This is a genomic window from Curtobacterium sp. VKM Ac-2884 (assembly GCF_015350945.1).
Lineage (GTDB): Bacteria > Actinomycetota > Actinomycetes > Actinomycetales > Microbacteriaceae > Curtobacterium.
Genome location: NZ_JADKSA010000002.1, coordinates 600,527 through 651,504, shown reverse-complemented (window position 1 = coordinate 651,504; position 50,978 = coordinate 600,527). Strand labels below are relative to the sequence as shown.

At 69.0% G+C, this 50,978-nt stretch carries 79 protein-coding genes and 1 tRNA gene (1 of these 80 cut by a window edge); 14 read left to right on the top strand and 66 right to left on the bottom strand.

Annotated features, from left to right (window positions below; translation table 11 throughout):
• The 3 genes in view from pstC to pstB are tightly spaced (at most 34 nt apart) and all read left to right on the top strand, a layout consistent with a single transcriptional unit that may run on beyond the window.
• On the top strand, positions 1-531 hold the 3' portion of the coding sequence (pstC, locus tag ITJ60_RS07750; protein WP_123340919.1) for a phosphate ABC transporter permease subunit PstC. Its footprint begins 420 nt before the window's first position; the window shows 531 of its 951 coding nt (coding positions 421-951); the start codon falls outside the window, past its left edge; the stop codon is at positions 529-531.
• 12 nt (positions 532-543) lie between these two features.
• Positions 544-1,629, top strand: a complete 1,086-nt coding sequence (gene pstA / locus ITJ60_RS07745) for a phosphate ABC transporter permease PstA (protein WP_123340920.1) — start codon at positions 544-546, stop codon at positions 1,627-1,629.
• Between the two features lie 34 nt (positions 1,630-1,663).
• Positions 1,664-2,443, top strand: coding sequence for a phosphate ABC transporter ATP-binding protein PstB (gene pstB, locus ITJ60_RS07740; RefSeq protein WP_123340921.1), 780 nt, complete (start codon positions 1,664-1,666; stop codon positions 2,441-2,443).
• A 174-nt stretch (positions 2,444-2,617) separates the two neighbouring features.
• Here pstB and ITJ60_RS07735 read toward each other — a convergent pair whose 3' ends face one another.
• From ITJ60_RS07735 to ITJ60_RS07725, 3 genes are all read right to left on the bottom strand, one after another.
• Positions 2,618-3,487, bottom strand: coding sequence for an anti-sigma factor domain-containing protein (locus ITJ60_RS07735; protein WP_194647510.1), 870 nt, complete (start codon positions 3,485-3,487; stop codon positions 2,618-2,620).
• Positions 3,484-4,083 (bottom strand): ECF RNA polymerase sigma factor SigK, encoded by a 600-nt coding sequence (gene sigK / locus ITJ60_RS07730; RefSeq protein ID WP_123293272.1) that lies wholly within the window; start codon positions 4,081-4,083, stop codon positions 3,484-3,486. The genes ITJ60_RS07735 and sigK overlap by 4 nt, the downstream gene beginning before the upstream one ends.
• A gap of 568 nt (positions 4,084-4,651) precedes the next feature.
• Positions 4,652-5,281, bottom strand: coding sequence for a DNA-directed RNA polymerase subunit beta (locus ITJ60_RS07725; protein ID WP_173168866.1), 630 nt, complete (start codon positions 5,279-5,281; stop codon positions 4,652-4,654).
• Positions 5,282-5,407: 126 nt separating this feature from the next.
• Here ITJ60_RS07725 and ITJ60_RS07720 point away from each other — a divergent pair, with 126 nt between their 5' ends.
• The 6 genes from ITJ60_RS07720 (at position 5,408) to ITJ60_RS07695 (ending at position 7,036) form a co-directional block, all read left to right on the top strand.
• Positions 5,408-5,569, top strand: coding sequence for a DUF2207 domain-containing protein (locus tag ITJ60_RS07720; RefSeq protein ID WP_146249745.1), 162 nt, complete (start codon positions 5,408-5,410; stop codon positions 5,567-5,569).
• A 53-nt stretch (positions 5,570-5,622) separates the two neighbouring features.
• Positions 5,623-5,695, top strand: a tRNA-Lys gene (locus ITJ60_RS07715).
• A gap of 151 nt (positions 5,696-5,846) precedes the next feature.
• Positions 5,847-6,110, top strand: a complete 264-nt coding sequence (locus ITJ60_RS07710; protein WP_194647509.1) for a hypothetical protein — start codon at positions 5,847-5,849, stop codon at positions 6,108-6,110.
• Between the two features lie 88 nt (positions 6,111-6,198).
• Positions 6,199-6,492 (top strand): hypothetical protein, encoded by a 294-nt coding sequence (locus ITJ60_RS07705; protein WP_194647508.1) that lies wholly within the window; start codon positions 6,199-6,201, stop codon positions 6,490-6,492.
• Positions 6,492-6,767: a hypothetical protein gene (locus tag ITJ60_RS07700; RefSeq protein WP_194647507.1), complete on the top strand. Its 276-nt coding sequence runs from the start codon at positions 6,492-6,494 to the stop codon at positions 6,765-6,767. The genes ITJ60_RS07705 and ITJ60_RS07700 overlap by 1 nt, the downstream gene beginning before the upstream one ends.
• A 23-nt stretch (positions 6,768-6,790) precedes the next feature.
• Positions 6,791-7,036 (top strand): hypothetical protein, encoded by a 246-nt coding sequence (locus tag ITJ60_RS07695; protein WP_194647506.1) that lies wholly within the window; start codon positions 6,791-6,793, stop codon positions 7,034-7,036.
• A 69-nt stretch (positions 7,037-7,105) separates the two neighbouring features.
• Here the strand turns inward: ITJ60_RS07695 and ITJ60_RS07690 are convergent, their stop codons facing one another.
• Positions 7,106-8,422, bottom strand: a complete 1,317-nt coding sequence (locus ITJ60_RS07690) for a hypothetical protein (RefSeq protein WP_194647505.1) — start codon at positions 8,420-8,422, stop codon at positions 7,106-7,108.
• 110 nt (positions 8,423-8,532) lie between these two features.
• On the opposite strand from ITJ60_RS07690, the gene ITJ60_RS07685 reads away from it, so the two are divergent.
• On the top strand, positions 8,533-9,174 hold the full coding sequence (locus ITJ60_RS07685; RefSeq protein WP_194647504.1) for an SGNH/GDSL hydrolase family protein: 642 nt from the start codon (positions 8,533-8,535) through the stop codon (positions 9,172-9,174).
• 194 nt (positions 9,175-9,368) lie between these two features.
• Here the strand turns inward: ITJ60_RS07685 and ITJ60_RS07680 are convergent, their stop codons facing one another.
• The 50 genes from ITJ60_RS07680 to ITJ60_RS07440 form a co-directional block, all read right to left on the bottom strand.
• Positions 9,369-10,565 carry a hypothetical protein gene (locus ITJ60_RS07680; protein WP_194647503.1) on the bottom strand — a complete coding sequence of 399 codons (1,197 nt, stop codon included), beginning with the start codon at positions 10,563-10,565 and terminating at the stop codon, positions 9,369-9,371.
• 18 nt (positions 10,566-10,583) lie between these two features.
• The gene (locus ITJ60_RS07675; RefSeq protein WP_194647502.1) at positions 10,584-11,024 is read right to left on the bottom strand and encodes a hypothetical protein; all 441 of its coding nucleotides are present in this window, start codon (positions 11,022-11,024) and stop codon (positions 10,584-10,586) included.
• A gap of 10 nt (positions 11,025-11,034) precedes the next feature.
• On the bottom strand, positions 11,035-11,523 hold the full coding sequence (locus ITJ60_RS07670) for a hypothetical protein (protein ID WP_194647501.1): 489 nt from the start codon (positions 11,521-11,523) through the stop codon (positions 11,035-11,037).
• Between the two features lie 11 nt (positions 11,524-11,534).
• On the bottom strand, positions 11,535-12,077 hold the full coding sequence (locus ITJ60_RS07665; protein ID WP_194647500.1) for a hypothetical protein: 543 nt from the start codon (positions 12,075-12,077) through the stop codon (positions 11,535-11,537).
• A complete protein-coding gene (locus ITJ60_RS07660) occupies positions 12,074-12,859 on the bottom strand; it encodes a hypothetical protein (RefSeq protein ID WP_194647499.1) in 786 nt (261 codons plus the stop codon). Before ITJ60_RS07660 ends, ITJ60_RS07665 begins: the two co-directional genes overlap by 4 nt.
• Positions 12,860-12,920: 61 nt before the next feature.
• Positions 12,921-13,895, bottom strand: a complete 975-nt coding sequence (locus tag ITJ60_RS07655; RefSeq protein WP_194647498.1) for a hypothetical protein — start codon at positions 13,893-13,895, stop codon at positions 12,921-12,923.
• A 9-nt stretch (positions 13,896-13,904) separates the two neighbouring features.
• Positions 13,905-15,071 carry a Gp37-like protein gene (locus ITJ60_RS07650; protein ID WP_194647497.1) on the bottom strand — a complete coding sequence of 389 codons (1,167 nt, stop codon included), beginning with the start codon at positions 15,069-15,071 and terminating at the stop codon, positions 13,905-13,907.
• Positions 15,068-16,114, bottom strand: coding sequence for a phage distal tail protein (locus tag ITJ60_RS07645; RefSeq protein WP_194647496.1), 1,047 nt, complete (start codon positions 16,112-16,114; stop codon positions 15,068-15,070). Before ITJ60_RS07645 ends, ITJ60_RS07650 begins: the two co-directional genes overlap by 4 nt.
• A gap of 16 nt (positions 16,115-16,130) precedes the next feature.
• On the bottom strand, positions 16,131-19,943 hold the full coding sequence (locus ITJ60_RS07640) for a phage tail protein (protein WP_194647495.1): 3,813 nt from the start codon (positions 19,941-19,943) through the stop codon (positions 16,131-16,133).
• An 11-nt stretch (positions 19,944-19,954) separates the two neighbouring features.
• On the bottom strand, positions 19,955-20,233 hold the full coding sequence (locus ITJ60_RS07635; RefSeq protein ID WP_194647494.1) for a hypothetical protein: 279 nt from the start codon (positions 20,231-20,233) through the stop codon (positions 19,955-19,957).
• Between the two features lie 107 nt (positions 20,234-20,340).
• Positions 20,341-20,811 carry a hypothetical protein gene (locus tag ITJ60_RS07630; protein ID WP_194647493.1) on the bottom strand — a complete coding sequence of 157 codons (471 nt, stop codon included), beginning with the start codon at positions 20,809-20,811 and terminating at the stop codon, positions 20,341-20,343.
• 79 nt (positions 20,812-20,890) lie between these two features.
• Positions 20,891-21,487, bottom strand: a complete 597-nt coding sequence (locus ITJ60_RS07625; protein ID WP_194647492.1) for a hypothetical protein — start codon at positions 21,485-21,487, stop codon at positions 20,891-20,893.
• Between the two features lie 42 nt (positions 21,488-21,529).
• A complete protein-coding gene (locus tag ITJ60_RS07620) occupies positions 21,530-21,931 on the bottom strand; it encodes a hypothetical protein (RefSeq protein WP_194647491.1) in 402 nt (133 codons plus the stop codon).
• On the bottom strand, positions 21,928-22,260 hold the full coding sequence (locus ITJ60_RS07615; RefSeq protein ID WP_194647490.1) for a DUF5403 family protein: 333 nt from the start codon (positions 22,258-22,260) through the stop codon (positions 21,928-21,930). Before ITJ60_RS07615 ends, ITJ60_RS07620 begins: the two co-directional genes overlap by 4 nt.
• 4 nt (positions 22,261-22,264) lie before the next feature.
• Positions 22,265-22,564, bottom strand: coding sequence for a hypothetical protein (locus ITJ60_RS07610; RefSeq protein ID WP_194647489.1), 300 nt, complete (start codon positions 22,562-22,564; stop codon positions 22,265-22,267).
• Positions 22,561-22,950 (bottom strand): Gp19/Gp15/Gp42 family protein, encoded by a 390-nt coding sequence (locus ITJ60_RS07605; protein WP_194647488.1) that lies wholly within the window; start codon positions 22,948-22,950, stop codon positions 22,561-22,563. The genes ITJ60_RS07610 and ITJ60_RS07605 overlap by 4 nt, the downstream gene beginning before the upstream one ends.
• A gap of 3 nt (positions 22,951-22,953) precedes the next feature.
• The gene (locus tag ITJ60_RS07600; RefSeq protein ID WP_194647487.1) at positions 22,954-23,286 is read right to left on the bottom strand and encodes a hypothetical protein; all 333 of its coding nucleotides are present in this window, start codon (positions 23,284-23,286) and stop codon (positions 22,954-22,956) included.
• The gene (locus ITJ60_RS07595; protein ID WP_194647486.1) at positions 23,286-24,332 is read right to left on the bottom strand and encodes a major capsid protein; all 1,047 of its coding nucleotides are present in this window, start codon (positions 24,330-24,332) and stop codon (positions 23,286-23,288) included. The genes ITJ60_RS07600 and ITJ60_RS07595 overlap by 1 nt, the downstream gene beginning before the upstream one ends.
• Before the next feature lie 12 nt (positions 24,333-24,344).
• Positions 24,345-24,758: a head decoration protein gene (locus tag ITJ60_RS07590; protein ID WP_194647485.1), complete on the bottom strand. Its 414-nt coding sequence runs from the start codon at positions 24,756-24,758 to the stop codon at positions 24,345-24,347.
• Between the two features lie 28 nt (positions 24,759-24,786).
• Complete coding sequence (locus ITJ60_RS07585) at positions 24,787-25,446, bottom strand: hypothetical protein (protein WP_194647484.1); 660 nt, start codon at positions 25,444-25,446, stop codon at positions 24,787-24,789.
• Positions 25,447-25,499: 53 nt separating this feature from the next.
• Positions 25,500-26,570 carry a hypothetical protein gene (locus tag ITJ60_RS07580; RefSeq protein ID WP_194647483.1) on the bottom strand — a complete coding sequence of 357 codons (1,071 nt, stop codon included), beginning with the start codon at positions 26,568-26,570 and terminating at the stop codon, positions 25,500-25,502.
• Complete coding sequence (locus ITJ60_RS07575) at positions 26,570-27,973, bottom strand: hypothetical protein (RefSeq protein ID WP_194647482.1); 1,404 nt, start codon at positions 27,971-27,973, stop codon at positions 26,570-26,572. Before ITJ60_RS07575 ends, ITJ60_RS07580 begins: the two co-directional genes overlap by 1 nt.
• 10 nt (positions 27,974-27,983) lie before the next feature.
• Complete coding sequence (locus ITJ60_RS07570; protein ID WP_194647481.1) at positions 27,984-29,723, bottom strand: terminase; 1,740 nt, start codon at positions 29,721-29,723, stop codon at positions 27,984-27,986.
• A complete protein-coding gene (locus ITJ60_RS07565; RefSeq protein WP_228509886.1) occupies positions 29,723-30,190 on the bottom strand; it encodes a hypothetical protein in 468 nt (155 codons plus the stop codon). Before ITJ60_RS07565 ends, ITJ60_RS07570 begins: the two co-directional genes overlap by 1 nt.
• A 424-nt stretch (positions 30,191-30,614) precedes the next feature.
• Positions 30,615-30,740 (bottom strand): hypothetical protein, encoded by a 126-nt coding sequence (locus ITJ60_RS19150; RefSeq protein ID WP_267238192.1) that lies wholly within the window; start codon positions 30,738-30,740, stop codon positions 30,615-30,617.
• Positions 30,722-30,916 (bottom strand): hypothetical protein, encoded by a 195-nt coding sequence (locus ITJ60_RS07560; protein WP_194647480.1) that lies wholly within the window; start codon positions 30,914-30,916, stop codon positions 30,722-30,724. Before ITJ60_RS07560 ends, ITJ60_RS19150 begins: the two co-directional genes overlap by 19 nt.
• Entirely contained in the window at positions 30,913-31,137 is a 225-nt protein-coding gene (locus ITJ60_RS07555; protein WP_194647479.1) for a hypothetical protein, read from the bottom strand. Before ITJ60_RS07555 ends, ITJ60_RS07560 begins: the two co-directional genes overlap by 4 nt.
• A complete protein-coding gene (locus tag ITJ60_RS07550) occupies positions 31,137-31,448 on the bottom strand; it encodes a hypothetical protein (protein ID WP_194647478.1) in 312 nt (103 codons plus the stop codon). The genes ITJ60_RS07555 and ITJ60_RS07550 overlap by 1 nt, the downstream gene beginning before the upstream one ends.
• A 10-nt stretch (positions 31,449-31,458) precedes the next feature.
• Positions 31,459-31,812, bottom strand: a complete 354-nt coding sequence (locus ITJ60_RS07545) for an HNH endonuclease (RefSeq protein ID WP_194647477.1) — start codon at positions 31,810-31,812, stop codon at positions 31,459-31,461.
• Positions 31,809-32,069, bottom strand: a complete 261-nt coding sequence (locus ITJ60_RS07540; RefSeq protein WP_194647476.1) for a hypothetical protein — start codon at positions 32,067-32,069, stop codon at positions 31,809-31,811. The genes ITJ60_RS07545 and ITJ60_RS07540 overlap by 4 nt, the downstream gene beginning before the upstream one ends.
• A gap of 2 nt (positions 32,070-32,071) precedes the next feature.
• Complete coding sequence (locus ITJ60_RS07535; protein WP_194647475.1) at positions 32,072-32,332, bottom strand: hypothetical protein; 261 nt, start codon at positions 32,330-32,332, stop codon at positions 32,072-32,074.
• Between the two features lie 25 nt (positions 32,333-32,357).
• Positions 32,358-32,567: a hypothetical protein gene (locus ITJ60_RS07530; RefSeq protein WP_194647474.1), complete on the bottom strand. Its 210-nt coding sequence runs from the start codon at positions 32,565-32,567 to the stop codon at positions 32,358-32,360.
• 10 nt (positions 32,568-32,577) lie between these two features.
• Complete coding sequence (locus tag ITJ60_RS07525; protein WP_194647473.1) at positions 32,578-32,784, bottom strand: hypothetical protein; 207 nt, start codon at positions 32,782-32,784, stop codon at positions 32,578-32,580.
• A 550-nt stretch (positions 32,785-33,334) separates the two neighbouring features.
• Complete coding sequence (locus ITJ60_RS07520; RefSeq protein WP_194647472.1) at positions 33,335-33,475, bottom strand: hypothetical protein; 141 nt, start codon at positions 33,473-33,475, stop codon at positions 33,335-33,337.
• 183 nt (positions 33,476-33,658) lie between these two features.
• On the bottom strand, positions 33,659-33,853 hold the full coding sequence (locus ITJ60_RS07515; protein ID WP_194647471.1) for a hypothetical protein: 195 nt from the start codon (positions 33,851-33,853) through the stop codon (positions 33,659-33,661).
• On the bottom strand, positions 33,850-34,035 hold the full coding sequence (locus ITJ60_RS07510) for a hypothetical protein (protein ID WP_194647470.1): 186 nt from the start codon (positions 34,033-34,035) through the stop codon (positions 33,850-33,852). The genes ITJ60_RS07515 and ITJ60_RS07510 overlap by 4 nt, the downstream gene beginning before the upstream one ends.
• Before the next feature lie 32 nt (positions 34,036-34,067).
• The gene (locus tag ITJ60_RS07505; protein ID WP_194647469.1) at positions 34,068-34,505 is read right to left on the bottom strand and encodes a hypothetical protein; all 438 of its coding nucleotides are present in this window, start codon (positions 34,503-34,505) and stop codon (positions 34,068-34,070) included.
• A complete protein-coding gene (locus tag ITJ60_RS07500; RefSeq protein ID WP_194647468.1) occupies positions 34,505-35,227 on the bottom strand; it encodes a hypothetical protein in 723 nt (240 codons plus the stop codon). The genes ITJ60_RS07505 and ITJ60_RS07500 overlap by 1 nt, the downstream gene beginning before the upstream one ends.
• Positions 35,224-36,114: a hypothetical protein gene (locus ITJ60_RS07495; protein WP_194647467.1), complete on the bottom strand. Its 891-nt coding sequence runs from the start codon at positions 36,112-36,114 to the stop codon at positions 35,224-35,226. The genes ITJ60_RS07500 and ITJ60_RS07495 overlap by 4 nt, the downstream gene beginning before the upstream one ends.
• On the bottom strand, positions 36,111-36,518 hold the full coding sequence (locus tag ITJ60_RS07490) for a hypothetical protein (protein ID WP_194647466.1): 408 nt from the start codon (positions 36,516-36,518) through the stop codon (positions 36,111-36,113). The genes ITJ60_RS07495 and ITJ60_RS07490 overlap by 4 nt, the downstream gene beginning before the upstream one ends.
• Complete coding sequence (locus tag ITJ60_RS07485) at positions 36,515-36,808, bottom strand: hypothetical protein (protein ID WP_194647465.1); 294 nt, start codon at positions 36,806-36,808, stop codon at positions 36,515-36,517. Before ITJ60_RS07485 ends, ITJ60_RS07490 begins: the two co-directional genes overlap by 4 nt.
• Before the next feature lie 35 nt (positions 36,809-36,843).
• Positions 36,844-37,344, bottom strand: a complete 501-nt coding sequence (locus ITJ60_RS07480; RefSeq protein ID WP_194647464.1) for a single-stranded DNA-binding protein — start codon at positions 37,342-37,344, stop codon at positions 36,844-36,846.
• Positions 37,344-37,592 (bottom strand): hypothetical protein, encoded by a 249-nt coding sequence (locus ITJ60_RS07475; protein WP_194647463.1) that lies wholly within the window; start codon positions 37,590-37,592, stop codon positions 37,344-37,346. The genes ITJ60_RS07480 and ITJ60_RS07475 overlap by 1 nt, the downstream gene beginning before the upstream one ends.
• Positions 37,592-37,951 carry a TetR/AcrR family transcriptional regulator gene (locus tag ITJ60_RS07470; protein WP_194647462.1) on the bottom strand — a complete coding sequence of 120 codons (360 nt, stop codon included), beginning with the start codon at positions 37,949-37,951 and terminating at the stop codon, positions 37,592-37,594. The genes ITJ60_RS07475 and ITJ60_RS07470 overlap by 1 nt, the downstream gene beginning before the upstream one ends.
• On the bottom strand, positions 37,951-39,249 hold the full coding sequence (locus ITJ60_RS07465) for a replicative DNA helicase (protein WP_194647461.1): 1,299 nt from the start codon (positions 39,247-39,249) through the stop codon (positions 37,951-37,953). The genes ITJ60_RS07470 and ITJ60_RS07465 overlap by 1 nt, the downstream gene beginning before the upstream one ends.
• A 1-nt stretch (position 39,250) precedes the next feature.
• Positions 39,251-39,598 carry a hypothetical protein gene (locus ITJ60_RS07460; RefSeq protein ID WP_194647460.1) on the bottom strand — a complete coding sequence of 116 codons (348 nt, stop codon included), beginning with the start codon at positions 39,596-39,598 and terminating at the stop codon, positions 39,251-39,253.
• Positions 39,549-40,301: a helix-turn-helix domain-containing protein gene (locus ITJ60_RS07455; RefSeq protein ID WP_194647459.1), complete on the bottom strand. Its 753-nt coding sequence runs from the start codon at positions 40,299-40,301 to the stop codon at positions 39,549-39,551. Before ITJ60_RS07455 ends, ITJ60_RS07460 begins: the two co-directional genes overlap by 50 nt.
• Before the next feature lie 419 nt (positions 40,302-40,720).
• Positions 40,721-41,077 (bottom strand): hypothetical protein, encoded by a 357-nt coding sequence (locus ITJ60_RS07450; protein ID WP_194647458.1) that lies wholly within the window; start codon positions 41,075-41,077, stop codon positions 40,721-40,723.
• Complete coding sequence (locus ITJ60_RS07445; protein WP_194647457.1) at positions 41,074-41,352, bottom strand: hypothetical protein; 279 nt, start codon at positions 41,350-41,352, stop codon at positions 41,074-41,076. Before ITJ60_RS07445 ends, ITJ60_RS07450 begins: the two co-directional genes overlap by 4 nt.
• On the bottom strand, positions 41,349-42,089 hold the full coding sequence (locus tag ITJ60_RS07440; protein ID WP_194647456.1) for a hypothetical protein: 741 nt from the start codon (positions 42,087-42,089) through the stop codon (positions 41,349-41,351). Before ITJ60_RS07440 ends, ITJ60_RS07445 begins: the two co-directional genes overlap by 4 nt.
• Positions 42,090-42,170: 81 nt before the next feature.
• Here ITJ60_RS07440 and ITJ60_RS07435 point away from each other — a divergent pair, with 81 nt between their 5' ends.
• Complete coding sequence (locus ITJ60_RS07435; protein ID WP_194647455.1) at positions 42,171-42,551, top strand: hypothetical protein; 381 nt, start codon at positions 42,171-42,173, stop codon at positions 42,549-42,551.
• Between the two features lie 4 nt (positions 42,552-42,555).
• Here the strand turns inward: ITJ60_RS07435 and ITJ60_RS07430 are convergent, their stop codons facing one another.
• The 12 genes from ITJ60_RS07430 to ITJ60_RS07375 form a co-directional block, all read right to left on the bottom strand.
• Positions 42,556-42,795: a hypothetical protein gene (locus tag ITJ60_RS07430; RefSeq protein ID WP_194647454.1), complete on the bottom strand. Its 240-nt coding sequence runs from the start codon at positions 42,793-42,795 to the stop codon at positions 42,556-42,558.
• Complete coding sequence (locus ITJ60_RS07425; protein ID WP_194647453.1) at positions 42,795-43,355, bottom strand: hypothetical protein; 561 nt, start codon at positions 43,353-43,355, stop codon at positions 42,795-42,797. Before ITJ60_RS07425 ends, ITJ60_RS07430 begins: the two co-directional genes overlap by 1 nt.
• 9 nt (positions 43,356-43,364) lie before the next feature.
• A complete protein-coding gene (locus ITJ60_RS07420; RefSeq protein ID WP_194647452.1) occupies positions 43,365-43,877 on the bottom strand; it encodes a hypothetical protein in 513 nt (170 codons plus the stop codon).
• Positions 43,874-44,311: a hypothetical protein gene (locus ITJ60_RS07415; protein ID WP_194647451.1), complete on the bottom strand. Its 438-nt coding sequence runs from the start codon at positions 44,309-44,311 to the stop codon at positions 43,874-43,876. Before ITJ60_RS07415 ends, ITJ60_RS07420 begins: the two co-directional genes overlap by 4 nt.
• On the bottom strand, positions 44,308-45,273 hold the full coding sequence (gene bet, locus ITJ60_RS19140) for a phage recombination protein Bet (RefSeq protein ID WP_323749125.1): 966 nt from the start codon (positions 45,271-45,273) through the stop codon (positions 44,308-44,310). Before bet ends, ITJ60_RS07415 begins: the two co-directional genes overlap by 4 nt.
• Complete coding sequence (locus tag ITJ60_RS07405; protein ID WP_194647450.1) at positions 45,270-46,430, bottom strand: YqaJ viral recombinase family protein; 1,161 nt, start codon at positions 46,428-46,430, stop codon at positions 45,270-45,272. The genes bet and ITJ60_RS07405 overlap by 4 nt, the downstream gene beginning before the upstream one ends.
• Complete coding sequence (locus ITJ60_RS07400) at positions 46,427-46,771, bottom strand: hypothetical protein (protein WP_194647449.1); 345 nt, start codon at positions 46,769-46,771, stop codon at positions 46,427-46,429. The genes ITJ60_RS07405 and ITJ60_RS07400 overlap by 4 nt, the downstream gene beginning before the upstream one ends.
• Complete coding sequence (locus ITJ60_RS07395) at positions 46,768-47,307, bottom strand: hypothetical protein (RefSeq protein ID WP_194647448.1); 540 nt, start codon at positions 47,305-47,307, stop codon at positions 46,768-46,770. The genes ITJ60_RS07400 and ITJ60_RS07395 overlap by 4 nt, the downstream gene beginning before the upstream one ends.
• A complete protein-coding gene (locus ITJ60_RS07390) occupies positions 47,304-47,582 on the bottom strand; it encodes a hypothetical protein (RefSeq protein ID WP_194647447.1) in 279 nt (92 codons plus the stop codon). The genes ITJ60_RS07395 and ITJ60_RS07390 overlap by 4 nt, the downstream gene beginning before the upstream one ends.
• Positions 47,579-47,965, bottom strand: coding sequence for a hypothetical protein (locus ITJ60_RS07385; protein WP_194647446.1), 387 nt, complete (start codon positions 47,963-47,965; stop codon positions 47,579-47,581). The genes ITJ60_RS07390 and ITJ60_RS07385 overlap by 4 nt, the downstream gene beginning before the upstream one ends.
• Positions 47,966-48,056: 91 nt before the next feature.
• Positions 48,057-48,269, bottom strand: coding sequence for a helix-turn-helix domain-containing protein (locus ITJ60_RS07380; protein ID WP_194647445.1), 213 nt, complete (start codon positions 48,267-48,269; stop codon positions 48,057-48,059).
• Positions 48,269-48,568 (bottom strand): hypothetical protein, encoded by a 300-nt coding sequence (locus ITJ60_RS07375; protein WP_194647444.1) that lies wholly within the window; start codon positions 48,566-48,568, stop codon positions 48,269-48,271. Before ITJ60_RS07375 ends, ITJ60_RS07380 begins: the two co-directional genes overlap by 1 nt.
• 146 nt (positions 48,569-48,714) lie before the next feature.
• Between ITJ60_RS07375 and ITJ60_RS07370 the strand changes: the two genes are divergently transcribed.
• From ITJ60_RS07370 to ITJ60_RS07360, 3 genes are read left to right on the top strand one after another with little or no spacing between them, the layout of a single operon-like run.
• Positions 48,715-49,353 carry a helix-turn-helix domain-containing protein gene (locus ITJ60_RS07370; RefSeq protein WP_194647443.1) on the top strand — a complete coding sequence of 213 codons (639 nt, stop codon included), beginning with the start codon at positions 48,715-48,717 and terminating at the stop codon, positions 49,351-49,353.
• Entirely contained in the window at positions 49,350-49,751 is a 402-nt protein-coding gene (locus ITJ60_RS07365) for an ImmA/IrrE family metallo-endopeptidase (RefSeq protein WP_194647442.1), read from the top strand. The genes ITJ60_RS07370 and ITJ60_RS07365 overlap by 4 nt, the downstream gene beginning before the upstream one ends.
• Positions 49,751-50,878: a tyrosine-type recombinase/integrase gene (locus tag ITJ60_RS07360; protein WP_194647441.1), complete on the top strand. Its 1,128-nt coding sequence runs from the start codon at positions 49,751-49,753 to the stop codon at positions 50,876-50,878. The genes ITJ60_RS07365 and ITJ60_RS07360 overlap by 1 nt, the downstream gene beginning before the upstream one ends.
• Positions 50,879-50,978 lie beyond the last annotated feature (100 nt).

Here is a 50,978-nt window from a genome sequence, read left to right as displayed (position 1 = left end):
GCGCCGTTCGTGAAGCCGTTCTACGGCTTCCTGAACGAGTACCTCGGCTGGTTCCCGCTCTTCTCCGGCCAGGTGTCCGGCACCGGCCGCACCATCCTGACCGCGTCGATCGTCCTCGCCGTGATGGCGATCCCGATCATGACGGCCGTCATGCGCGAGATCTTCCTGCAGGCGCCCACGCTCAACGAGGAAGCCGCCCTGGCCCTCGGTGCGACGCGCTGGGAGATGATCCGCCTGTCCGTGCTGCCGTTCGCGAAGTCCGGCATCGTGTCCGCGATCATGCTCGGGCTCGGACGTGCCCTGGGCGAGACGATGGCGATCGCCCTGGTGCTGTCGGTCTCGACGAACGTCACCTTCCAGATGCTGACCTCGCAGAACCCCTCGACGATCGCCGCGAACATCGCGCTGCAGTTCGCCGAGGCATCGGGGACCGCCCTGAACGCCCTGATCGCGTCGGGTCTGATCCTGTTCGTCATCACCCTGGTCATCAACATGCTCGCGCGGTACATCGTCCGCACGCGGGTCAGCTGAGAGGTCCACCCGATGTCCCTCGCCCTCCGTCAGACCGGCACCGCCGGCAACGTCTACGCCAACGGCAAGCTGCACCGCTCGGTTCCGTGGCTGCTGCTGGTCGGCAGCTGGGTCGCCCTGGTGGCCGTGTTCGCCCTGCTCAACGCCGGCGGCTCGGTCAAGGACTTCAACGTCGTCGCAGCGCTCTTCCTCGGCACCGTCCTGTTCGACGTCCTGATCGTGGTCGTCTCGCGCATCGTCGAAGGAGGACGCCAGGCCGTCGACCGGCTCATCACCTCGCTCGTCATCACCGCCTTCGTCATCGCGGTCCTGCCGCTGGTGTCGTTGCTCTGGACGGTCCTGGCCGACGGTCTCGCCCGTTTCGACGCGAACTTCTTCTCGTACTCGATGCGCGGGGTGATCTCCGAGGGTGGCGGCGCGATCCACGCGCTGATCGGTACGCTCGAGATCACGCTGTTCGCGGCGCTCATCTCAGTGCCGATCGGGCTGCTCACCTCGATCTACCTGGTCGAGTACGGCCGCGGCGCACTGGCGAAGGGCATCACGTTCTTCGTCGACGTCATGACGGGCATCCCGTCGATCGTCGCCGGCCTGTTCGCGTACGCACTGTTCGCGCTGTTCCTCGGCCCCGGTGCTCGCTTCGGCCTGGTCGGCTCGGTCGCCCTGTCGGTGCTGATGATCCCGATCGTCGTGCGCTCCACCGAAGAGGTGCTGAAGATCGTGCCGATGGAGCTCCGCGAAGCGTCATACGCCCTCGGGGTGCCGAAGTACCTCACGATCCTCAAGGTCGTCCTCCCCACGTCGCTCGCCGGCATCACCACCGGCGTCATGCTCTCCATCGCCCGCGTCATCGGCGAGACGGCCCCGCTGCTCGTCACCGCCGGCTTCACCGCGAGCATGAACTACGACCTGTTCAAGGACCCGATGATGACCCTGCCGGTGTACGCGTACACGCAGTACTCGCAGCAGGGCGCCAACCCGCAGCCGTTCGTCGACCGTGCCTGGACCGCCGCGCTGGTGCTCATCCTCATCGTGATGGTGCTCAACCTGCTCGCCCGGTTCGTCACCCGACTCTTCGCCCCCAAGCTCTCGCGCTAGCGAACCCACTTCCCCACCCACCAGAAGGATCAACGTGTCCAAGCGCATCGAGGTCGACGGCCTCAACGTCTACTACTCGAAGTTCAAGGCGGTCGAGGGTGTCGACATCACCATCGAGCCCCGCACCGTCACCGCCTTCATCGGCCCCTCCGGCTGCGGCAAGTCCACCTTCCTCCGCACCCTGAACCGCATGCACGAGGTCATCCCCGGCGCATGGGTCGAGGGCTCGGTCAAGATCGACGGCGACGACCTGTACGGCCCCGGGGTCGACCCGGTGCTCGTCCGTCGCCAGGTCGGCATGGTCTTCCAGCGTCCGAACCCGTTCCCGACGATGTCCATCAAGGACAACGTGCTCGCGGGCGTGAAGCTCAACAACAAGCGCGTCTCGAAGTCCGAGGCCGACGACATCGTCGAGCGGTCCCTGCAGGGCGCGAACCTGTGGAACGAGGTCAAGGACCGCCTCGACAAGCCCGGCATGGGCCTGTCCGGTGGGCAGCAGCAGCGTCTCTGCATCGCACGCGCCATCGCGGTGCAGCCCGACGTGCTGCTGATGGACGAGCCCTGCTCGGCGCTCGACCCGATCTCCACCCTGGCCATCGAGGACCTGATCGAGGAGCTCAAGAAGGAGTTCACGATCGTCATCGTCACGCACAACATGCAGCAGGCCTCGCGCGTCAGCGACAAGACGGCGTTCTTCAACATCGCCGGCACCGGCGCACCGGGCAAGCTCATCGAGTTCGACGACACCACCACGATGTTCTCGAACCCGTCCGTCCAGGCCACCGAGGACTACGTCTCGGGTCGCTTCGGTTGATCGGCGTCGGTCCGTCACGGTGACGGACGACCGGGAGGCCCGGTGCACGTCCGCCACGGACGCGCACCGGGCCTTCGTGGTCGCGCTGGGTGCGGTGCTCGTGCCGACGCGCAACGACACCCTCGATGTCGTGCGACGTCGAGGGTGTCGTTCGGGGTCGGTCTTCCGGGAGGGTCAGGCCGAGGTGGTCGGGACCGCCATGATCGGCGTCGTGGTCGGCTGCTCCGAACCACCGGCCGGCTCGACCGTCATGCCGATCGTCGCGCCGTCGGACATCGACCCCTTCAGCACGGCCGAGTGCACGCCGTCGGCGACACCGTCGACCAGGCCGGCCGACTTGATCGTGCCGCCCTCGTTCTCGGAGCCGATGTACCAGAGCTCGTACGTCTTGCCCTTCGGGGCCTGGGCGACACCGTCGAGGATGACCGCGGACTTGCCGAGGTCACCCGACCACACGACCGTGGCCGTGCCGCCGCCCTCGACCTTGGTGGTGCTGCGCTGGAAGTCCGACGCGGCGTAGATGCGGTCGAGGCCGCTCGAAGCCTGCGTGGTGCCGGTCCCCGGTCCGTCGGCCGGACCGTTCGCGACGCCGACACCCAGGCCGACACCGAGGAAGACCACGGCGACCGCAGCAGCACTGGTGAGCATGGCTGCCGGACGCTGGAACCAGCGGCGGCGAGCCTCGGAGGTCGCCCGGCCACCGGTGGTGGAGCCGTCGGCGATCGAGGCGACGTGCCTGGCGGACTCGGGACGGGCCTCCTGGACGGATGCCGTGTCGACGGCAGGAGCCGTCTCGGCCAGTGGTTCAACCTGCGGGGTCGTCGCGATCTGGGCCAGCAGCGACGCGCGGAGCGACGTCGGCGGCTCGATCGGAGCGGCGGCGAAGGCCAGCTGCAGCGCGGTCTCGCGCAGCGAGTCGGCCTCGGCCTGGAGTTCGGGCGACGTCGTGAGGACGTCCTCGAGGAGCATGCGCTCATCGTCGGACAGCGCGTCGAGTGCGTAGGAACCCGTCAGCAGGGCGGGGTCGTCGTGTCGTTCGGTCATGAGGTCACCCCCATCTCGTCTCGGAGTCGGATCATCCCGTCACGGAGACGGGTCTTGACGGTGCCGATGGGGACACCGAGTTGTTCGGCCATCTCGCTGTGCGAGAAGCCTCCGTAGTACGCGAGTTGCACGGCCTGCCGCTGGAACTCGGTCAGCTTGGCCAGGGCCCTGCCGACACGTTCGTGTTCGATGCGGATCTCGACCGACTCGGAGACCTGGTCGAAACCGGACTCGAGGTCGCGGATACCGATCTTCGTGTCCCGGTCGTGCGAGGCCTGCGACGCCCGGACCCGGTCCACCGCTCGGCGGTGCGCCATGGTCAGGACCCAGCTGGAGGCAGTCCCGCGCTTCCGGTCGAACCGGGTGGCCTGTTGCCAGACTTCGAGGAAGACCTCTTGCGTGACCTCTTCGGACTGGGCGCGGTCCCGGAGGAGCCGCGTCACGAGTCCGAGGACCCGGCCGGAGAGGACGTCGTAGAGGTCCGCGAAGGCGGCTTGGTCACCGGAGGCAACCCGCGCCAAGAGGTCGTCCGGCGATGCCTGGGCTGGCTCTGACGAGCTCCAGCGTTCGGTGTCGCTATCCACGAGGGCAAGCATTGCAGGTTTCCCTCCTCTCGGGTGCTTCGGCGACCGGTTGTGGCCGTTCTGTCAGGGGTGCTGCGTGATGCGGTGGTGCTGTGCTGCGGTCGCGCCCCTGGTAGGACGAAGCCGCCGCGTCGTGCGGTCGAGACGAGAGGCCAGCGTGACCCACAGGGAATTGACCGGCGGATACCGGTCCGGGTCACGCCGGGCCTCTCGCGTTCGTGACGGTCATCAAGTCCGTCACGCTGATGATTCGGCGCGGTGCCCGTGGTGGATTGGATCGGATGCCGAGAAGTTGTCGGGACGCCGCGTCCGGGCCCTCGGTCGGGCACGCCCGGGTCCGGATCTGTCCACCGAGAGTGAACAGGGCAGCGGACTCAGCCCACGCGTCGTAGAGTTGGTGTCGCCGGGCCGCAGCAAGCCCCGGGCTCCAAAATTCGCCGCTTCGAGCGGCCTCGCGCCGAGAGGCGCTTCTGCGGCCCGGTTCTTCTCTGCCCTGCGGCTCTGTCCCGCGGCTCTGCCTGCGGCTGTGCCCTTCGGCGTTCTGCCGGGAGGCCCGGTGCGGGTCCGGCGCGTTCGCTCGCTAGTCCAGGCTCTCGCGACGCCAGAGCGCCGCCGCCTCGGTCAGGTCGGCCGCCAGCTCCGTGAGACGGAGTGCCCGCCGCGTCAGCTCGCTCGCGCGGCCGGTCGCGGTCAGGTCGGAGTCGTCCGCCACCGCAGTCGCACCAGCCGCGGTCAGCCGGCAGAACGCCGCCCCACGGTCGAGCGCCACCGCGAAGTCGCCCGTGTACAGCCCGTGCAGGATGCGGTCCGCCAGGGTGAGGATCTCGGCAGGACCGGTCGGCTGCTCCGCCCCCGCGACGGCCTGGTCGATCGTGCCGATGCGCTCGGTGCCGCGCTGGAAGAAGTACGCGATCTCCTCCGGGTTCTGCCGGATCACGGTGCGGACGAGGTACACCCGCCACAGGGCACCCGGCAGGGTGTGCGCACCCACCCGCGCCCAGAGTTCGGCGATCGCGTCGATGCCGTGCACGTCCGTGTAGGTCACGAGCCGCTCCACCACCGCGGGGTCCGGGTCCTGACGCACCCGGTGCAGCAGCGCGTTCGCGGTCTCGTGCGCGACGCGGTTCACGACGGCGGGGTCCTCGCCGCCCTGGATCGCGGCGAACTCGGCATCGGTGAAGTGGACAGGACGGTGGTGATCGCGAGGCACCGCGTCAGTGTAGGCACGGCCAGTGACACGCCCGCCCTCCGTTCGCCCAGAACGCAACGGCGGCGCCGCGGGTACGGTGTCTCGTCGGGAGGCGCTCCTCCCGAACGTGAAGGAGAGGACTCCCCCATGAACCCGTTGCTCATCATCCTGGCCGTCATCGCGGTCATCCTGCTGTTCGTCGGTGGCTTCACCGCGAGCCTCAAGTTCCTGCTGTGGGTCGGCATCGTGCTGCTCATCGTGGCCGTCGTCCTGTGGCTGCTGCGGACGCTCACCGGGCGTCGCGGCTGACCGTCGACACCAGGTTCTTCCCAGAGGCCCTCACCCGCTAGCCTTGCGGGTGAGGGCCTCTAGCTCAGTTGGTAGAGCACCGGACTTTTAATCCGAGGGTCGTGGGTTCGAGCCCCACGGGGCCCACAGAGAAAACCCCCGGTCAGGTCCTGTCAAGACCTGCCGGGGGTTCTGTGTATAACTCGACTCGTGGGGCAGACGTGGGGCAAGGGCTGCCATGGGGCCGACACCCGTTCGGGCGCTGTACGGGTCCCCCGCCGTCGGGCAGGATGAGGCCATGACCGACGTGACGCCCGCGCAGCAGCAGGCCCTGCAGACCGAGATCGCCCGTGCCTCCGCTGACGGCTGGACGGTGACGAGCGTCACCGGCAACCAGGCGATCCTGCAGCGGAAGAAGCGCATCGGCTGGTTCTGGAACCTCGTGCTCACCGTCGTCACTGGCGGGCTCTGGCTCATCGTCGTCATCATCCGTCTCGTCAACCGCAAGACGCAGACGCAGATCATCACCGTCGACGCCGGCGGGCTCGTCACCCGCCGCTGATCGCGAGCATCTGGTCGTGTAGCGCTGCGCTTCATCGGAGCGAAGTGAAGCCCTGCGCTTGTCGGCGGCGTCCGGCACGCTGCACGACATGGCCGATCACAAATGGGCTGCACCCGAGCACCAGGACGTACCGATCTACGCAGCCGAGTCGCTGCCCCTCGACGCGATCGGCGAACCCGTGCCCCTCGACACACCCGAGCCTGTGTGGATCGACCACCTGAGGTTCGACCAGATCGGCGTACTCGAGAAGGTGAAGGCGTTCGCAGTCGCCCGCTCCGACGTCGCCGTGTACGTCGAGATCTCCTGGCAAGGCCGCCTGCAACGCGCGTGGGTACCGCGAGCGTCCGTCACCCGGCGCAAGCTCGCGCCGCGACACGACTGATGGCCCGACGCCGCCGCGACCGCTGGGCCCTCGGCCCCGCCTACTCGCTTCCTGAGCTGGCCCGTGGCGGCCCGGACTACGACGTCACGCCGCCCGACCCCGTGCTCGTGTGGGTCCAGTTCCCCGACCGTATTCTTGAGGTCGAGGCGTACGTCATCGCTTACACCGAGCGCGCCGTGCTCGTCGAGTGGGGCTTCTCGCAGGCCGCCGAGTGCGCCTGGGTCTGGCGGGATGCGGTCACACAATTGGCCCCCGCCTTGGGGTCCCAGATTTGACGACCAACTCATAGCCTCGCAGTATGACTGAAACGCAGATCCTCGCCTACCGGCTGCCGCGCGAGAAGCTTGTCGACGAAACCCCAGTCCACGCGCAGAACTTCGCCCTGAACGAACCGAGCATCATCAACAAGATCGGTCCGGGCTGGTCGCCGGTGCACCACACCATCACGCTCCTTGGAGACGAGGAGATCCTGGTCACTTTCCTCCTCACTCGCGAGCCCGTGGCCGCCCCGGCTGAGATCCCGTACGACTTGCTCGACTCCTGACTGGACGACGAAAAGCGCCCCGCCACCTCCAGTCGGAAGGGTGGCGGGGCGCTTCTCTGTCCGCGGCAGCTAGGAGGTTGCCCGCTCCTGGACTGGCTTGCGCGGCTGGACCACAGCGGCGGGCGATCCTCTGCGGAAGGCCAACGCGATGATGAGGAACAACGCGCCTGCCGAGGCCCACTGCAGGACATCGAAGCTGAACATCATGACGACCACAGGAAGGAGCGCGATCCGCCCAGCGCGGTCAGCGTCGAAGAACACCTTGACGATGAACACGATCATGAGGACGAAGCCGAGGAGCCCGGCCGCCATCATCGTCGTGGCGAACATGTTGTCCACGGTGTAGAAGTAGTCGTTCTTCAGGAATCCGAGGCTGTAATTCGCTTGCTCCGACCCCCAACCAGACCCGAACAGCCCATCCCCGAGCGGACGGAGGGTCAGCAGGCTCGGGATGGCCTGGATCGAGTTCAGTCGGTGCGTCGAGTTGACGCCGCTAACGTCCTTCACGACCGGCTCGAACAGCTCTTGGTGCGCGAGTAGCCACAGTACGATCGCAGCCAGCAGCCCGACCTTCACAATCCTCGACCCGATGCGACCGACGAACACCAGTGGCGTGACTACGGCGACGAGGGCCGCGACGTAGACGCTTGAGCTGCCGGTGGTGAAGATGCCGGCGAGAAGGACGACCGAGCCGATGAACCGCCAACGGGAGGCAACTCGGAAAGCCAGCAAGAGCACCAGTCCCACGAGCATTACGACGCCGGCGACGATGGGGTGTCCGAGGGTGCCCTCGGTGCGGGTGAAGGAAGAGAGCACCGGGTGGTATCCGCTGGCGGGGTCGAGCGGGTCTCCGCGGAAGATGGCGAATTCGGCGACACAGAGCAACGCTTCGATGACTGCGAGAGTCACGACGCCGTTCCGGACGACCCTGGCGTCGTCCGGGACGAGCCCTCGGCTGAGCAGCGCGATCGGGATGAGGTACAGCAGGGCGATCGCGACGAAGGGGAACGGGCGGATGGCGACTGAACTGATGGCGCCGAGGAGCACGACGGCGGAGAAGACCACGACGGGAAACCACCCTCCGGGACGGCTCCTGTTAGGCAGGAACGCACCGAACAGGAGCATCCACGCAGCGCCAGCTGCCATTCCGGCCCATCCTGGCAAGGGAGTGTGCAGCGCTGGGATCAACACGACCAGTCCAACTCCGCCGAGGAGTGCCACCGCGCGATAGTGCGAGCGTCCCTTGACGATCGCCCAGCCGACGGCGATCAACGCAGCCAAAGCGGCCACCGCGACCAGCGGTGAGTACAGGAGCGCCACAGTCACTCCGATCACCGCGATGCCCCCTGCGGCAACCCAAATGACGTTCCCCCGGAGTTCTGACACGCGCTCAGGGTAACCGACGCCTGGCTCGCCACTAGCGGGGCACCGCCCGCCTCTAGGATCGCAGCATGAGACTGACCCGGAGACGCGTCGTCGCCATCGGATGCGTTGCCGTGGCAGTCATCGGTCTCACCGCTGGTGCCTACTTGGCGCGAGCCGCGTTGGTCGCGCATCAGACGTGCCAGTCAGTCCGCTCGTACGAGAAGTCCGTCGGCGCCGTGCAGACCATCGGTTCCGGCCCGGAACGCATCACGGTCATCGGAGACTCCTACGCGACCGGAGACACGTTGAAAGACCGGGGTGACGCCTGGGTCGACGATCTCGCCACGCAGCAGAACGCGACGGTCAGCGTCCTCGCTCAGGGCGGCACCGGCTACACGAACGCCGGTTTCTGCGGCGACAGCACCTACGACACCCGTGTCGCAGACGTCGCCGCCACACGACCGGACCTTGTAATAGTCGAGGGTGGGCTGAACGACACGGACACGTCCCCTTCTGACGAACGGGCGGCCGCCGAGCGCGTGTACCGATCGCTCCGTCACTACGATGTCGCGGTCGTGGGGCCAGTGGACGTGCCGGCCGTCGAAGGTGAACGCCGGGTCGACGATGCGCTCAAGCGCGCCACAAGAGCACAGGGGGCGACCTATGTCTCCGCGCTCGACTGGCACATCGACCTCGGCCCTGACGAGAAGCACCCGTCTCCTTCTGGTCACGCGGCCTTCGCCACCAACCTCGCGACCTCCCTCGGGCTTTAACGACGAAGGGACCCCTCAGGTCCCGATGAGGGGACCTGAGGGGTCTGGTTGGGGCGCCGTGTCCGATCTATCGGAACGTCGTTATCCCGCGGGTTGCTGTTTCGCTCTCTCCTGCATGAGCGTCGCCTCGAGGTGGTTGATTTGCACCTGCTGGCGGGCGATCGTCTGCAGCAGGCCGAGCACCTCCTCCGGGGTCACGAGAGCAGCCCCAGCGCGATGAGCGCCGACCGCAGGTTGTTGACCGCGGCTTGCGTGGACGCGGCGTCCGTCGCCGCAGCGGGCGCCGCCTGGCGTCCGACCGGCACCGCGCCGTAGAACCCGAGCTGCGTGCCACCCGCGAGTCCGTTCACCTGCTTGACCTCGACACCGGTGAACCACTTCGCCGGCGCCGTGTCCCGGCCGCCCGACGTCCCATCGGCCACCTGCAGCAGCATGGACTGGCCGTTCTGCCCGATCCGCTTCTGCCAGTACCCGCCATCGGCTCCGTTCCACGTCGATAGTCGGAGCGCGTCGGGCTCGATCGCGGTCGAGTTGCCGTCCGCAGCGATCGCCTGGACAGCGCGGACACGCTTCCCCTGCGTCGCGTTGATGTCCGAACGCCAGTAGACCGCGCCGGACCTCGACGACACGTAGCCGCCCCCCGAGACGCCGGTGGTGATGACCTCGATCAGTTCGTTGGTCTCGACCTTGCTCTCCGAGGAGATGATGCGGAGCGCGTGCTTCGCCCCGTCTGCGTGGTCCACGTGGATCAGCGGCGCGGTCTTCGACGACTGGTTCGCGTAGACACCGTAAGCGGTGGGCGACTCGATCGAGTCGTTCTGCTGAATCGCGATGCCGACGCCGCGCTTCTTGTTGTTGATGAAGATGCCCTGGCCGCCGTTGTCGATGCCGAGGCCAAGCAGCGCTGATGCCGGTTGCGTGTCGGCACCGGTCATCAAGTGGAACAGGTACCCGGTGGGCGAGTCGTGGATGAACTCCCACACCCCGGGCCGGTCGTCATCGGACGACTTCAGGACCTCGATCTGCTTCGTTCCGAGGTACGTCATCGCGTTGTCGCCCTGCGCGCCGACCACGGCGGCGCCCTCAGGTGTGGTGCGGTCGGCGAGCACGCGCGCCATCGCCTCACGCGCCACGGTCGGAAGCAGGTACGTCTGCGAGCTGAGCGACGCGAGCTGCGTGCCGTCCGGCAGCGTCGCCACCCCGGACGTCGGATCCAGCGTGATCGGGCCCTGCTTCGGGAGGTCGGTCAGCGCGGTGGCGCCGTCACCGATCCAGAACGCTCCGGTGTCCGAGGCGACGACGAGCTCGCGCTCGAGCGGGACATCACCTGACGAGAGGTTCTCCGCCTCGGTCCCACCGCGCTGCCGCATGCGCCAGTCGTAAACGGTCATCGGGGACTCACTTCCTGATCAAGCCGGGTTCGCCGGCGGGTTGTTCTTGCGGAGGCGGTCGAACTCCGCTCGTGGGATCGTGCGCTCCATGTCGGGCCAGGCGGGCAGCTGGTCGCGTGCGAGCCCGGCCTGCTCGACGAGCTGCACGCGCAGCTCGGCAGCGTGTTCGCGGGCCCGCTGCTCGTTCTCGACCGCGACCTGACGGTTCGTCTCAGCCCAGTCGGCTCGCGCCTGTTCGATGTCCGCGCGGTGCTGCTGCTCGTCGGCGCGCTCGCGCTCACGGCGAGCGGCCTCGAGGGCTTCGTCCCGCTGCTGCACGATGTCCACGCGACGCTTCCCCTCACGCACGGAGACTCCCTTGCGGACGAGGCGGATGACGGTCAGAAGCGAACGGCCGACGGCGACGAGACCTGCGCCGCCACCGAAGGCCGCGACCAGGGACGTCAGATCGGTGGTCATCCGCGCCCCCTCAGTAGTGCTTCCGCGGCACGGTGTTCCGTGTGCGCCTGTCGAGCACGCCGCGCAGCCAGCCCTTCGTGCGAACGCCGGGTTCCGAGGTGAAGATGCGGAGCTCGGCGTACCGGCGGACCATCGCGAGCATCGCGACAACGGCCATGCCGAATGCCGCGAAGGACGCTTCGCCGGAGAACGCACCCGACGAGAGGACGACGGCGTACACGAACGCGCCCCACCCGGCCGCGACGTTGCCGACGTACTCGATCGCCCACACGCGGGATGCTCGGCCCACGAGCCCGAGCCAGGCAGCGGTCATGAGCCAGGCGAACAGGGTGATGATCCACCGCTGCCCGAGGAGCGTGTCGACGACGTACGCAGACACGTGGACGAGGGCGAGCATGCCGGAGATCCCGATCACGCCGTACGCGCCGAGGTCGATGAGCCAGAGCAGGCGTTCCCACCAGAGTCGGCGCTGGTTGAGCTTCGGATCTGTGGTGACCATGGCGTCTCCTCTTAGGACGATGCGAGGTGCTTCGGCTCGTCGTCCAGGCCGGCGGGCTGTTCCACCTCGTCGACCCCGACCTCGTCTCCGACCGCGGCGTGCTCGGTCAGCTCGTCGGGTTCGGGCAGGTCCTCGAGTGTCGTGATCGACGGCACCTCCTCGACAGGGGTGTCCCGGGCATCGATCAGCCGAGCAGCGTCGGTGCGGATCCACGTGGCGACCTCGGTGATGGCCGCCTTCAGGATCGCCGTGCCGAGCAGCAGCAGGTTCGCCTTCGACACGTGCCCGTCGGTGGCGGACCAGGCCGTCACGGCCGCGGAGAGCAGCACGAAGCCCAGCGAGGCGCCGGTCTTCGCCGCGCCACGCCATCGGCTGTCGACGAGCGGCAGCCAGTAGTCCGTGCCGGTCGAGAGCACGAGCAGGGCGGCCTGCACGAGTGTCGCCCACGTGAACAGGGCCGCGGCGCCGGAGTCAGCCGCCGTTGTGAAGACGCCAGCCACGGCAATGAGGAGCGGCAGGAGCGTGGTGCTGTAGCGGGTGAGGAGCGTGTTCACTTGAGCCTCCGGGTGAGCTTCTGGACGATCTGTCGCTGAGTGGTGGTGAGCGTCGCGGCCGAACCGGACGTCGCGGTGTTCCAGAGGCGCAGGATCTTGATCTGCGCGTCGACGGAGTACGTCTTGGAGCCGTGCTTGAGCGGGGCGAGCATGATCGACCGGCCGCCCACCCAGAAGGTGACGTGCTTGCCGGTCTTCTTCGCGGGGTCGTCGTACTCGACGGTGAATCGCATGATGTCGTCGTCCTCGTGCTTGGTGGTGCTGCGGATGATGGGAGTCGAGACCGAGAGGTCGGTGCTGGCGGCCGCGGTGAGTGACGTGAGCTGCCAGCCGCCGTAGGACGACAGGAAACCCAGGAGGGGACGCCCGGTCTGCGCGATGCGCTGCCGGATCGTCATCCGGCCGATGCGGCCGGCGCCGGCGAGGGAGTCCGTCGCGATGACGATGGAGTCGTAGCCGACGCCCTCACCGGTCGCAACGACGACGTCGCCGTAGACGTAGTTCACGTCGCCTGGCCAACGAGGACCGCCGAGCGCTCCGAGCGCGACGACCATGCCGCGCGGGATCCGCGTCTTCCCGTCGACGATCGCGTGGCGGTGCTTCATCGCCGCGTTGTTCCATGCGGCGATGGCGGACGGCAGCGGACTGAAGTTGGGGATCGCGTTGATGGCGAAGTACGTCCATCGGGCGCAGTTCCCCGGCCGGTTGTGGCCGGGCGAGTACCCGTCCACCGACATGTTGAGGAACCGGTCCGGGGCGTTCGTGACGTCGATCGACGGCATCTGTGCTCCTACATGACGAGAGCCGCCCCACAGGGGACGGCTCAGCGAGTGATGGTTCGGATTAGGCGATCCGGGTGACGGAGAGCTTCACCGTCGGAGCGCCGGTGCCGGCGTTCTCCTTGAGCATCCAGATCGCCAGCGGCGTCGACGCGGAGACGAAGCCCGTCCACGAGGCCGTGCCGGCGTACTCACCGTCCGCGATCGGCCCGCGTGCCAGGGACTCCCCCGTCGCCGCCGACGGCGCGATCTCGACGAACGAACGACCTCGCGACGCCGAGCCCAGCAGGATCGTCGCGGTGATGACGTAGATGCCGTCCTCGAGCTTGAACGCGCCGGACGACATCGTCATCCAGTCCGCGTTCCGGGCAACCTTCGCGCTGAACGCACCGAGGACCGTCCGGACGCCGCTCTTGACCGTCTGCGTGTCCCGCGTGCCCTGCCACACACCCTGCGTCGAGTTCGGCTCCCACCTCGGGGAAGCGGGCGACCCAGCCGCGCGGTACGTCCGGCCGACGTCGGTGCACTCGACCTCGGTGCCGTAGAGGAACAGCAGCGGGCTCTGGGCCAGCAGCGCCTCAGAGGACGCCATCAGCAGCTGCGGCTGGACGCGAGGGAGCACCCGCAGCAACTTGGCCGCCGCGAGCGTCTGCCCCGCGTACCGGATGATCGTGTACAGCGGGCAGAACTCCTGCCCCGTGTCCAGCGGAACGGTCGTGCCCTTCAGCACGACGAGCGACACCGGGAGCAGAGCGTTCTCGGGGTCGTACAGCAGGCCGATGTTGTACCAGGTGGCCCCCGACACCGCCGGGATCGGCAGGTTCTTCGGCGCATCGAGCCGGTGCCCGAACCCGTTGACGACCGCACGAGCGACGCCGGACGTCGACGGGCGGATCGTGACGGTGTCGTTGATGTTGATGTCGAGCGCGTACGGGTTGCCCCAGTCGTCGAGGACCCCAGACCCGAAGGCGCCGACGGTCTGCGCCCACGCGTCGTCCTTCAGGTCCTGGCCCGCGAGCGGGAACGAGGTCTCAGTCATGCGGGTCTCCTACCTCGCTTGCAGCCGGTCGATGGCGCGCAGCGCCTTCGCGACCTTCGTGTTGGTCTTCGTGGTCCAGTTCGACGAGTCACGAGACCCGACGACCGCGTTGATGACCTCCGTCGGAGCGCCCTCCTGGAACTCGACGGTGGTCGTGACCTCACGGACCACGTCGGAGAAGTCGAGGCCGTCGATGTTCACCCCCACGCGGTCACCCACCCGCCAGTCGCGGCGGTACCGGACGTCGGGCTGATCCGTGATGGTGAACGACACGGCCACCGGGTTCGCGCCGTCGGCGAGAGCATCCGTGCCAGTGGCGCCGAGCTCGTCGATGTCGGACGTGCTGCTGTCGTCGACGAGCTGCTCGACCTTCCGGCTCCACGTGGCTTCCGCGTCCGCGTCGACCTTCTCGACGAGGACCCGATACACGCCCTCGCCACCGCCTGCGACCACCGCGTCGGTGATCGTGGGACGCTCCAGCGTGTACGACCAGTCCGAACCGATCACGGCGCCCGTGAACGACCCCGCCGTCCCGAAGCGGACGTTCGCGGATCGGTCGGTGACGGTGCGCACGGTGGGTCGCAGGTACGGGCCCGCCGCGTCCTCGTCCTGCACGATGTCGACGTGCAGCCCACCGGACTCCGCAGCGTCGGCGACCACCGCGCCGACGCTGCCGAAGCGGCCCTTCACGGTCGTCGTGGAGCCGCGGCCGCCGGACGCCGGAATACGCAGCCCAGCGACCCGTCGTGACGCCAGAGCGCCCGGGCCTGCGTTCGCGTTGATGAAGCCCAGCAGCACCGTCTCAGCGGGGCCCGTCCGGGTGTCGTAGTCCTTCGCCTGTGTCGGCCACGTCTTCGTCGGGTCGGGCGCGACGAGACGGTCGTCGATGCAGGTGGTGTCGGACCAGCCCGACACCGTGGATTCCTTCGCGCCACGGTCGATCGACACGATGTCGCCCGACATGACCTTCACGCCGTCGCGGAACAGGATCACGCCGTTGCCTGCCGTGAGCAGCCCCGAGAGGCCGGCGTTCAGCCCGGTGACCTGCCACGCGCCGGCCTTCGCGCCGGTCACGTTGTGCCGCTCGATGACGACGAGCTTCGACCAGAACACGATCGGGTTGTACTTCCGTTGCAGGTCCGCGCGTCGGGGCACGATCATCCACTGCGCGCTCACCATGCCGCCTTCCACTGCCGGAACCAGGACATGACGACTAGGGCGTCAGCGCTCGAGGTCGCGAGCTGGATGCTGACTCGGTTGAGTCCGGGCTTGAGCGGGGCGAACGTCGCGCCCATGCTGATCCGCTCCCACGCGATCGCCCCGTTGAGACGAGCGGACCGTGCACGCGGGTTGGTGACGAGTCGGAGAGTCTGTCCCGACGGCACCCCGTTCGGGATGGCGATGTTCGTGCCCGGCCACGTGATGGTCACGGCCGGGATCGGGCCAGTGAACCCGAACTCCGGCCACACCGGCACGTCACCCTCGACCACGATCGGCATGTCAGCGCCGACCTTCACCGAGGCGCTGATCTGACGCGGCCACGGATGCGTGTTGTCACCGGTGCCGAGGAATACCGGCCCGGGCTCCGCGGAGTACGACTTCACCACGGCTTCGCGGGAACGCCAGAACGGCGCCACGGCGACGAGGTTCAGGCCGAACTTCTCCCAGTCCGAACCGCCATCCTCACCACCGAGAGCGCCCTCCCAGCCGGAGCGGTAGGTGACGTCGAGGAGCCGGTCCCCGGAGACCGACGCGACCCCGAGCCGGAACGTGCCGTCCAGGCCGAGGAGGTCGCCGTCCCAGCCGGTGATGACCGACCGCAGCTCCCCGAGGCGTGCGAAGAACTCCTCCTGCGCACGCGACGAGAAGAACGCGAGCGGCAGGAAGATCGGTCGCTCGAGCACGTTCACTTCTTGCAGCCAGGATCCCGGCATCCCCGGTGTCGTCCCGGTGACGACGTCGATGGGTGGCAGCTCGAGGCCAGTCGCGCCCGGCAGGAGGGCCCGACCGTTCGTCCCAGACAGCGGAATGACGGTCAGGCCGTCCAGCGACTCCAGCCAGAACGACCGCAGCTCCCGTGGAGGAACCGGCGGCTCGGGGACGACCGGAGGTGCCGGCGTCCCGTTGCCGTCGACGACCTCGAACGGGTCGCTGTTGCCATCGATGACGTCGACGAGATCAGACCCCGGGTAGCCGCCGTCGATCGTGTCCTGGTCCATGCGGGCACCTTCCTGCTCAGCCGGTGAGCACTTCGATCTGATGCATCGCGTTCAGGAACTTCTGCTCGGTGAAGCGCTCCCCGCCGTACTGGAACACCGGCGCGTACGTCCGGCCTGCGGCAGCCGAAGCACCCGCCGACGAGGACGGCAGCGAGATCGCCCGGGTGAGCTTCGCCGACGGCGTGTAGCCGAGCATCCGGTCCAGGGACGACTGGTAGTCGCCCGCGTTCCGCTTCACGCCCACACCGATGCCAGCGGGGATCCACCGGCCGACGTCGTTCGCGAACACCCGCGATGGCGAGTGGATCCCGAGCGCCTTCCGGATCGAGCCGACCATCGACTTCGCGATCGCCTGCATCTGCTTGCCGATCGCCGCCTGCTGCGACTGCAGCCCCTTCACGATGCCCTTCGCCGCGTTCACGCCGGCGCCGTACAGGTCGTCCGACGCGGTCTTCGCGAACGAGCTGGACGCCTTCGCGAGCTGACCCTGCAGGCTGGCGATCTGCTTGATCTGGCCCTTGCCGCCAGCGAGCAGGTTCTCCGCGAGAGGCAGTGACGTCACTCCCTCCGCGATGAACTGCTTGTAGCTGGCGTCGTCGAGACCCGCCTTCCGCAGGCTCGCCATCACCTTCGTGAACGCCTTCGTCTGCGACACCCGGCGCTGGAGCTGATCGATGATGCCGGCCGTGGTGGACGAGTCCGTCACGTCGACCTTCGACAGCCCCTGCATGACCGTGTTCTTGTAGTCGTCCCGGGCCTTCGTCGCCTTCGTCAGCGCCGCGTTCGCCGCCTTCAGCCGGTCCGCCACCTTCGCCCGCCGCTCAGCGCCCTTGTTCAGACGCTCGTTGCCGAGGTTGATGGCCCGGAGCGCGGAGTTCATCTGGCTGTCCGAGAACTTCTGGCCCGCGATCTCCGCGTTCGCCGCACTGATGCGCCGAGCGATCTCGGCCCGGCCGGCAGCGGTCTTCCGGAGCGGGTTGTTCCCGTCGCTGAGCGAGGCGATCGTCTTGCGCGCCTGCTCACGGATCCGGTTCTGCCGGTCGTACTCGGAGAGGACAGCGTTCGTCATCGTCCGCATCGCCGACCGCACCCCGGACGTGCTGCCCTTCAGGCCCTGCTCGAGGCCCTGCCCGGTGTACTGACCGATCTTCCGGAACACACGAGACGGGGAGTGGATCCCGAGGAGGTTCTTCGCCCCGTCGATGGCGCCCTTGATCGGAGCCGTGACGGCCGAGATCATCCGGCTCGCGAACCCGCTGACCCCGTTGATGAAGCCCTGCATCAGGTTCCGGCCGACGCTCACGAGCAGCGACCCGAACGCGGACACCGCGGACAGGATCTTGCCCGGCAGCGACGAGAAGAACGAGATTACGGTCGAGATCCCGCTGCTGACCGCCGAACCCATCGCTGACATGCCGCCGGAGACGAGCCCGCCGAGCGCACCGAACACGCTCGAGATCACGCTGCGAACGACGTTCACCCCTGCCGTGATGACCGACCGGACGATGCCGATCGCGCCGGTCACGACGCCGCTGATGACGCCCATCACGCCGGAGACGATCTGCTGAGCGCCCTTCCAGGCCTGGGAGAAGTTCCCCGACAGAAGACCCGCGATCACGTTCACGACGCCGGAGATGACCGTCGCGAGGGACTGCACGATCGGCACGACCGCGGAGATCACCGCCGACACGACCGGCATCACGGCCTGGAAGACCGGGATCAGGATCGACGTCAGGGTGGTCGCGATCGACACGATCGGCGGGATCAGCTGCATCAGGGTCGGCATCAGCTGCATGAAGACGCCGGCGAGCTGCTGCACGATCGGGAGGACCGCCGACACCGCGGCCATGATCAGCGGCCCGAGGGCGGTGATCACGGGCACGAGGGCCGCCGCGAGCACCTGCACGACCGCGACGATCGGCGGGATGAGCGAGGCGAACACGGGCAGCAGCGCCGACAGCGCCGGCATGATGGCTGCGAGGGCAGCCTGCAGGACCGGCAGGATCGCGGACACCAGCGGCGTGAGCGCACCGACGACGGCCGAGAAGACCGGCATCAGCGACGCGAGCACGGGCATGATCGCCCCGAGCGCGGACGACAGCACCGGCAGGATCGCACCCACCAGGGGCATGAACGCGGCCGCGAGCTGCTGCACCACCGGCGCGACGATGCCGATGGCCTGCGCGAGCGCGGGGCCGAGCATCGCGATGACCGGCTGGATGCTGGTCGCGAGCGACGAGATCACCGGTGCGATCGCCCCGAGGGCTGCGCCGAGCACGGGGCCGAGGGTGGAAGCCAGGGTGCCGACAAGGCCCATGACGGATCCGAGCGCAGACCCGAGCGCAGGCAGCGCCGGGAGGAGCCCTTGCACGCCGACCGCGATCCCGGACACCGCGGACTCGATGCCGGCGGCGACGATCGGCTGGTTCAGAGCCGACGCGATCCCGGAGATCAGCGCACCCGCCGTCGACCCGAGCCCAGCGAGCGCACCCGACAGGGCCGGGGCGAGGCCCACGAACATCTGACCGATGGGCCCGATCGCCGCGGCCAGTCCGGACGCACCAGCGGCAGCGCCCTGGAAGAACGTGGTCAGCGCGCCCTGGAAGACCGGCGACGCGGTGACCTGGTTGATGGCGGCCAGGCCCGATGCGAGGGTCTGCAGTCCGGAACCGCCGGCAGCGAAGGCCGCGTCGGCGATGTTGCCGAGGATCCCGAACGTGTTCGAGAACACGGCGCCGAGCTGACCGACGACCGCGCTGGCTTCCTGCACCCAGCCCGCGAGCTGCCCGTTTGAGACGACCGTCTGGATGAAGTCGTTGAACCGGATCGACAGGTTGGAGAACGTGTCGCCGATGCCGGGGAGGTATTGCGCCGCGAAGGTGCCGAGGGACGCGAGGGACGACGCGAACGCGTCCGTGCCCTGCGTCGACGCGACGATCCCCGCAGCGAGCTTGCTGGTGATCGTGCCGATGACCGACGGGGAGAACGCCGCCTGGAACGACTTCGCGACCGACGACGACCAGGTGCCGAGGGACGCCGCGACCTTCGTGAGCCCCTTCTGCAGCGACGGCAGGACGCCGTTCACCAGGTCGAGGATTGGCTGCTTCGCCTTCGCCCAGAACGCGCCCGAGATCGAGTCCTGCAGCGCGGAGAACCCGCCCTTCAGGGATCCGAGCTGCGTGCCGGCGTCGGCCATCGCCGCCGCGAACACGCCGACCGCCGCACCGCCCGCGAGCAGGAGGCCCGGGAGCGGTGCGGCGAGAGCGGCGAGGGGCGCCAGCGCGGCGCCCATCGTGACGATCCCCGACACCGACGACAGCGCGACCGACCCGAGGGAGCCGATCGTCATCGCCAGGCCAGCGATCGCCGGCACGGACCGGTCGAGGTTCGACAGGCTCGTGCCGAGGCGGGACAGCGCGGTCTGCGCCACCCGCGCCCCGGACAGCGCCGCGAGCGCGGTGCCGACGGCCGCGAGAGACGCCTTCGACACCGACACCGCGAGCTCGACGCGACGATTCCGTGCCGCGTACGCGATCTGGGTCGACGCGAGGCCGGTGTCCGCGTCGACGTTGATCGTCGCGTCCCGGCTCTTCGTGAGGTCCTTCACCCGACGCTCGGCGCGGGACGTGTCCGCGTCGACGTTCAGCGTGACGGCCTGCTGCGCCATCCGCTCGACAGATGCACGGACGTCCTTCTCGGCCGCCCGCGTGTCCGCCTGCACGTCGACCGTGAGGGTGAGGGCCTTCTCGATCCGGTTGAGGAACTTCCGGACGTCCGACGCGAAGTTCTTCGTGTTGGGGACGACCGCGACCCAGACCTTGTTCGCCACGAGCGACCTCCTCAGAACTTGCCGGAGGCGATCACCCCCATGAACCGGTCCGTGTCGAACTCGGCGATCGTCGGCGCGAACAGGCGCGCCTTCTTCTCAGGCGCAGGGCCATCGAGCGCGAGCTCGCGCGCGACCTTCTTGTCGGTCCCCGCGGCCTGGCCAGCGAGGAAGTTGTGGATGCGGAGCAGCAGCATCGAGTCCTGCGAGAAGCCGAAGAACGCCAGCGACGGCTTCCCGGGCTGCTCGTCCTGCGGGTGCGTCGATAGCCACCGCGCCCGGAACAGCGACACCGGGTACGCGTGGAGCCCCGGAAGGAGCTCGAGTGCGTACCCGGCGTCGAGACGTCCGGTGAGGACGTCGAGGATGTTGAGGTGGTAGATCGACTGGAAGTCTGCGATCAGCTCAGATCGGTACTCGTCGAGGAGTCCGCAGACGGCGTTGATTCCCCCACTGCCCTCGAGTAGCGAACGAGGAGCGCGAGGAGGACCTGCTCGGCGTTCTCGAGCTTCGCGGACCATGCGGTGTAGGCACGCCGGTTCGTCGCGACGGACAGGAACAGGTCGTCGACGTCGCCGATGAACTCGATGTACGGCTGCGCCGCCTCGAGGTCCGCGTCGTCGAACGACACGACGCCGTCCTCGGGGAACAGGTCCGCCATGCGGGCGTTGAGGAGCTGCAGCTGCATGCGCTGGCGGTACTGCCACGGCAGCGGCAGGAGCGGGGGGACACCCACGCGCTCGAGCAGGTTCTCCAGCTCGAGGGCCGCGTCGTTCGCGGTGAGGGTCGGCGACTCGTCCGCGGCCGACTTGGGCGGCAGCGCGGGCGGGGGCGGAGGGGTGGGCAGGCCGAACGAGTTCTGGTCGCTCATGGTTGGGACCTTTCGAGAGAGCGGGACCGTAGGGATGAGCCCGGGGCAGGCAGGTCCCACCACCTGCCCCGGGGGTTCGTCACGCTGCGACCAGTGCCTTCGGCGGGTACAGCTTCATGATCCCGGCGCGGCCGTCGGGCAGCGGAGGGATCACGGAGGGGTCGGCCGCCTGGATCGACGACGACAGCGGCAGCTCGGTGAAGTTCTCGGTGTCGAACTCCGGGGAGTCGCCGAGCTTCGTCGAGGTGTTCGGGATGTAGAACCCGAGCGAGCCGGTGGTGTCCTGCGCGAGGACGAACAGCGCGTTCTCGAGGCCACCGTTCGTGCCGGGGATGATGTAGCCACCGTCCTCGGCGTCGACGGCGCCGTTGAACGCGAGGTCCAGCGTCGGCTTGTCCATCTGCAGCGCGTTGATGCCGAACGTCCAGTTCGTCGACGCGTAGATGGTGCGGACGGCGTCCTGCAGCCACGTGTCGAGGACCGTCGCGTCGCCTCCGTCGATGGAGAACGACATCAGGTTCTCCTTCGACGTGTGTCCGAGGCCGGTCCAGCCCGTCGGCACGGTGCCGCCGAGGGTGAACGCGGTCGGGCCGGCGGCCGGCATGGGGGTGTTGGCGGGAGCCCGGAACACGGTGCCGTGCCCCGGGACGAAGAGGGTGCCAGAGTCGGCAGCCATGGTGTGCTCCTTGGAGTCGAGGAAGACCGGTGGGGTGACCGGTCAGAGATCGCAGAGCAGGAGCGTCCACGACGCCTGGTACTGCACCCCGGTGTTGCCGCCGAGTGGCGACGTGGGCTGCCGTGACGGCATGTCGACGTCGGTCACCAGGTGGACGTAGCCCACGCCGGCGACGACGCCTGTGCTGATCGGCGCGGGCCATGCGTGGACCGCGTCGTAGAGCTCGGAGATGACCCGCCAGGCGTCCGCAGGTGCCCCGTGGACGTTGGCGGTGAGTACGACGGTCCAGAGGCCGTTCGCGTTCGCCTGCTGCCCGTCACCGACGAGCCGGTAAACGAGCGCCGGCAGAGTCCGGACAAGGTCGGTGTCGTACTCGGAGCCGATCGATGCTGCCGTGCTGTCGCGACGGATCAGGGTGTCGATCAGGGTCTCGTAGTCGATCACGTCTGCCTCCCGGCACCGTTCGCTCGAGCAGCGTTCTCCATGCCGTGGATCCCCGGCACCCAGCGCCCTGTCGGCTCTCCGGTGTGGGGGTTCACGGCCATGTGGCCGTACTCGAGGAACGTGGATGCGGGGTGGTCGAAGACGACGAGCGGTTCGCGCACGCCGTCGTAGACCTCCGAGGTGACGTGGATGGACGAGGCGGCGTTGCCGTGGCCGGCGTAGTTCGCTCGAGCGTCGGTCGCGATTGCCTCAGCGACGGACTGCAGCTCGGGGTCCATGCCGACCATCTGGGCGACCTGCCTGCTCAGGTCTCGATCGACCTGCGCCATGCGATCACCCCGTTCCTGCTGGTCGAGTGCTGACCAGCGACACCTCCCAGTGGGCGGTCGCTGGCGAGGAGTCGTACTGCCGCGGCGCTGCCGCGAGGCCCCACTGCTCGCCATCCGTGTCGGTGACGAGCGCGTTGACGTCGCCGGTCCAGGAACGTGACGTCCACAGGCCGGTGCCGCGGTGGAACAGGCCGCGCACGACCACCGGGGCCCCGTCGTCCACGAGCTCGACACCGTGCGGTGTCTGCTGCGGCCGACGGGGCTGCACGGTGACCGCGTGCGGCCCGTTGTCGAGGAGGCTCATCGGGGCGGGATCCTCGCTGTGATCGTCCCCGGCATGGTCACCTGCGTGATCGTGCCGGAGAGCAGCTCGACGTCGTCCTGCGTGAACCAGAGGTTCCCGGAGGCCACCGTCGCGCGGGTCGTGTACGAGTAGCCGCCGTCGCCCTCCGAGGCGAGGCCCTGCGGGTTCCGGAGAACCCGCAGGACCGCGTCAGCGATCACTCGCTTGTAGAGCCCCTCGGTGAGGACCTTCGATGCGAGTCGCTGCTCGAGGAAGGTCCCCCACCGGGCATCGGCGTAGTCGACCGCGTCCGAGATCTGCGTCTCGACGAACGCGGTGGGGAACCGGGTGAGGTCGCCCTCGTACCGGGCCTTCACATCGTCGATGCCGACCTTCACGGACGCCATGGCCTACTCCCCGTGCTCGGCGAGGCGCTTCTGCAGCGCCTCGAGGTCACCGTCGGTCGGCTGCCCGATCTCCTCGAGCTTCGCCTTCACCTCGGCGAGCGCCGCCTCGTCGTCCGGCGTGCCGCCGTCGGTCGGGGTGGGTGCTGCCGGGGCGGTCGGTGCGACCGGGGGCTGCTCGGGCGCCGGGTCGGCCTCGGGCTTCGCGAGCACGTGGTCTCCCACGAGCTTCGCCGCCCACGCCGGGACGGCGTCCCCGGGCGCGAACGCCTCGGAGGTGCCGTTCGCCTTCGTGACGTGCACGAAGGCGCCGAAGACCTTCTTCGCCGCGGCCGCCATCAGGCCGCCACCTGTGCAGCGAACGTGAGGTTCGCGTTCTCGAGCACGGGCAGCGCGGTGGCCGACAGGAGAACGTAGCGGCCCTCCGGGTCGTTGTCCGAGAAGACGCCGCCGAAGATGCCGGCGCGCTCGCCTGCGGAGATCCCGTACTTCGGCGACGCGGACTCGGCCGTGAAGCCCCAGTCGACACCGCCGAGGACGGTGCCGACGTCGCCGGAGAGCGAGACGCTCGACGAGGACGCCACGAAGACGACCTTGTTCGCCGAGATGACGCGCGTCTGCACGCCGTTCGCGTCGACGACCTGCTCGTCGTTGACGACGAGACGGCCGAGGCGGTACGCGTCGAGCACGCTCTGCACCGCGTCGACCGAGATGATCGACGGGAGGTCGCTGCCGCGGCCGAGAGCCGCCTTGATGATCCCGACGTTGCGCTGCATGAACGCGAGCGTCTGCGAGGACACCAGGACGTCGGCCCACTTGGAGCCGTTCGACGCGACGTACACGGCGTCCCAGGCCGTCAGGTCGCCGAGGATGTCGGCAGCCGTGTTGGACCACAGGGTGGCTGCGACGACCGAGTGCGACGCCTTGCGACCGAAGTCGATCGTCGCCTTGAGCTTCCGCTCGTTCAGGGTGACCTGACCGAACTCGAGCGACTGGCCGCGGGCGAGCTCGACGCGCGTCTGGAACTCGCCGGCGATCCGGCGGGTGTACCGGAGGTACGTCTCGCGGAGGATCTCGCCACCGTCGATCTGCTGCACGAGCGTGTCGTACTCGTCGATGCGCAGCTTGCGGCTCATCGGCGGGATGCGGCCCGACGAGCTCTCGCCGCCCTCGGTCGAACCGAAGTCCGCCTCGGCGTCGAACGAGCGGTACGACGCGGCGCGGGGCAGCGACGTCTGCGACTTGTCGAAGTTGAACGACAGCGACGGGTTCGTGCGGTCGGGGAGGTACTGCGCCAGCGTGAACGCCGGCTGCGCGACGACCTGCGCGGCCCGCGCCTCGGCCGTGACCTGCGCGGCCGTCAGGACTGAGGGGTCGTAATCCATGTTCAGGCGCTCCTAGTCCTGGTAGGAGAAGACGCCGGTGGTCTCGGCGTCCTCGACGGTGGTCCGCTGTGCCACGACGGGCAGGCGGTTCTGGTGGATGAGGCCGTGCACGAGCGCGCCGGCGATGACGCTCGAGGAGAGCGTCCCGTCGGTGCGGCCGATGGGCTCCGGCGCGATGAGGTAGCTGTCGAGCACCGCGCGGCCGTCGGTGGCGGTCGCGTCGAACGGGCCCGCGAGCTGCGTCGCGGTCACGATGCCGAGCGCGACGCCCGACGGGATGACCTTCGTCGACGCGTTGTAGTGCGTGCCGGCGGTGAACTTCGAGATGTCGAGGGTGCGCGGCTGACCGTTGTCGAGGCCGTGCCGCGACGCGAGCCAGGACTGGTCCGAGCCACCCGTCGACACCGTGGTGATGCCGAGATCCATGGGGATCTCCTTTCTGATGAGAGGGGGGTTACTGCTTGCCCTGCAGCTCGTCGACGCGCAGACGTGTCATCTCCGCGATCGAGCCACCCGACGTGGCACCGGGCTTCTGCTGCTGCTGCTCCATCGCGAACCGGATCGGGTCGAACGGAGGCGTCTGGGGGGCCGCGGTCGCGCCGAACGTGGCAGCGAACGCGGTGAGGGCGGCACCGTCGATGTCGCCCTGGTCTGTGGTGAACGACTGCGCGTTCACGTGCGCGAACGCGGTCGCGACTTCCTCGTCCGACTTCCCGGTGAGGTGCTGGAACTTCGCCTTCACGGCGTCCGTGAGGTACCGTGCGGCGCCGAGGTTCTCGCCCTCGCGGCGGGCCTCTTCGCGGGCCTGCTCGAGCGCACGCTCGGCGTCGGTCTGGCTGGCCGCCTTCAGCGCGGCGAGCTCGTCGGCCGCGGCCTTCAGCTGGTCGTAGTCCTTGCGCTCGTCGGCGCGACGTTCGTGCTTCCGCGACTGGTGCTTCCAGTACGCGAGCTGCTGGTCAGCCGTCATCTCCGCGACCGGGGTGTCCGCGGGGAAGCCGGGGTCCGTCGGCGCGGGCGGCGCGGGCACGCCCGGCGTCGGCTCCGGGTTCGGGTTCTCCACGAACCGGAGACGGGGCAGGCAGAGGATGGGTCGGCCGAACGAGTCGAACTTCATGAGGATGGTGTCCTTCGTGTCGAGAGGTGGCCGCCCGTGTCGGGCAGCCGTGGTCAGGAATCGGAGCGGGCGAGGTCGGCCTCGAGAGACCGGAGCAGGCTCGTGAGGTTCTTCACGCGCTGCGCGAGCGCGACCTGCTCGCGTGGGGTGTCGGTGCCGTCGTTCGCGTGGGACGCCTGCACTTCGGCGAGGCGCTGACGCGCGTCCGCGAGCTCACCGGCGGCCTGGTCGTACGCGTGCGTCTTCCGTGCGCGGATCACGTCCGCGGTCGGCTTCTGGAACGCTGGCGCTCCGGCCTCCGAGTGCGTCCGGAACCGGTCGCCCTGCTTCACCAGGACGGGGCCCTTCTCGCCGTGCTCGTTCACCGTCACGCGGACGTTCAGCAGGTCCTCGCGTGCCGTCGACCGGTCCCGCACGGCCCCGCCACCGATCGACGCGGCCTCGCCAGCAGCGGCGTACAACTGCTCGAGGTCCTCGCTGTTCAGCACCTGGCCGGGATCCTCCGTGCCGACGATCGGCAGGGACCCGCACTCGCAGCCGTCGTGCAGCGGCCGCAGCTCGTCCGTCCGGTACCGCTGCGTCGCCGCGACAGCACAGAGGCCGCACGTGCCCGTCCTCGACCGCTCCGGGTGGATCACCCGGCGGTAGCCGACGACGCGCGGCACGGCCTCGTAGATGCGCTGCTCCTCGTCGCGCTCCGCGAGCATGATGTCCTCGTGGAGCAGCAGCTCGAGGCGATCGCGCACGGCCTGTCGGGCGTCCTCGACCGTGCCGCCCTTCGAGTAGGCGTAGATGGCCTGCGACGCCGGCCGCTGGTACACGTCCAACGCCGTCGTCCCAGACCGCGGGTAGTAGTCGACCTCGGCCGGGAACCGCTCAAGCGCATCCATCGCCGTCAGTACGCTCGTCTGGTACGACCGCACCAGTCGCCGTGCCTGCTTCTGCGCCTGCATGACCCGGTACGCGGACGCAGCAGCCGCCGCCCCGATCTCGTCGTCGTCGTGGTAGTTCCCGACGCCGGACCAGATCTGCAGGATCGCGGCGAGCAGCTTCCCGATGAGCGAGTCCCGCTGCGACGCGTGACGGTCCGACAGGCTGCCAGCCTGCTTCGTCGTCAGCGCCATCAGGCCGCCGTCTCAGCCGTCATGTCGAACTGCTCCTGGTTGCGATCGGTGATCTCCTGCGCGATCTCCGACGGCGTCATCCCCCACACGGAGCGGTTGATGTACGCCTGCGAGACGCCCGACTGCTTTGCGGCCTGAGCCGCCGTCGAGCGCTGGTTGATCGACTCGAGGTTGACCGGGGCCCAGATCGTCTCCACCTGCGCGGCGTCCGCGCGGAGGGTGTCGCCGAGGCCCTGGAACGCGAGCGACTGCTCGAGGGCGAACGACGCACCCGCGCGGTTGTTGCGGTCCTTGACCTTGAACGCGAACGCCTCCCGCGCGAGGGCGGCGCCCTCCGCGGATCCGTTCGTCGCGTCCGGGTTCAGCAGGTAGACCGGAGTCGACGTCACCGCGGCGAGGTCGCGCTTGTCGTCCTTGCCGGCGGTGAGCAGTTGATTGATATCGGTGGGGCTCGACTCCCAGATCTTCGCGTCGCCGCCGAGGAGCCAGAGCGCGGCAGGGCCGCCGGCGAACACCTCGTTGTAGTCGATCCGCTGACCTCGGAGCGTGAGGTCCGGGTAGTCGGCCGGGTAGTGCGTCGGCAGGCTGCCCTCGATCGCGCGCTGACGGAACGCCTGCATCGCGATGATGACGAGCCGGTCGCGCGTCACCGAGTTGATGCGGTCGATCGAGTCGAGGTGCTTCTCGTACTCGCCGAAGCCGCCCGGCGCCGAGTGCTCCACGATGGGGTTCTCCGCGGTGAAGCCCAGCGGCATCGGGTCAGTCGCCCACGACCAGCCGCTCCCCGGCGACCACGGGGTGCCGTCGTTCGGGAGCGTCGGGACCGGCGTCGGCCGGTACGCCACCCGCATGTAGCCGGGGCGGAACAGCGTCATGACGTCGGCGCGGTTGATCGCGTCGTACCCGACCACGACCGCGTCCTCCGTCAGCCACGGAGCGGTCGCGTACTGCTCCGTGGCCGTCGTCCAGCCGTTCGATGGCAGGAACATCGGCGACGCCGACTCGGACGGCTGAGACGGTCCCGTGGTGAGCACGTAAGCACGCCCGTAGTCCGCAACGTCGCGCAGGAGCTCCTTCGACCGGACCGCCATGTGCGACCGGTTCCAGTTCCCCAGCGCGAGCGCGTCGCCGGTGTCGTCGCCGGGCGCCGCCGTGCGGAAGCCAAGCGCCGTCTGCCGGTCGACGAGCGATCCGGAGATCAGCTCGGCGGTGTTCAGCCGGGCCTGCTTCACGATCGTGAGCATCGCCTGCGCGTTGACGCCGGACACGCCGGCGGGCACGAACCGGGAGCCGTCCGAGAACGAGCGCAGCAGCGCCATCCGCGGGAGGCCCTTCCCGAGCTTCGTCGCGAGGCGCATCAGCCGCCAGTCGTCGGACCCTGTGACACTCGTCTCGGTCAGCATCGGACCCTCCTCACCTGATTCGGACCGGCACCGCCGTCTCCGGTTCGTCGGCCGGCGGCTGTGTGCCCCGGTTCTCGTAATCCACGGCCGCCTGGAACGCGAGCGTGCCGGCCATCGCAGCGTCGATCTTGCGGACGCTGTTCTTCGTCTCCTTGCCGATGACGTCGCCACCCGGCTTCCGCCAGATCCTCGCGTTGAGGAAGTGGCGGGTCATCGCCTTGTGGCCGGCGTGCGTCATCGTCCCGTCGGCGATCGCCGTCTGCAGGAGCTCGAGCGCCTGCGCGATCCGGGTGGTGTGCTTCGTCCAGTACCTGATCGAGTTCTTCGTGTCGGCGTGCACGAGGAGCACGTCACCGAAGTCCCGCTCCCACCCGTTGACGATCTCCTGCCAGTAGGGAGGGTCGGCGTAGAAGCCGACGACCGTGTACCGCTCGAACGCCCGGCGCACCTCGGCGTCGAACGCGTCGCGGTCGACAGTCCAGTCCTCGCCCTCGGGCCCATCCGGCTGCTCGCTGATCATCAGCGGGAACAGGTGATGGTCCGAGATCCGGCAGGCGACGAGCGCGGTCGCGTCATGCGAGCGCGCGCCGTCGAACCCGAGCGTGATCATGTCGCCCTCGGCCGGCGCCAGGAAGTCGCGAGCCTGGCCCGCACGGATCAGCGTGATGATGTTCCGCGGCGACCAGGCTTCGACCTTCACCCACGCGTCGGTGGACGACGTCAGCGAGTTCAGGAAGAGACGGCGGGTGCGGGACTCCGTGCGCTTCATGTCGAAGACGCCGTTCACGAGCCCCTCGAGGTCGTTCCACTCGAGGCAGTCGCCGTACGCCTCCCGGAACGCCTGCTGCAGGTTCTCGATGTGCCAGCGGCGGGACTCTTCCGTCGACGGCACGACCGGGTCACGCAGTGACGCGATCTCGCCCCAGCGGTGGTCGAAGAGCTGCCGGACGACGAGCGCCCGGCCTTCCTCGATCAAGTCGGCCGCGTTGTACGTGTCCTCCGCGATCGACTGCTGGCCTGGCTGAAACATCGTCGTCGTCTCGAGGTACCACGTGCCGGCGGATCCACGTCGCTTCTGCAGGTTGTCCGTCACCGTCGCGAACATCGCGCGCAGCTCCGGCTTCACGTACAGGTGCGTCTCGTCGAAGACGGCGAACGTCTCGATCCCGCCATCCTTCGATGCCGAGCCTGACGTCGAAGGGCGGATCTCGCCCCCGGACGGCAACACCACGCCCTTCTTGTTCACGCTGAGGCCATACGCCTGCGCGTAGCGGAAGAGCGGGGCAGCGTCGTCCGTGAGGTTCAGGTAGACGGCCGCGAAGACGTTGCCGGCCTGCTCCTCCTCCGTCGCCATGATGCGGACGAAGGGAGACGTGACCGGCTTGCCCATCGGCTCTCCCGGCGCGTACGTGTACACGCGCCCCATGAACTCGTACGTCTCGCCGCCGACCGCGAACCCAGCGAACCGTGCCGGGCCGAACGCCTCGAACATGACGAGGTCCGCCGCCAACCCGGACTTGTTGCAGCCCTTCGGCCGGGACAGGAACGCCGAGTCGTACATGCGACGGCCGCGACCGTCGAGGGCGTAGCTGTCGACGATGAAGCCGGTGTACTCGTCGGTCAGCCTCACGGGCTGGCCGATCACGTCACCGGGACCGTGGACGCAGAACGTCTCGATCCACCAGGTGGCGATCCATCCGAGCGAACGGTGCCGGTCGTGCCCGTCCGCGGTCAGGAGACGGCGCGGCATCAGGCGAGCCTCTGTCGGCGCTCGTCGATCGACGACACGTTGCCCGTGGGGCCGTCCTCCTCGACGTCCGCGTCCGTCGGTGCCGGGCGGTCCACGGTCACGTCCACGCGGAGCCGCTGGCGGGCCTCCGGAGTCGCGCCGAACTGCTGCACCCGGAGACGGACCTCACCGGCGAGCTCGAAGTTCCCGCGCGTCCACATCCAGTGGTGCATCAGCGCGGTGTCGAGCAGGAAGTCCCAGTCGGGCTGGGTCAGCATCCGGGTCGCCTGCGGGCTCTTCCGCCAGTGGTCCCACCACCGCCGAGTGGCCGGGTGCCACGCCATCGGCTCACGCGTCTTCGGGTCGAGCACGAAGTTCCGGGGCAACGCCATCCCGCGGAGCTGCCCATCCGCCACCAGCCGGGTGACCTGGTGGTCGTTCGACTTGCGGGTGTGCGTGCTCGCCGGGGAAGGTCCTCGGCCCGCCATCAGAAGACCTCGATAGCAGTCGTCGGGAACGTCGTTGTGCGCATGGCAGCCTCCGTGTCGGAGTGCCCGACCGCTGTCGCAGGTCGAGGCGGTGCGAGACCCCCCAGACTCCTGTCACGCAACGCGAGCAGCAGGACGCGGAGCGGTCTTGGCCGCCCCCTGGGGGGAGGGGGTGGTGTACCCCCGTGTTGCATATCAGTGTTGGGTGCGGCGGTTTAGTCGTCGTCGCTGGGTGCGTCGTCCCGCCAGCGGTCGGTCCAGGACGAGTCGTCACTGGCGTCGTAGTGGGACCAGGAATGAGCGGGGTCGAGCGTGCACCTGGTGCCGTACGGTCCGTGCTCGTCGCATGGTCTGTACCGGCCGCGCTCGTCCCTCCACGTTCCGCGCTCTGGTGACTCGTCGAGGTACTGCATTGCTCGGCCCCTCAGTCTCGGTCCTGCACGACGTCGTCCATCGCTTCGTCGATCTCGGCGACGGTCGCGGGATGCAGGGGCGGGTCGGGCCTGCGGTTCGTGCGGGTGCGGTGTGCGCTCAGGTCGTCGGCGTCCATGCGTGTGCGTCGACCATGTGCGCGACTGCGGGAGCGGTGTCGACCTCGGGCGTCAGCGTGATGCCAGTGACCTTCCCCGTCTCGTCTCGGATCGTGTCGCTGCTCTTCACGTAGGCGGTGAGTGGCACCCGCTCGTCACACTCGGGGCAGGGCCAGGTGGCGGTGAGCTCGCTCATGCGACGTCGAGGGTCCCCGTGTGCACGATGACACCGACCGCGCCAGACGCTGCCTTGATGGCATCGGCGTTGATCGGCTCGCGGATCTCGTGGATCAGCTGCTCGTCGACGCTCTCGACGCGCGCTTCCACCTCGACCTGGTCGACCACGATGACGAACGGCGTGTGCACCGCCTCGCCGACGACGTCGCTCGGGAGTTCCAGGACCTGGATGCGCGCCATCAGTGGGTCGCCTTCTTCGTGCCAGCCGGCGCCTTCTCGGCGGACGGCTCTTCGTCGCCCTTGTCGCCGTCCTCCTCCACGGGCTCGTCGACGGCGACGGCTGGCTCGACGTACGGCGTCGGGTCGGAGATCGTGGTCTTCACGGTGACGGTCGACACCTCGACGTCGGGCTCGAGGTACGAGGAGCGCATGCTCGCCTCGATGGCGCGGAGGTCCGCCTGCGCGTTCTGCAGGTTGGGGCGCAGCGCGGTGATCGCGACGCCCTTCCGCGCGACGGTGAACTTCGTCTCGGTGCTGGTCTGCTCGGCCATGGTGTTCTCCTCAGAACGGGGGCGGATCGTTGCGGGTAGGTCGGATCGGGGTGTCGAGGACACCGGGATGCTTCGGTGCAGCCGCTGCCTCGCGTGCACGGCGGGCAGCCTGCGATGCCTGGCCGCCTTGCTGGCCGGAGCGGCGCAGGTGATGCCAGGGGCAGAGGGCTCGGAGGTTCTCGAGCCGGTGGTCGTTGCGGTCGCCGATGTGGTCGCAGTCGGTCGCGTACGCGCCACACGGTTCACCGGTGTCGGCCTTCTCGTGCTGGCACTGGTAGCGGTCGCGCTCGAGGACGGCGAGGCGGCGGCGTTCCCAGTCGGCGGGGAGCGTGACCCGGCGGGTGCTGCCGGACCAGCCGGTCACTCGTCGTCGCGGGCCGGGGCGATCGCGTCGTCGAGGTTCCGCTGCAGGAGGGCCGACAGGCCGAGTGCGGTGGCGAGCGTGGTGCCCGGGCCGGTCGTGTAGTCGTGCGTGGTGGCCCGCGCCTCGACGCCCTCCTCGTCGGTGAACGAGGTGACCTCGTACTCGAGGACGAACGCGGACACGACGCCGTCGACGTCGCTGGTCTGCTCGACGAAGCGGGCGATCGCCTCGTGCAGCTCTTCGATCGGTGTCGCCATGCTCATCCCTTCCCGACTGGGTTCTTGCCCTTGCGGGCTCCGGACGGGTAGCCGAACACGTCCTGGAACCACTTCGAGACCGTTGCGTCGAGGTACGCCGCCGGTACCTTGCCGCGGAGCTCACGCTTGAGCGCGGTCCACGGGTGCGGGCTGAGCCGCCACTTCGTGAGGCCGGGACCCTTCGTCCAGTACCACTTGAGGTAGCCGCGGCTGCCTGGGCGGGGATCGGCGACGGCGTCGACGTGTGCCGGGTTGCTCGCCATCGGGAGACCTCCTCGGGTGCTCAGATCAGGGGCTGCGGACGCTGCCGTTGCCATCGACGCAGAGCGTTCCGCGCGTCTCGACTAGGGACCAACCGCGGTCGGCGCACGCCTGCTCTTTCGCGGCCTGCGCCATGAAGAACCAGGTAGCGACACAGACGAGGATGATGACGCCGGCGGCGATCGGCAGGTAGAGCAACCAGGTCGGGTAGGCCTTGACCGTCGGGTTCTCGTCCATGGCAGGCTCCTCAAGACGTGAGCGGGGTGATCTTCCCGTACGTGGTGGTCTTCTCGGCGGATGCGAGGACGACGTCGGGCTGCAGTGACGCGGTGATCATCGCGGCTCGCACTCGAGCGAGGTCGGCCTCTGCCGCTTCTCGGGTCAGCTGGTAGCTGGTGATCGCTTCGTCGCCGCGGGCGACGGTGAAGACCTGCTCGACGATCGGGTCAGCCATGGTCGCCCCTTCGGTCTGCGGCGCGGCGATCGCGTCGGATCTTCCGGGCCACTCGGAGACGACGGAGCAGCGGCAGTTGCGCCACCCATGCGTCGGTCTGTGCGCGGGACTCGTCGACTCGTTTCTTGACCGCTCGGTCGGACTCGAGCTCGACGACCATGCGGTCCGCGCCACGCTGGATCGAGATGACATTCCAGCCTGGCCCGGGCTTCCATGGCGTGCCGTCTGCCTGCAATCGCATGTCGCCTCCTGACGTGGTCGGCCGTCCTCGTCCGGGGTCCGCATGCCAGCGCGGCTTCCCTCGGGGGTCTCGGCCTGGTTGGGTTCCCCGTGCTCGCGCCGCGGCAGGTTGTTCGCGGTGTGGCCGCTGGTGCCCCGCCGTGACAGGGCGGGGGCGACAACTGGTGCGGTGGCGGTGCGTGTCGGCGGGCACGGGGAAGTCTGTGGGCCGGCGCCGCCCTCTAGAGACGCCGGCCCGGATCCGTTTGCCTCCGACGGCCGGGCGGATCACCCGTGAGCCCGGGGCAACGACAGCCTCACCGGGAGTTGGTCAGCGACGCCGCGACCTGCGGCGGGGCCTGACGGTCTTGTAGATGTTCCACGCCGCCACGACCGAGCCGAGGAAGATCACGGCCCAGAGGACGTACGGGGCGAGCAGGAGGATGGCGATGGCGTCTGATGTGTTCGGCACACTTCAATGCTCTGGCCCTCAGCGCGTCCCACCTTGACCCTCGTTATAGGGGGCGCTGTCCGCTTTTCAGTGGAACGACGAAGGCCCCCGACAGAGAGTCGAGGGCCTTCGGTGACGTCCATGCGGACGGGTTCGCTGGCGCAAGCATACATGGTCGATGCGACATGCCGTCAAACGCGCGGATCAGCGTGTCGTGCGAGTTGCCTTCTGGGCGAGCTTGCGGCGGCGGTACTCGGCCTGGATCACCTCCCGTTGAACGAACACTCGGCCGCGGATCTTCGTCACGGCCATGCCGTCGGCGGTGTACCGCTCGAAGGTCTTCGGATCGATGTCGAGGTGCCGGCACGCCTGCTTCTTCGTCCACCACTCCTCGCTCACCCACTCCCCCTCCGCAGCAGGCTCGCCAGCTCCTGGAAGGTGCGCTCCACGAATCGGAGCAGCGCGGCGACCGGACGGCCGAGAGCGTCGAGCAGCGGACCGAACACTGCTTCCAGGTAGTCGGCGATGTCAGGGTCCGCGATCAGGGCCACGAGCACGACGAATTCGACGAGCATGATCACGGCGAAGACGGTCGCACCAACGTCGTCCTGGCTCACGTCGTTCCCCCGCTCTCGATTGCGAGCAGTCGCTGTCGCATGTCGACGTATGCCGTCCGGTCAGGGGCCACGAGCAGGTACGGCATCATCACCTCGTCGAGCGATGCGAGCCCCGCGTCGATGAGCGCGGCCTGGGCCTCGAGCCAGTCCTTCGCGATCCGCCACGCGACCCGGGCTGCCTGCTCGGACGTCTGCTTCGCCTTCGGGACCTTGCTGTCGCGCTGCATGGCCGCGAGTACGCCGTCGGTGCGGACGGGGAGCTCGAACTCGCGGACGCCGTAGTCGGTCTTCATCGTGAAGGCGAGGCCCGCGGGGACGCCTTCCTCGTCGAACAGGGTAGAGATCCGCTGCACGCCGCGTCGTGCGAGCGCTGTCTGGATCTCGCCCATGGTCTTGCCGACCGCGATCTCAGTCGTGTAGTTCAGGATCGGCATCAGCGGTCCTCCCGAGGTGTCGCGGGCGGCGGGGTCACGTCGCGGATCGTGGACGGGTCGAGCGCTGACATGGGGCCGACGCCGAGTGCGGACGCGATCAAGCCGTCCTCGCGCACGGCCCACCGCCAGACGTCATCGGTAGCAGCGGCCGTGAACGTCGTCCCCGGCACCATGTCGGCGATGCTTGGCGGGGCGACTGTTTCTTCGTCTTGTGCAGTCGGTGTCGGCGTCGCACAAGATGGTGAATCGAGATCAAACGGCTCGGTGGTCGGCGTCGGCTGCGAGAGCAGGGCGAGCATGCGCTTGGCGGCGTCGGCCGGGGTGTGTCCGTCGTACTCGGGCGGGAGAGCCACCGACCGGACCTGGAACAGGTCCCAGTGCTCGAGCCTGTAGTGGTTCGAGATTTGCCCGGTCGGCAGCTCGGCGACGACGATGAACCAGCCTCCCCCGAAGCAGTCCTCGCCGTCCGAGTGCTGCATGGACTTCACGACGGGATAGGTGCCGTTTCGCTCCCACTCGTTGAACAAGAGGGCGTTGTAGAGCATCCGGTACTCGTACAGCTCGTCGAGTGTGTGGTGCTCGTCGCCCTCGGCGCGGAGCGCGTCCTCGGCATCCTTGAGTGCCTTCTTCGCGAACAGTGACATCACGCCTGCGTGCCGAGCCCACGCGACCCTCTCGACGAGTGGGGCTTCCAGGCCGGGGTAGTCGACCTCGTCGCTCATGCTGATGCTCCTGTCGGGTTACTCGCGACCTGCGGCTCGTGCGGCTCACGGCCGTCGTCGTCGTTTAGGTGCCGCGGGCGCCCCCGCTCCGGGTGCTCGACCAGGTCGCCGCACACGCGGCACCGCTGCACCTCCTGCGTCGGGTAGTAGCCGTGCTCGTCGTAGAACGCGAGCACGCCCTGCCGGTCCCACACGTTGCGCTCCTCACGGAGGGCGACGACGAGGTGCCGGGTCGCCTTCTCCGTCGCCAGGTGATCCGCGGCGGGCTCCTCGTGGCCGCAGTGCTCACAGCGGAGCACGAAGTCCGCGACGTCCTCCGACGCCCACTCAGCACCGAACGCAAAGTGGTCGCACACCGGGCACGGCCGGGGCAGGACGTGGCGATCGCCGCGCGGTGCACGTGCGTACCGGGCCTGCGCCGACCGGATGATCGTCGACACGTCGTCGAAGTACGCGCGGCCGAACTCGTGCGCGGCGATCTCGTCGTGCCGGATGAGCAGCCACGTCGTCAGGTAGCCGACGAGCTGGCCTGCGCCGGGCGGGGTGACGGTGCCGCGGAAGCCCTGCACGTCGGACTTGTTTCGCCAGACCGCGAGGAGCGTGGCCGGTGGGTTGACGGAGAGCCGTTCGGCCCAGTAGTCGACCCAGTTGACGAGCTGCGCGTACAGGCTGTCGGAGTCGTCCGCGGCCTCGATCCGCATCGGTGCCGGCGGTTCCTTCGAGGCGGCTCGGGGCATGCCGTCCTTCGCGCCGCCGAGCCCCGGGACGACGAGCGTCCGGATGTACGCGACGAGGCCGGGTGCCTCGAGGAGGCGGCGGCGGGCCCGGGCCGCGGCGAGGGCGAGCGACGTGCCGTCGTCGACCTCGATGGTGGTGGTGTCGGTCATGCGGCGTCCTCCGGTCCGTTCTGATCCGCCACGAGCCCGATGACAGGCATGTCGGGACGGATCATCTTCAGCTCGCTGATCGGGTCGATCGAGGTGTGGTCGGCGGGGTCGAGTGGCGCGACGTCACGGTGCGTGCCGAACTGGGGCTCGAGCGACGTGAGGTAGGCGTTCACCTTGTCCCAGCTGTCGAGTCCGTCCGGCACGACAACCGTCGCGAGGTCGGGAAACTGCTCTCGCAGGCTTGGCTCGATCTCTCGGCTGACGCGCGGCAGCTGGTGGGTCATGGTGCGCTCGCCAGTCATCCAGTCGCAGATGCCGTAGACCTCGCCGACACCGCCGGGCGCGATGAACTTGCCGTCCGTGATGGTGAGGATCGTCCCGACGTCGAACTGCTTCGTGGTCATGATGATGTTTCCTTCGTGATCGGGGCCGCCCAGGGCGACGGGATGGCAGTGAGTTGGTGGGACGCGACCCACTCGTTGCGGCGTCGCTCGCGTTCGAGCCAGCCGACGAGGCGAGCCGCGCTGTAGAACGCCCGGCCCACCGCCTCAGCGGTCTGAGCGGCCACGCGGCCCAGCTCCGATACCGCCTCCGCCAAGCGGTCCATGAACCTGCCGATGTTCGGCAGGATCTCAACCCACGCCGTCTTGACGGATCTGCGACGGAGCCGGCGTCCGGCGGCGCGGTCCTTCATGCGGGGGAAGTGCTCCCGCGTACGTGGCCGCCCCATCAGAACGGCGTCTCGTCGTCGAACGAACCGCCCGGCTGCGTCCACCCGGACGACTGCGGCTGCTCGCCGCCCTGCGGCGCCCACGGCTCCCCACCGCCCTGCTGCTGGCCGCCGCCACGCTGCCCGCCTCCGCCCGACGTCGCCCGGGTGACCTGCGCGGTCGCATACCGGAGCGACGGGCCGATCTCATCGACCTCGAGCTCGATGCTCGTGCGCTGCTGCCCCTCCCGGTCCTGGTAGCTCCGCTGCCGGAGTCGCCCCTGCGCGATCACGCGGCTGCCCTTCGTCAGCGACGCCGAGACGTGCTCGGCGAACTCACGCCAGACCGACGCCCGGAGGAACAGCGCGTCGCCGTCCTTGAACTCGTTCGCCTGCCGATCGAACGTCCGCGGCGTCGACGCGATGGTGAAGTTCGCCACCGCCAGCCCGTTCTGCGTGTACCGGAGCTCGGGGTCAGCGGTGAGGTTCCCCACCACGGTGATCACGGTCTCGCCAGCCATCAGTTCCTCGTTCCTGCCGCCGTGGCGGCCTTCGTCACGCCGGACCACTCAAGGGCCCGGTCGATTGCCTTGTCGATCTCGTCGCGCAGCGCTGCTGCTTCCGCGGTCTCGAGCTGCACCTGCACGCCGCGGACCTCCACGGACACCCCGCCGAAGTCGTCCGCCCAGGCGTCTGCGATGACCTCGGTCTTCGTACGGGTGACCGCCGCGCGGTAGCCGCTGCCGCTCGTCTGCTTGCGCTCGCCCATCAGCTGGCCTCCTCGTATGGCGCCCGCAGGTACCCGAGCAGCTCGAGCACGGCCGCGTTCGACCACCCCGACTCGGTGAGCTCGTTGCCCGCCCTGGTGAGGTCGATGCGGGTCACGATCTCGTTGAGCACCACCGCGGCATCGTGCCGGTGGGGCCGCAGCCGGTCGAGGATCGCGACCCGGTCGGGGAAGTACCGGTAGACCGTCCCGATCGAGCAGCCCGCGATCCGGGCGACGTCGGCCGTCGTGAACTTGTCGATCCCGATCGCGGCGATCGCCGTCTCCGCCGCCTGCTCGATGCCAGTCAGTCGCGCCGCCGAGCGAGCCTGCACGGGCGTGTTCCTCAGTTCCAGCGTCATCACGCTGCCTCCGTTCCGTCGAGGGCCACCGCTCCGTACGGCGACCACGTCCTGTCCCTGAGACGCGCGAACTGGCCCTGCCAGATCAGCGACACCTCCCCGTTCTCCCCGTGCCGGTTCTTCGCGACCGCGACCGTCAGGTCCGCCGGCGCCTTCCGGTCGTACGACAGCAGCAGCACCACGTCAGCGTCCTGCTCAATCGACCCGGACTCGCGCAGGTCCGACAGCATCGGCACCCGCGACTTCCGGCCCTCGACCTGACGACTCAGCTGCGACAGCGCGATCACCGGGACGCCGAGCTGCTTCGCCATGAGCTTCAGCTGCCGCGACATCGACCCGACGAACTCCTGCCGGGACTGCTTCGGGTCGCCGCCCTCGAACAGCTGCAGGTAGTCCACGACGACGCCCGCGAGCTGCCCGCGGCGCGACACCGACCGGATGTACGCCCGCATCTCCGCGAGCGTCGTCGACTCGTCGTCGATGAAGATCGGCGCGCCCTGCATCTTCTGCCGGGCGATCGCGACCCGCTTCCACTGCTCGTCGTTCAGCGTGTGGTTCCGCAGCGACTTCATGTGGACCTCGCCGAACTGCGAGATCAGCCGCAGCTGCAGCTCGTCCTCCGACATCTCGAGCGACATGTAGACCACCAAGCCGCGGCGAGCGAGCGACGTCGCGAGGTTCATCCCGAGGATCGTCTTCCCCTCACCGGGGCGTGCGCCGACGATGACGAGGTTCCCGGCCGCCAGGCCGCCGATGACCTTGTCGAGGGACTCGAATCCGGTCGACACGAACTCCGGCTTCTCGTCGAGCCGATCGATCGTTGACGCGAGGGTCTCGCCGACCGGGTGCACGTCGACGCGGGTGTTCTTCGCGACCTGCTCGAGTTCCTGCTGCGCTTCGTCGACCAGCCGCAGCGGGTCGCCTTCGGTCACCGAGCCCATCTGTGTGATCCGCATGCCAGCGTCGCGGAGACGCCGGCGGATCGCCTTCTGCCGGACGATGTCCGCGTGGAAGCCGACGTTCGCTGTCGTCGCGACGAGCGACGTCAGCTGGAACAAGTACGCATCCCCGCCGGCCTTCGCGATCTGCCCGGTCCGCTCGAGCTCGTTGATCACCGCGATGGTGTCCGCAGGCTCGTCGCGCTCGGCGAGGGCGGCCGCGGCGCGGGCAATGAGCTCGTGCTTCGGCTGGTAGAAGTCCGACGGCGACAGGGTGTCGAGCGCCGTCCAGATCGCCTCACGGTCGAGGAGCATCGCACCGACGACGGCCTGCTCAGCGACCTGGTCGTACTGCTGCACGTCATCCACGTCGCATCACCGCCTCGATCCACTCGGTGTCGCCCTCGTGCTCGTCGAACTCCTCGACGGTCACGCCGTGCGCGGCGCACCACGCTGCCTTCTGCTCCGCGAGCAGCTCGGCCGTCGCGTTGACCCCGTACCGGGGCGTCGGCGATGCGAGCTTCAGCACGTCGGCCGGCATCACCCATCGGTGCTCCTCGCGGTAGTGCTGCTGCACCGCCTCGAGCGCCGCGTCGTAGTCGAGGTGCCCGATGAGCTGGTGCCACGTCCGCGCCGACAGCTCCGTCAACGTGCGGCCGTCAACGCCCTGAACCCAGAGCAGCAGCTGCGCCACTTCCGAGACCTGCATGTGCTTCCTCCTCTCGCAGTCGGGCGACGAGCGCCAGCCCTTCGTCCTGTCGTTCCTGACCGCGGCCGTACCGCGGCATCGGCAGCGGGTCGTTCCACCGCTCCTGGTTCAGCCACGTCGTCAGGTGCGGCACGAACTGCACCGGCGTCCCGACCGTCGTGTGCGCTTCGCCGTGACGAGCGATCGATGCCGCGAGCTCGATGGCGGTGATCGTCCTGCCGCGGACGAGCTGTCCGAACTTCTCCCGCGCCTTCTTCTTCCCGTCGCCCCGAGGCCACGACTTCCAGGCCTCCTCGAACAGCTCGTCCTCGCGCGCGTTGGACGGTTTCTGGACGGGTTCTTCTCCGTAGGAGAAGAGGGACGGTTTGTGTGCAACAGGTTGCACGTCGTGAGTACGCGATCTCGCACCCCGTGACGCGTCAGATTGCACGTCGTTCACCGACGGGGTGCAGGACTTGCCTGCCGTCATGACGACGTCGTAGACCACCGGCCGACGGTCCGCCCGGAAGTGCGCGACCAGCTCCTGGTCACCCTTCCGGATCAGCCCGTTTTCCTCGAGCGCCCGCAGATGCGACGCCACACTCCGCACAGAGCAGCGAGCCCGCTCACCGATCCACTCCCGCGACGGGTACGCCGCGGTGCCGTCGTCATGCGCCCGATCGGCGAGAGCCAGCAGCACCAGCAGGTGCGACTGCGTCGTCACCGGCGCTTCGTACAGCACCCACGTGATCACCTTCAGGCTCATGGTCTTCCTCCTCTCGTTCGTCCATCTCGCCCGCCTCGATGCGGGTCTTCATGCCCTCGGCCATCGCGGCCAGGAGGGGGTTCCGGTGGCTCTCCCACCGGGCGAGGTGCGCGAGCACCGCGGCCTTGCTCAGCGCGGTCACGTCGGGTTCCACGGGATTGGGTTCTGCGGAGGGCGACCACACTGCTTGCACTTCATGCCTCGGCTCGCGTTCCGCTCCTCGAGCACGTCCCGGTGGTAACCGCAGACGAACGTCGGCATCCCGCACGTGTGCTCGAACCACCACGCGGCTGCCCGATCGCACCGCTTCGCGACGCAGTCGCGGCGACCGGCCCCCGTCTCATCCAGTACGACGAGCCCGATCGTTCCGGCCGCGGTCATGGCCACACCACCGGCGCCGGCCACGCGGACACCACCTGCCCGTCGTCGCGGAGCAGCACCAGCCCGTGCACCGCGTGCCGAACCTCGACCAGCTCCGGGTCGTCGTGGCCGCCGATCTTGATACCCCGCTGCACGGCCTCCGCCTGCCAGCCCGGATCCGACTCGATCAGCCCGTTGATCTCCGACTCGAGCCACACCACGTTTGACAGCCGGTGCTTCGACTTCCGTCCGCCCATGCCGCCCTGCCGGTGCTGCGGCACGAGGGTGTCCCCCTCGTTGCCCGTCCACGCCGAGCGACGGCCGTCGCGGTCCTCCAGCGCGGCGAGGAGCGCAGCTGGGGTCTGCGAGCTCACGAGAGGTCACCCGCCTTGAGAACGGCTGCGAGAGCGGCATCAGCGGCTGCCCGCAGCTCCGCGCGCAGCGGCGCCATCACCTCTCGGTCGAACTCCTCGGAGTTCGCCTCGAACGCGAGAACCCGAGGGGTTGTAGCAGCGAACATCGCCAGGGTGGCGCGCTGCATGCGCTCGTCCCGCACCCACACCTCGGTGCCCGATGGCCACACGACCACCGTGCCGTGAATGCTCCGCTTGACCGTGGGATCGAGGTCGAACAGCGTGACCGTGCTCATGACTCCTCCCGAGCTGCAACTTCACGGCGCAGGTGGTTGATCTCGATTCGGATAGAGCGGAGCGCTCGCTCCCCGATCTCGGCCAGCGCCCGCTGCAGCTCGAGTGACTCGGCGAGCGTCCGCATGGCGTCGTCGAGCACGCGCTTCCCACGCGGCCGCGGCTCCTCCACGGACTCGACGACCGGCTCCGGCACGACGGCCGAAGCGACGTCGGCCACGACCGACACCTCGCCCCGCTGCTCCTGCAGCTCAGCCCGCTTCCGCGCCCGGTACTCGCGCTGGTAGTCCTGCTGCGCCTGCACACACGACCGGCCGTCGTCGCCACCAGGACACGTCTCCGCGTCCCGGCACCCCCGGGCGTACCCGTGGGTCGTCCCGTGGTTCACGTCCGGCACCGAGGCGGGCGCGGACGGTTCGGGTTCCTCCGCGATCACCTCCGGGGCCGGCACGCGGTGCGCCTTCCGCTGAGCACGCTTCGCCGCCGCGACCTTCTGCGTCGGCTTAACAGACTCAGTACGGGCGTCCGCCTCTGCCTGCAGGAACTCGACCTCGCGGTCCTTCGCGACCGCCTTGCTGTAGCCGAACTCCATCCGCGACCGCGACTTCGCCGTCATGCACGTCTGCGCCCACGGCCCGTCCTTGCCCGGACAGCCGCCCAGCGAACGGCAGCCCGCGTCGTAGCCGGCCGTCGTGCCGTGGCCCGAGAACGAGTCCTCGAGCAGATCCGCGCCGCTCACGCTGCTTCACCACCCCGAATGAGGGCGAGCGGACCGGACTCGATCGCCGCTACCTTGATCCGCATGGACAGCGGGTGGGCAGTGGTCATCGGTGCCGTCGTAGCGTTCGCCGGAACCGTCCTCGGGCCCTGGCTTCTGGACTGGACGAAACGACGGAGCGAGGCTGAGCGCGCTCGTCGTGACGAGCTCTCCGAGATCCTGCCGCGCCTCTTCGCCAGCTTCTCCACACCAGCACCGAGCGCCGACGAAGCGGAGATCCTCGTCCGCGTCCAGCTTCTCCTCACCGCCGAGGAAGCCCCCATCGGGAACCTGCTGATCGCGACCGCCGCGAACCGGTCGAGCTCCATCGTCTCGTCGGCAGCTGTCACCGCGATCTCCATGTGGTTTCGCGGCCAGCGCACACCGCTGGAAGGGGCGAAGCTCTTCGAGCAAGCCACCGGGCTCACTGTCACTGCTCCGTAGCCGGTCATCGCCGCACCTCAACCGTCACCGCGTCATCGACCGTCAGCACCTTCGACGAGCCGAGGACCTCGGACGGCGAGAACCGCAGCTCGGTGACCGGCTTGCCCGCGACACCCATGAAGTGCGACACCAGCGACAAGGTGCCCGTGTGAGCGCCGTCCAGGCCGGTCACCGGGACCGCCACCGTCTTGCCGAGCGCGTCCGACCCGAGGTCGCCCGCGTAGCACTTCCGTTCGTCAGCCATTACTGACCGCCCTTCGCGACCTGCGCAGCGATCGCCGGAAGCGCCGTCCCGAAGAACCACCGCTGCGCGTCCACGCCGTTGCCCGCGAACTGGTCGAGACCGTCGATACCGTCGTGCCACTGGCCGGTGAACTCGTTGTTCCACGCGATCTGGACGCCGAGCTCTGCTGCGTGTGCTGCGGTGCGGACGATGTAGTCGGCGTGGAGGTCAGCGCAGCCCCGCCCGCGGTCGTCACGGAAGCTGTAGGCCGTGTCGAACGTGAGGTCGACGTACCCGCCTGGTTCCGCGTCGAAGTGCGCGCGCTCGTTCGCCAGCTCGTCCGGGAACTCGTTCCAGAAATCCGAGCCGACTGGCAGCGATGGCTGGAACTCGAACGGCTTGCCGCCGTTGTGCTCGGTGATCAGCCACGCGGCGAACCCCTGACCCGGAGCGTTGGCGATGCTCGTCTCGCGGACGTCGAACTGCGGGTTCTTCACCTTCAGCAGTTCCTGGTTCGCCCAGTCGTGCAGCGCCCGCGCGTTCACTGGGCTCTTGATGCGCACTCGTGTGTTGAGCGTCATTGCCTTCTCCTACCTCTGCTCCGGGACGTGCCCGTGAGCCTGGAACTGATCCGCCGCGCGCTGATCGGCGCGGTCGGTGCGGTGGTTGTCGCCCGCCGCAGCGAACGTGTCGAGGAGCTTCCGGAGCCACTGCTCCCTCTTCTCCGCGACGAGCAGCTCGAGCAGCAGCCGGTGCCCGTCGTCCGAGCCCTCCGCCATCTGCTGCGCGAGGGCCCTCGACGTCTTGTGCGCCGCGACCTCGCGGACCGTCGTCGACGCGATGTGGTGCTCGTACTTCGCCTTCGCCGTCGCGTACGCCGCCCCCGCCTCGCGGAGGAACTGCGCGACCTCGAACCGCATCGCGATGAGCTGCGCCCCGTACGAGCCGCCCAGCGTGCGGGCGATCGCGTTCACGAGCGCGACGTGCAGCGGGTCCGTGCGGTCCGGCCGGTGGATGCCGACCGACGCGAGCACGCGCAGGATCCGCGGATCGAGGCCCGGCTCGTCGATGACCTCGCCCGTGCCGGCATCCACCGCGCTCATCGGCCCTGCTCCGGGGTCTCGACGAGGAGGGCGTAGCCCCAGCCGTAGTAGCCGTTGTCGCCACCCTCGCTGCGGACGATCTCCGACTTGATCCCCGCGGCGTAGACGAACAGCCGCAGTGTCGCCGAGCCGTCGCCGTGGGTGCTCCACTCTCCGTCGAGGTCCTCGGCCGTCTCGACGCCCGTGATGATCTGGTCCGGAGCGACGGCATCAGGGTTCTCGACCGACCAGCAGCCGTTCGAGCACGCGCATCCGCCGTCGGTGGCGATCGCCTTCAGCACCTGGCCGTCATCGAGGACGAACTCGACCGCGTTCATCTCGTCCGACCACGGCTCAGCCTTCGCCATGCTCTTGCGGGTCTCGACGATCCGGCGGCCGACGAGGAGCTCACGCAGAGCGAGCTGGTCGTCGTACCCGATGCTGCGGGCGCTCATCGGTCGTACCCGCTGCTGCTCGGCGCCGGGCCGTCGACCTCGGTGCCCTCGAGCACCCCGTCGACGGTCTCCACGCCGTCGTCCGCCTGCGGCACCTCAGCCGTCGCCCAGTCCGTGACCGGCTGCTCCTGCTGCTCCGCCCACTGCGGATCCGGCTCCGGCGCCGGCGGGTTCGCCGCCTCGGCCAGCGCCGTCAGCCGCGCGGCGATCGCTTCCTTGATGCCCTCGCGCTCGTGCTTCGGGATCCGCCGGTACAGGGCGTTCGCCGAGTCCCGGTCCGTGACCTTCGCCGCCTCAGCGAACCAGTCGTTCTGCGGCTGCTCCGGCTCCTGCACGAGCGCGGGCTGCTGCTCCGGCTCGGCGGGCTGCTGCTGCTGCTGCTGGGGACGCTGGCGGTTGTCCGCCTGGTCCATCTCCTCCGTCGAGTACAGCCCCGACAGGTCCTGCGGGAACGCCTTTCGGAGTGCCAGCATCTCCGCGCACTTGCCGAGCATCAGCGCCGGCATCTTCCGCCACATGTTGCCGCCGGCGTTGTACGCGTCGAACGTCGCCACCGCGTACAGCGGCTCGACGAAGCCCTCGCGGTGCACGCCCACCCGGGCTGCCTTCGGTGCGTCGCTGGCGAGCCACACGTCGACCCAAGTCACACCGTCAGCGGTCCACTGCGTCGGCGTCTGTCCGCGGTACTGACCGGTCCGCTCGGCGACGAGGCGCGCCCCGTCGATCGAAACCTGCGTGCCCCACTTGCCGCCCCGCTCGATGCAGTAGATCTGCCGAGCGATTGGGTCCAGCCCGGTCCGGCGAGCGTGGAGCAGGAACGCCTCCACCACCGGCCGGGGCGCGAGCCGCCTGTTCGCCGCGGGCCCGGTCACGAGCCCTGCCGCCTCGACGAGCGCCGACTCGGCCGCCGTCCACTGCGAGGGATCTCCCGACTGCGGGAGCGCCACAACTGCGTTCGTCACTTCTTCGTCTCCTTGGTCGTCTTCGCCGCGGTCACCCGCAGCGCCGCCTTCTTCACCACGACGCGCTCCACGCGCGCCTGCACGACGAAATCCGTCTCGTGCGCGTCCACCGCCAGCTGCTCCCGCGCCAGCGCCTCCTGCGCCTGCTCGACGTCGTGCTGCGCCTGCTCGAGCCGCTCGTACAGGCCCGCCGGCGCCGCCGCCTTCGCGGCCACCTGGTCGAGCTCGAACACCGGCTTCTCGTCGACGACCTCGGGCGAGAACGACACCCGAGCGAGCGGCGACTCCTGCACGAACGACTCGTCGGACTCGACACGCTCGAACATCGCCCGGAACGCCGGCTCCTTCAGCGCCTTGCCCTGCTTCTCGTAGTCGAGACCGCGCAGGTAGTTCAGGGCGAGGGTGTCCAGCTCCTCGTCGATCACCGGACCCTCACCAGCACGCGCCGCCGCCAGGGCCGCGTCGAGCCGCTCGAGGAAGTGGTCCGCGAGGATCACGAGCTCCGAGAACAGGTCCGCGTCGAACGGGATCCACTGCGTCGGGACGAACAGGTCCAGCGGCTCCGGCTCCTCGTGCTGCCCGCCACGGGCGAGCCAGTCGCCGTCGTGCTGCTCCCACGCGTACAGGGACCGCCACGCGCCGATGATGCCCGTGGTCCAGCACTGCTGGATCCCGTAGCCCTTCTTCGAGTACGCCGCCGTTCCAGGCGCGATGTCGACGCCCGACGTCTTGATCTCTGCGACCTCGAGGCGACCGTCCTCGCCGACCCGGACCCCGTCCGGCGACGCCAGGTGCCGACGGTTCTCCGCCGAGCGGAACACGCGCGACTCCGGCAGCATCCCGAACTGCTCCTGCAGCTGCTCCGCGATGATCGGCTCACGCGTGTTGCCCCACGCCGTGTACCGGTTCCCGCCGAACCCACCGGCCGCTGCCGCCTCGATCTCCTCGGCCGTCGTCGCGAGCAGGAACGGCAGCTTCGCCTTGATCAGGTCGTCGACCGTGATCCCCTGCCCGCCGTGCGCCTTCATGTACAGGTCACGGACCTCCGTCGCGGTGACGCCGTGCGCCCGCTCGTTCAGCCAGACCGGCCGGTCCTTGTCCGATGCCCCGGCACGCGCCTCGAGCTCCGCCGGCAGCGACGTCCGCACGGCGCTCACGCGTCACCGCCGAAGGGCGTCGACAGCGCGGCGCCCATCGGCTCCGCGTCGGCGGTCTCGTCGAAGATGCCGAGCGTCTCGTTCCCCGTACGCACCTGGTACGCCGACTGCTGCAGCGCCTGCGCCGCGTCCACGCCGTCGCCAGCCATCGGCTCGATGTGCACGGCCTTCACCCGCGACTGACGGCCGTCCGCGGTGTCCAGGTGCCCGATGACCTCGTACGTGACGATCGCCGTCACCTTGTGACCGAGGTTCGCGGCCGCGAGGACCTCGTCGATCTCCGTCTCCTGCAGGCCGTCCCGAGTCTCCTCGAGCTTCAGCTTCATGATCTGCACGCTCACGACGCGCTCCCTTCGTTGATGGGCCAGGACACGGCGTCCATGGCCTCGATCTGTTGCTTGCTCGGCTCCCCGTCGATCGGCGAGCCGAGGGACCGTGCACCCATCGCCGCGAGGGCGAGGGCGTCGGCCACGTTGTGGTCCCGGATGACCAGGCCGGGATGGCGGGCACGCATCGACACGAGAACCGCGCGCTTCTTGGCGTTGCCGTCGTCGGCGGCGTACTTCGCCCGGGTCCGCGGGGACACGACGACGACGACGTGACCGCATGCCAGGAGAGGACCGCGGACCATCCACCGCTGCGCGTGTCGCTCGTCCGGCTTCCCGAATCTGGATCCCCAGGAGGGCCCCTCGAGGACGACGAGGGCTCCCGCGGGCACCTGCCGGAGCGTGCGTTGGGCCGTCGACTCGATGCGACGCCACGACTCCAATGCGTCGTCTGACGCTGGTGCGTCGATCCGATCGAGGGCCACTCGCCCATCGCTGATCACCGCGATGCCCGTGCTCGCCAGGGACAGGTCGAGGCCGACGACGATCACGAGTCGCACCGGAGGTGGTGGAACGTCCACCGCAGCGGCACGAGCCCGGCCGTCTTGCAGGCCGCGCATGCCTGGGTCGTCTGCAGGTTCTGCACCAGTGCGGCGTGCTCGTCGCACAGCAGCGCGATCGCACCGCAGTGGTTACAGCGGACGCCCCACTCCGAGGGCTTCGCGCACCGTTCGACGATGTCGGCCGTTCTCGGCGTCCGCTTGTCGCACCTGGGGTAGTCCGCCAGCGCGATCCGCAGGTGCACCGGCAGCTCCATCGCGGTCACCGGTCCCGCTCCAGCGTCGTCGCCATCCGGATCGCCGCGACCGCGACCAGGCACACGATCGCCGGCACCTGACCGCCGAACGCCGGAGCGTCCGTGACGTTGGCCCACAACGCCACCGCGGCCGCCGCGACGAACCACGGGACACCGCGGCGTGCAACCCGGCGCCGGTACTGCGCTGGCGTCTCCACTGAGGCCAGCCGCACCCACGCGTCGTAGCGGAGGCCGCTGATCATCCCGGCCTCGTTCGTCAGGCTGCGGAGCGTCAGCTGCACGCTCGCCTCGCCGTAGTAGATCGAGTGCACGTTCCACGGCTGGCCGTGGGCGTCGAGCACGACGTCGGTCGTGGTGATCTGATCCGCCCGCCGCAGGACGGCAGAAGGCATGGAGGTAGTACGGAACATGGGTCGTTGCCCTTCGAAGTGAGAGTTCGATCCCGCCGGTGTCGGAAGCCGGCGGCAGAAGATCAGGGAGAGGTCAGGCGGACTGGCGGAACGGGATGACGTTCGACTGCCGGTGCGGGCAGAGCGTGCCCCGCATCCAGGCGTCGAGGCACGTCTCCTCGATCCGCCAGGACGCGTTCACGGAGCGCTGCACGCCGTGGAGGGTGTCGGCTCGGCACGCGTCGGAGATCGTCCGCGGGTGCCGCTTGGCCTCCGCAGCGGCCTCGGCGACGGTGAGCCAGGCCATCAGGCCACCGCCGCCCGCGGCTGCTCGACCGGAACGAGGCCCGCGGTCTCACCGAGACGATCGACGTAGAACAGCGAGTCGATCGACACGGACGGGAACGCGAGCTTCACCCGAGCGATGAAGCTGCTCGACGGGGCGACGCTGCCCTTCATCACCCGGTGGAGGGTGGCGGTATCGACGCCGAGCAGTCGAGACAGATCGACGTTCGAGTCGAGCTCGTGGGCCCGGCGGAGTTCGTTCATCTTCGGGACGTTGAGACGCATCTGCGGCGTCTTCGCATCGATGCGAGGTGTTGGCATGCGGCAATAGTAGGCATGAGTTCGCATCAATGCGCACTACTGGCTTGCATGCGAGCCCGGCGTGTCGCACTTGGCCCCCGAACTGGCGGGCTTGCTTCACCCCAAAGTCGTTGCACGCATGCAATGGCTTCGGTAGCGTCTGTGCTGTGAACGACATGGACTGGCCGACCTACCTCGCCGAGATCTCCACGAACCACTCCGAGATCGCCCGCGCAGCCGACGTACACTCCGGCACCGTTGGCCGCTGGTTCAAGGGCACATCCCGTCCCGAAGCGTCCGCCGTCATCGCAGTGGCGCGGGCGTTCGACCGGAGCCCGGTCATCGCCCTCGTGGTCGCCGGCTACCTCTCCCGCGACGAGGTCGAGGGCCAGGTGCAGATCACCCCCGGCATGTCCCTCGCCGAGTTCTCCGAACTCGAGATCGCAGAGGAACTGGTCCGACGCATCGAGGCCGGCCAGACCACCGAGATCTCCGACGCCCCACTTGAGGTCGACCACCCGGCCTGGGCGAATGTCAGCGGCGCTCCCGAAGATGAGCAGGCGGACAGCGGGCGGGACTCCGACGCCGAGCTCGCTGACCTTCCAGAGGAGGTTCGCCTGTTCGTCACCCTCACCAGGGACGAGATGAAGGTGCGCGACGAGAACAACGTCGAGTACCCCGACGTCGAGACCGCCTACCGCGAGTTCCGCAACGAGCTCGCTCACAACGGCCTTCACATGGAGGACCTGAAGCACGCGGCGAAGTCCGACGCGCGCGAGGTGGAGGAGGACCAGCACACCCCATGACGGATCTGTACGACCCGCGCCAGCACGCGGCGGACCTGGGGGTTCCGATCGTCGAGTACCCGCTACGCGCGGACCTCGGTCGCTATATCCCCGCTCTGCACACCATCCTCATCCGCCCCCGCATGCGCGCCGCCCTCGAGCGGTCCGTCCTCGCCCACGAGGTCGTGCACGCCGAGCGACGCGAGTCCCAGACCGGCGTCCCGATCCTCGACCTCCGCATGGAGCGCAACGCCGACACCACCGCGTCGCTCCGGCTCATCGAGGAGGACCGGCTCATCGACCTCATGCAGTGGTCACCCGACGCCGGCCGCTGGGCCGTCGAGCTCGGCGTCACCGCCGACATCCTCGAAGCCCGCATCGCGCACCTGCGACGGCACCGACTCAGAGAGGCAGGCTGATGGCCTGGACCGAGAAGCTTCCCTCCGGGCGCTGGCGCGGCGCCTACCGCCTCACCGACGGATCAAAGCGCTCCGCCGGCACGTTCGACCACAAGAAGGCCGCGATGAACGCCGCGGCCGCCGCCGAGGTCAACGCGGCCGCGCTCGGCTGGCGCGACCCCCGAGCCGGCGCCCGCACCTGGGGCGACTGGGTCACCGAGTGGTGGCCGACCCGGAACGTCGAACCGTCGACCCTGCTCCGCGACGACTCGCGGCGGAAGACACACCTCGACGATCGGTGGGGGCCGATCCCACTCGTCGACATCACCCGCCACGACGTGAAGGCGTGGGCGGCCGAGCTGGTCGCCGGAGGCATGGCCGCCGCCACGCGGGACCGCTGCGTGGCACTGCTCTCCGCGTCGCTCGTGGCCGCCGTGGACGCCGAGGTCCTCACCGCGAACCCCGCCGCCCGGCTTCGGCTCGCATCTGCCGACAACACCCGCGAGCGGTACCTGACGAAGGACGAAGCGTTCCGGCTGCTCGACGAGATCCCCGAAGGCGTCCCCCGCGCGATGGCCGCCATGCTGTTCGGCACCGGCCTCCGCTGGGGTGAGGCCGCCGGCGCGACCGTGCAGCGCCTCGACCGCCCGGGCGCGCAGTTCCGCGTTGCCGAGACGTGGGACGACAAGCTGAAGCAGCCGAAGGACTACCCGAAGGGCCGCCGACGCCGCACCGTCCCCGTGCCCGACTGGACACTCGAGTACCTGAAGCCGCTCGTCACCGGCCGCCGCACCGGGTTCGTGTTCCTCAGCGCCGACGGCACCCCGCTCGACCACCACAACTACCGACGCCGCATCTGGATGCCCGCCGTCACACGCGCCGGCCTCGACGACGTCCACCTCCACGACGCCCGCCACACCTACGCGTCATGGCTGATCCAGCAGGGAGTCCCGCTCGAGGAGGTCGGGCGGCTCCTCGGCCATGTGTCGCCCCTCACCACCCGCCGGTACGCGCACCTCGCAGAGACACCGTCCGTCGCCGTGCTCGGCGCCCTCAGCCGCCCGGAACCGCGTGGGGCAGACGTGGGGCAGACCGACGCTCCGACGGACTCCAACGTGCTCCAATTCCGCCCCCGCCGAACCGGCTGAGATCCGCGCCAGCACTGGCCAGCACACGCATCGACTCCATTCGATGCCGATCCACGCTCACCCACCTCGACGCACTTTTAATCCGAGGGTCGTGGGTTCG

Excerpts from the sequence above, each read along its gene's own strand:
- pstA (WP_123340920.1), top strand. The coding sequence starts at position 544 with ATGTCCCTCGCCCTCCGTCAGACCGGCACCGCCGGCAACGTCTACGCC.
- ITJ60_RS07735 (WP_194647510.1), bottom strand. The coding sequence starts at position 3,487 with ATGACCGAACGACACGACGACCCCGCCCTGCTGACGGGTTCCTACGCA.
- sigK (WP_123293272.1), bottom strand. The coding sequence starts at position 4,083 with ATGCTTGCCCTCGTGGATAGCGACACCGAACGCTGGAGCTCGTCAGAG.
- ITJ60_RS07720 (WP_146249745.1), top strand. The coding sequence starts at position 5,408 with ATGAACCCGTTGCTCATCATCCTGGCCGTCATCGCGGTCATCCTGCTG.
- ITJ60_RS07710 (WP_194647509.1), top strand. The coding sequence starts at position 5,847 with ATGACCGACGTGACGCCCGCGCAGCAGCAGGCCCTGCAGACCGAGATC.
- ITJ60_RS07705 (WP_194647508.1), top strand. The coding sequence starts at position 6,199 with ATGGCCGATCACAAATGGGCTGCACCCGAGCACCAGGACGTACCGATC.
- ITJ60_RS07700 (WP_194647507.1), top strand. The coding sequence starts at position 6,492 with ATGGCCCGACGCCGCCGCGACCGCTGGGCCCTCGGCCCCGCCTACTCG.
- ITJ60_RS07695 (WP_194647506.1), top strand. The coding sequence starts at position 6,791 with ATGACTGAAACGCAGATCCTCGCCTACCGGCTGCCGCGCGAGAAGCTT.
- ITJ60_RS07680 (WP_194647503.1), bottom strand. The coding sequence starts at position 10,565 with ATGACCGTTTACGACTGGCGCATGCGGCAGCGCGGTGGGACCGAGGCG.
- ITJ60_RS07675 (WP_194647502.1), bottom strand. The coding sequence starts at position 11,024 with ATGACCACCGATCTGACGTCCCTGGTCGCGGCCTTCGGTGGCGGCGCA.
- ITJ60_RS07670 (WP_194647501.1), bottom strand. The coding sequence starts at position 11,523 with ATGGTCACCACAGATCCGAAGCTCAACCAGCGCCGACTCTGGTGGGAA.
- ITJ60_RS07660 (WP_194647499.1), bottom strand. The coding sequence starts at position 12,859 with ATGCCGTCGATCGACGTCACGAACGCCCCGGACCGGTTCCTCAACATG.
- ITJ60_RS07655 (WP_194647498.1), bottom strand. The coding sequence starts at position 13,895 with ATGACTGAGACCTCGTTCCCGCTCGCGGGCCAGGACCTGAAGGACGAC.
- ITJ60_RS07645 (WP_194647496.1), bottom strand. The coding sequence starts at position 16,114 with ATGGACCAGGACACGATCGACGGCGGCTACCCGGGGTCTGATCTCGTC.
- ITJ60_RS07630 (WP_194647493.1), bottom strand. The coding sequence starts at position 20,811 with ATGAGCGACCAGAACTCGTTCGGCCTGCCCACCCCTCCGCCCCCGCCC.
- ITJ60_RS07625 (WP_194647492.1), bottom strand. The coding sequence starts at position 21,487 with ATGGCTGCCGACTCTGGCACCCTCTTCGTCCCGGGGCACGGCACCGTG.
- ITJ60_RS07615 (WP_194647490.1), bottom strand. The coding sequence starts at position 22,260 with ATGGCGCAGGTCGATCGAGACCTGAGCAGGCAGGTCGCCCAGATGGTC.
- ITJ60_RS07610 (WP_194647489.1), bottom strand. The coding sequence starts at position 22,564 with ATGAGCCTCCTCGACAACGGGCCGCACGCGGTCACCGTGCAGCCCCGT.
- ITJ60_RS07605 (WP_194647488.1), bottom strand. The coding sequence starts at position 22,950 with ATGGCGTCCGTGAAGGTCGGCATCGACGATGTGAAGGCCCGGTACGAG.
- ITJ60_RS07600 (WP_194647487.1), bottom strand. The coding sequence starts at position 23,286 with ATGGCGGCCGCGGCGAAGAAGGTCTTCGGCGCCTTCGTGCACGTCACG.
- ITJ60_RS07595 (WP_194647486.1), bottom strand. The coding sequence starts at position 24,332 with ATGGATTACGACCCCTCAGTCCTGACGGCCGCGCAGGTCACGGCCGAG.
- ITJ60_RS07590 (WP_194647485.1), bottom strand. The coding sequence starts at position 24,758 with ATGGATCTCGGCATCACCACGGTGTCGACGGGTGGCTCGGACCAGTCC.
- ITJ60_RS07585 (WP_194647484.1), bottom strand. The coding sequence starts at position 25,446 with ATGAAGTTCGACTCGTTCGGCCGACCCATCCTCTGCCTGCCCCGTCTC.
- ITJ60_RS07580 (WP_194647483.1), bottom strand. The coding sequence starts at position 26,570 with ATGGCGCTGACGACGAAGCAGGCTGGCAGCCTGTCGGACCGTCACGCG.
- ITJ60_RS07575 (WP_194647482.1), bottom strand. The coding sequence starts at position 27,973 with ATGCTGACCGAGACGAGTGTCACAGGGTCCGACGACTGGCGGCTGATG.
- ITJ60_RS07570 (WP_194647481.1), bottom strand. The coding sequence starts at position 29,723 with ATGCCGCGCCGTCTCCTGACCGCGGACGGGCACGACCGGCACCGTTCG.
- ITJ60_RS07565 (WP_228509886.1), bottom strand. The coding sequence starts at position 30,190 with ATGGCGGGCCGAGGACCTTCCCCGGCGAGCACGCACACCCGCAAGTCG.
- ITJ60_RS19150 (WP_267238192.1), bottom strand. The coding sequence starts at position 30,740 with ATGGACGCCGACGACCTGAGCGCACACCGCACCCGCACGAACCGCAGG.
- ITJ60_RS07560 (WP_194647480.1), bottom strand. The coding sequence starts at position 30,916 with ATGAGCGAGCTCACCGCCACCTGGCCCTGCCCCGAGTGTGACGAGCGG.
- ITJ60_RS07555 (WP_194647479.1), bottom strand. The coding sequence starts at position 31,137 with ATGGCGCGCATCCAGGTCCTGGAACTCCCGAGCGACGTCGTCGGCGAG.
- ITJ60_RS07550 (WP_194647478.1), bottom strand. The coding sequence starts at position 31,448 with ATGGCCGAGCAGACCAGCACCGAGACGAAGTTCACCGTCGCGCGGAAG.
- ITJ60_RS07540 (WP_194647476.1), bottom strand. The coding sequence starts at position 32,069 with ATGGCGACACCGATCGAAGAGCTGCACGAGGCGATCGCCCGCTTCGTC.
- ITJ60_RS07535 (WP_194647475.1), bottom strand. The coding sequence starts at position 32,332 with ATGGCGAGCAACCCGGCACACGTCGACGCCGTCGCCGATCCCCGCCCA.
- ITJ60_RS07530 (WP_194647474.1), bottom strand. The coding sequence starts at position 32,567 with ATGGACGAGAACCCGACGGTCAAGGCCTACCCGACCTGGTTGCTCTAC.
- ITJ60_RS07525 (WP_194647473.1), bottom strand. The coding sequence starts at position 32,784 with ATGGCTGACCCGATCGTCGAGCAGGTCTTCACCGTCGCCCGCGGCGAC.
- ITJ60_RS07505 (WP_194647469.1), bottom strand. The coding sequence starts at position 34,505 with ATGCCGATCCTGAACTACACGACTGAGATCGCGGTCGGCAAGACCATG.
- ITJ60_RS07500 (WP_194647468.1), bottom strand. The coding sequence starts at position 35,227 with ATGAGCGACGAGGTCGACTACCCCGGCCTGGAAGCCCCACTCGTCGAG.
- ITJ60_RS07495 (WP_194647467.1), bottom strand. The coding sequence starts at position 36,114 with ATGACCGACACCACCACCATCGAGGTCGACGACGGCACGTCGCTCGCC.
- ITJ60_RS07490 (WP_194647466.1), bottom strand. The coding sequence starts at position 36,518 with ATGACCACGAAGCAGTTCGACGTCGGGACGATCCTCACCATCACGGAC.
- ITJ60_RS07485 (WP_194647465.1), bottom strand. The coding sequence starts at position 36,808 with ATGAAGGACCGCGCCGCCGGACGCCGGCTCCGTCGCAGATCCGTCAAG.
- ITJ60_RS07480 (WP_194647464.1), bottom strand. The coding sequence starts at position 37,344 with ATGGCTGGCGAGACCGTGATCACCGTGGTGGGGAACCTCACCGCTGAC.
- ITJ60_RS07475 (WP_194647463.1), bottom strand. The coding sequence starts at position 37,592 with ATGGGCGAGCGCAAGCAGACGAGCGGCAGCGGCTACCGCGCGGCGGTC.
- ITJ60_RS07470 (WP_194647462.1), bottom strand. The coding sequence starts at position 37,951 with ATGACGCTGGAACTGAGGAACACGCCCGTGCAGGCTCGCTCGGCGGCG.
- ITJ60_RS07460 (WP_194647460.1), bottom strand. The coding sequence starts at position 39,598 with ATGCAGGTCTCGGAAGTGGCGCAGCTGCTGCTCTGGGTTCAGGGCGTT.
- ITJ60_RS07445 (WP_194647457.1), bottom strand. The coding sequence starts at position 41,352 with ATGAGCACGGTCACGCTGTTCGACCTCGATCCCACGGTCAAGCGGAGC.
- ITJ60_RS07430 (WP_194647454.1), bottom strand. The coding sequence starts at position 42,795 with ATGGCTGACGAACGGAAGTGCTACGCGGGCGACCTCGGGTCGGACGCG.
- ITJ60_RS07425 (WP_194647453.1), bottom strand. The coding sequence starts at position 43,355 with ATGACGCTCAACACACGAGTGCGCATCAAGAGCCCAGTGAACGCGCGG.
- ITJ60_RS07420 (WP_194647452.1), bottom strand. The coding sequence starts at position 43,877 with ATGAGCGCGGTGGATGCCGGCACGGGCGAGGTCATCGACGAGCCGGGC.
- ITJ60_RS07415 (WP_194647451.1), bottom strand. The coding sequence starts at position 44,311 with ATGAGCGCCCGCAGCATCGGGTACGACGACCAGCTCGCTCTGCGTGAG.
- ITJ60_RS07385 (WP_194647446.1), bottom strand. The coding sequence starts at position 47,965 with ATGCCTTCTGCCGTCCTGCGGCGGGCGGATCAGATCACCACGACCGAC.
- ITJ60_RS07380 (WP_194647445.1), bottom strand. The coding sequence starts at position 48,269 with ATGGCCTGGCTCACCGTCGCCGAGGCCGCTGCGGAGGCCAAGCGGCAC.
- ITJ60_RS07375 (WP_194647444.1), bottom strand. The coding sequence starts at position 48,568 with ATGCCAACACCTCGCATCGATGCGAAGACGCCGCAGATGCGTCTCAAC.
- ITJ60_RS07365 (WP_194647442.1), top strand. The coding sequence starts at position 49,350 with ATGACGGATCTGTACGACCCGCGCCAGCACGCGGCGGACCTGGGGGTT.
- ITJ60_RS07360 (WP_194647441.1), top strand. The coding sequence starts at position 49,751 with ATGGCCTGGACCGAGAAGCTTCCCTCCGGGCGCTGGCGCGGCGCCTAC.